Below are 56,426 nucleotides of genomic sequence, written 5' to 3'. Positions count from 1 at the left end.
AACAACTGGACCGACACGCAATTGCTTGACGCGGTCACCGAGGCGCGCCGTTCCGGCGATCTCGGGCTTGCAATGCGGCTGCAGGGTGCCACGCTGAACCTGACCGACGCCCCCGACCACTGGCTGGAATATGGCCGCCTGTTGCTGGCGATGGGGGGCAACAGCGGCGAGATGAACGCGCAGGCCAACCGGGCGCTGCTGGCGGCGATCAACGGCTATCTGCGCACCGGCTCTGCCGGGGTCCGCGCCGAGGCCCTGCTGGTGCTGAGCCAGGCGCTGGAACGGGTCGATCGCGGCCGCGACATGGTGCCCGCGCTCAGGCTCGCCAAGTCGATCTCGCGGCGCGAAGACATTGCCGCGGCGCTTGAGGACGCCGCCGCAAAATACGGCTTCCGGATTGCCGAGCATCAGGTCGAGGCCGATAGCGCCAGCCCGAGGATCTGCGTCAGCTTCACCGATGATCTGGTGCGCGCCGGCGTCGATTACGCAAGCTTCGTGAAGCTGCCCGAGGCCGGGCTTTCGGTCGAGGCCGAGGCCAGCCAGATCTGCGTTGCGGGCCTTGTGCATGGCGCGCGTTATGCGTTTACCTTCCGCTCCGGTCTGCCTGCCGCCACCGGCGAGGTGCTGGCCTCGGATGTGACCGTTACCGCCTATGTCCGCGACCGCACCCCGGCTGTGCGCTTTGATGGCCGCGCCTATGTGCTGCCGCGCGCCGCCGATGCCGGCCTGCCGGTGGTAAGCGTCAATACCGATACGCTGGAACTCACGCTGCTGCGGGTCTCCGACCGCAATCTGGTCGCGGCAATGCGTGACGACTATTTTGCCCGCGCGCTTGATTACTGGTCGTTCGACTACTTCAACGAAACCATGGCCGAAACCGTCTGGAAAGGCAGCGCCGAGGTTGAACTTGTGACCAACCGCGATGTCACCACCCGGCTGCCGGTGCAGGAAGTCACCGGGCCGCTCGGCCCCGGCGTCTATGCGCTGCAAGCCGCGGTTCCCGGCACCGACCCCTATGATATTCCCCCCGCCACACAATGGTTCGTGATCTCGGACCTCGGGCTTTCCACGCTTTCGGGCAGCGACGGGCTGCATGTGGTGGTGCGCGGTCTTTCCGATGCCGGGGCGCGCGAAGGTGTTGCGGTTGAACTGGTGTCCAAGGCCAATGCGGTGCTCGGCACCGCCACCACCGACGCGCAGGGCTATGCGCATTTCGCCCCCGGCCTTACCGGCGGCAAAGGCTCCTCGGCACCCGCGCTGGTTACCGTGGCGGCGGGCGATGACATGGCCTTCCTGTCGCTCACCGATGCCGAATTCGACCTTTCCGACCGGGGCGTTGAAGGCATGCCCCCGGCCCCGCCGATCGATGTGTTCCTGACCACCGACCGCGGCGCCTACCGCGCCGGCGAAACCGTCAATGTCACCATGCTGGCCCGCGATGCGGCCACAAGGGCGCTGCCCGGCCTGCCGCTGGTGGCGGTGCTGATGCGCCCCGACGGGGTGGAATACGCGCGCACCCTTGCCCCCGACCTTGGCGCGGGCGGGCATGTGGTGGCCTTCCCGATTGCCGCCAGCGCGCCGCGCGGCACCTGGCGGCTTGATGTGTTCGCCGATGTGAACGCGCCGCCGCTCGCCTCGCGGCGCGTGCTCGTTGAAGACTTCCTGCCCGAACGCATCGACTTCGATCTGACCCTGCCCGAAGGCCCGCTGTCACTTGGCCAGACGGTCGAGCTTGGCATCGAGGCGCGCTATCTCTTTGGCGCGCCCGGAGCCAACCTCAACCTTGACGGCGACCTGCGGCTGAGCCGCGCCGAGGCGCTTGACGGCTACCCCGGCTTCCGTTTCGGACTTCAGCACGAGGGCTTTCGTACCACCTACGATTTTCTCGGGGCCGCAACCACCGATGCGCTGGGCCGGGCGCTCTACTACCCGGTGCTGACAGATCCCGGCGACGAGGTGATGGGGCCGCTTACGGCATCCTTCACCATGCGCGCCTATGAAGGCTCGGGGCGCCCGGTCGAACGCGAGATTTCCCGCACCGTGCTTCCGGCGCGGCCCTTCCTCGGCATCAAGCCGATGTTCGCCGAAGATGTGGTTGCCGAAGGCACCGAAGCGCGGTTCCAGATCGTCGCACTCGGGGCAAATGCTGCCCCCGCCGCGATGCCGGTGCACTGGGTGGTGAACCGGGTTGAGACCCGCTACCAGTGGTACGCCGTTTCCGGCTCCTGGAACTGGGAGCCGGTAACCCACCGCACCCGCGTGGCAGAGGGCAATCTGGCGCTCACCACTGCAGGCGCGGTCGAGATTGGCGCGCGGGTTGACTGGGGCCATTACGAGTTGAAAATCGAATCGGTCAGCGGCAACTATGCCGCGGCCTCGATGGATTTCTACGCGGGCTGGTATGCCCCCGCCGGTGCCATCGACAGCCCTGACCGCCTGACGCTTTCGCTCGATGCCGCAAGCTACCGGTCCGGCGATGTGGCGCGGTTGCGCCTGGTGCCGCAGGCCGATGGCGTGGCGGTGGTATCGGTGCTTTCCAACCACCTGATTTCGCTGCAAACCGTGGCAGTAACGGCGGGCGAGAACGTGATCGAACTGCCGGTGACCGATGAATGGGGCGCGGGGGCCTATGTCACCGCCTCGGTGCTGCGCCCCTTGGCCAACGCCGCCGCCGACCGGGTGCCGAACCGCGCGCTCGGCCTTGCCCACGCCACCGTTGACCCCGGTGCCCGGCACCTGAATGCCACGCTGGAAGTGGCCGCAGCCTCTGATCCGCGCGCGCCGCTGCCGGTGGCGCTGAAGGTTGACGGCGTGGCAGCGGGTGAAACCGCCTGGGCCACCATTGCCGCGGTCGATCTTGGCATTCTCAACCTGACCGGGTTCAAATCCCCCGACCCCGCCGCGCATTATTTTGGCCAGCGCCGCCTTGGCATCGGCCTGCGCGACCTTTACGGGCGGCTGATCGACGGGCGCTCGGGCACTTTGGGCGTGTTGCGCTCTGGCGGCGATTCCGACGCCGGGCTGAAAATGCAGGCCCCGCCCCCCACCGAAGAGCTCGTCGCCTATTTCTCCGGCCCGCTGACTGTCGGTTCCGATGGCTACGCCCGCACCGAATTTGCCATGCCCGCCTTCAACGGCACGGTGCGGCTGATGGCGGTGGTGTGGTCGGCTTCGGGCATCGGTCAGGCCAGCACCGATGTGCTGGTGCGCGATCCGGTGGTGGTCACCGCCACCGTTCCGCGCTTCATGGCCCCGGGCGATCAGTCGCGGCTGCTGCTGGAGCTGACCCATACCTCGGGCGCGCCCGGCCGCATGGCGCTGGAGGTTTCGGCCACCGGGCTGAACCTCGGCGCGACCCCGACCGAGGTCAACCTCGCGCCGCGCCGCACCTTCTCGCTCAGCATTCCGGTCACGGCGGGGGAAGTGGAAGGCACCCAAACGCTGCGCATTGCGCTGACCACGCCCGATGGCAAGCGGCTGGAAAAGCTGCTCAGCATCCCGGTGCAGCGCCTCGACCCGGCGGTTTCGCATCAGTCGCGCTTTGAACTGGCGGCGGGCAAAAGCTTCACGCTTGATGCCAATGTCTTCGCTGGCTTCGTGCCGGGCACAGGACACGCCACGCTTGCGGTCGGGCCGCTGGCGCGGTTCGATACGGCGGGGCTTCTGGCTTCGCTCAATGCCTATCCCTACGGCTGCACCGAACAGATCACCTCAAAGGCGCTGCCGCTGCTTTATTTCAACGACGTCGCCGCGGCGATGGGTCTTGCCGGGCAAGAGGATATCAGCGCCCGCATCACCGCCGCGATTTCCGAAGTGCTGACCAATCAGGATGCCAGCGGTGCCTTTGGCCTCTGGTATCCCGACTCGGGTGACCTCTGGCTTGATGCCTATGTGACCGACTTCCTCAGCCGGGCGCAGACGCAGGGCTATGCGGTGCCCGCAAACGCCTTCCGCAACGCGCTCGACAATCTGCGCAATCAGGTGAACTACGCGCCCGAATTCGATGCGGGCAGCAACGGCGGCGGTGTCGATATCGCCTATGCGCTGATGGTGCTGGCGCGTGAAGGCGCGGTGCCGGTGGGCGATCTTCGCTACTATTCCGATGTGAAGGGCGATGATTTCGCCACCCCGCTTGCCGCCGCACAACTGGGGGCCGCCCTCGCCTCTTACGGCGAACAGACCCGGGCCGACGCAATGTTTGCCCGTGCCGCGCGGCTGATGGCCGACCGCTCGCCCGAAACCCCGCTCTGGCGGGTGGATTACGGCACCCGCCTGCGCGATCAGGCCGCGGTTCTGGCGCTGGCAGTCGAGGCGGGGTCGAATGTGATTGCCGCAGATCAGGCGGGCCAGGCGCTGGCGCTCCGGCTTCAGGGCCAGCGGCTTTCCACCCAGGAGGCGACCTGGGCGCTGATGGCCACGCATGCGCTCATCGACCGCCCCGGGGCCGAAGGCTTCACCCTCAACGGCATGCCGTTCACCGGGCCGCTGGTGCGGGTGCTCGATGACGGGCCGGGGTTCAGCCCGGCCAGCATCGGCAACGGCTCGCTTACCCAGGCCACGCTGACGCTGACCACCTTCGGCGTTCCCGAGGTGCCCGAACCCGCTGGCGGCAAGGGCTACACGATCAACCGCATCTACTACACCTTCGAAGGCGAGGCGGTTTCGCCCGAAAGCGTGGTGCAGGGCACAAGGCTGGTGGTGGTGCTCGAAATCATCCCGCACGAGGCCGATGGCGCGGCGCGGCTGATGGTCAACGACCCGCTGCCCGCTGGCTTCGAGATTGACAACCCGAACCTGCTGCGGGCGGGCGATATCGCGGCGCTCGACTGGCTCGACATTGCCCAGGGCACCTCGATGACCGAGTTCCGCCAGGACCGCTTCCTTGCGGCAATCGACTGGTATGGCCGCGATATCTTCCGCCTTGCCTATATCGTGCGCGCTATCAGCCCCGGCAGTTTCCACCACCCGGCGGCAAGCGTTGAAGACATGTATCGACCCGACATGCGCGCGCAGACCGCTGCCGGGCGGGTCACGGTGTACTGATCCGTTGCGCTTGCACCGTGGTCTGATCTTGCTGGTGGCGGCCCTCTGGGCCGCCGCCTTTTTGCTCGATGCCGGGCGCGGCTGGGTGGCCCGCACCGAGCTGCCACCGCTTTCGGTGGAAATCGGCACCGAGGTGCTGGCGCGCGATGGCAGCCTGTTGCGCGCCTTTCAGGTTTCCGATGGCCGCTGGCGTCTGGCACCCGGCCCGGTCGATGACCGCTTCGTGACGCTGCTTCTGGCCTATGAGGATCAGCGCTTCTACAGCCATTCCGGCGTCGATCCGCTGGCGCTCGGCCGCGCCGTTGCGCAGGCGCTCTGGAACCGCCGGGTGATCTCGGGCGGCTCGACGCTGACCATGCAGGTTGCCCGGCTGCTCGAGGAAGGGCCAACCGGCAGCGTGGCGGGCAAGATCCGCCAGATCCGGGTGGCGCTGGCGCTGGAACAGCGGCTGAGCAAGGTCGAAATCCTCGACCTCTACCTGCGGCTTGCCCCCTATGGCGGCAATCTGGAGGGCATCCGCGCCGCGACACTGGCCTGGTTCGGCAAGGAGCCGCGCCGTCTGACCACCGCCGAGGCGGCGCTGCTGGTGGCGCTGCCGCAATCCCCCGAGGCGCGCCGCCCCGACCGCGCGCCGCAAGCCGCCGAGGCCGCAAGGGCCCGCGTGCTGGCCCGACTTGCGGCGGCGGGCATGCTTGACGCTAGCGAAGTGGCGGCGGCACTGCGCGAACCCGTCCCCGCCACGCGCCGCGGCTTTCCCGCGCTCGCGCCGCACCTGACCGAAAGGCTGCACCGGGCGCAGCCGGGGGCGGCGCGCATTGCCACCACCATCGACCCCGCATTGCAACGCGCCGCCGAGGCGCTGGCGCGCCGTGCCGTCGCGGGGCAGGAAGGCCGGCTGACCGCCGCGATGATCCTTGCCGACCACCAGAGCGGCGCGATCCTGGCGCATGTCGGCGCGGCGGAATGGAGCAGCGATGCCCGCGCGGGCTTCGTTGACATGACCACGGCGCTGCGCTCACCGGGCTCGACCCTCAAACCCTTCATCTATGCGCTGGCCTTCGATGACGGCCTCGCCCACCCCGAAACCCTGATCGAAGATCGCCCCACCGCCTTCGGCAACTGGCGGCCGCAAAACTTCGACCGGCAGTTTCGCGGCACCGTCACCGTGCGCGCCGCGTTGCAGGCCTCGCTCAACATCCCGGCGGTAAGCCTGACCGAAGCGGTCGGCCCGGCGCGGCTGCTGGCCACGCTGACCCGCGCCGGTGTGCGCGCCGAGGTCGAGGGCACGCCCGGCCTCGCGGTAGCACTGGGCGGGGTCGGGGTCAGCCTCGAAGGGCTGGTGCAGGCCTATGCAGCCCTTGCCCGGCTCGGCGCGCCGATCACGCTGAGCGCCGAGCCGGGGCCGGGCGCGCCGCTGACGCAGCGCCTCTTCGGCCCGGTGGCGGGCTGGCAGGTTGCCGATATCCTCGCCGGACTGCCGCCGCCCGCAGGGGCCGCGCCGGGTCGTCTCGCCTACAAGACCGGCACCAGCTACGGCCACCGCGATGCACTGGCGCTCGGCTTTGACGGCCGTCACGTCGCGGGGGTCTGGCTTGGCCGCGCCGACGGTACCCCGGTGCCGGGTGCCTTTGGCGGCGATCTCGCCGCACCGATCCTGTTCGAGCTGATCGGGCGCGCAAAAGCCACCCCCGACCCGCTGCCGCCGCCGCCCCCCGCAACCCTGCTGCTGCCAACCGAGCGCCTGCCGCAGCCGCTGCAACGCTTTCGCCCCCGCGGTGCGGCCTTCGCCACCAGCAACCCGGATGCGCCAGATCTGATGTTCCCGCCGGACGGCGCGTTGATCGAGGCACCCGGCGGCGCGCTGGCGGTGAAAATCATCGGCGGCACCCCGCCCTTCACCTGGCTCGCCAACGGCGTGCCGGTGGCGCTGGCGATCCGGGCGCGTGAAACCACCCTGCCGATGCCCGGCCCCGGCTTTGTCGTGCTGAGCGTGATCGACGCCAAGGGCAATGCCGCCCGCGCCGAAATCACCCTGCGCTAGGGTCTGCCTGGCGACAAAACCGGTGCCCAGTTTTGTCGGGCAGGCTCCAAGCCGCTTCGTCTTCGCGCGAAATACCCCCGCCGGAGGCCAGCACCAGCGCCGCAGTCGCCTCCGGCGGGGATATTTGGACCAAAGCAGGCGGCAGGATCAGGCCCGTTCGATCGCCAGCGCTATGCCCTGACCGCCGCCAATGCACATGGTGATGAGCGCCCGGCGGCCACCACTGCGTTCCAGCGCATGGAGCGCCTTCACCGTCAGCAGCGCGCCGGTGGCCCCTACCGGGTGGCCAAGCGCAATCGCGCCGCCGTCGGGGTTGACCCTGGCCGGATCAAGCCCCAGCTCGCGGCTGACCGCAATCGCCTGCGCGGCAAAAGCCTCGTTCGATTCGATCCAGTCGAAATCGGCCAGCCTGAGCCCGGTCCGCGCCAGCAGCGCGCGCACGGCGGGCACCGGGCCGAGCCCCATCACCTCGGGCCGCACCCCGGCATGGGCATAGCCGAGAATGCGCGCGCGCGGGGCGAGCCCGGCTTTCGCCGCCGCATCGGCCCGCGCCAGCACCAGCGCCGCCGCGGCGTCATTGATGCCGCTGGCGTTGCCTGCCGTTACCGTGCCGTCCTTGAGGAACACCGGCCGCAGCGCCGCAAGCGCCTCAAGGCTCGTCGCCTTCGGGTGCTCATCGGTGTCGAACACCACTGTTCCCTTGCGCCCGACAATCTCGACCGGCACGATTTCCGCCTTGAAATGCCCCGCCGCAATTGCCGCCGCCGCGCGGCGCTGGCTTTCCAGCGCGAAGGCATCCTGATCGGCGCGGCTGATGCCGATCTCGCGCGCCACGTTTTCCGCCGTCACCCCCATGTGGCCGCTGCCGAACGGGCAGTTGAGCGTGCCGGTCATCATGTCGACGGCCTTCACGTCACCCATCTTCTGGCCCCAGCGCGCGGCGGGCAGGCTGTAGGGGGCGCGGCTCATGCATTCCGCGCCGCCTGCCAGGGCGAAATCGGCATCTGCCAGGATCAGCGCCTGCATCGCCGAAACGATCGCCTGCGCGCCCGAGCCGCACAGCCGGTTCACGTTCATTGCAGGCGTGGTTTCAGGCACCCCCGCCTGCAACGCCGCAACGCGGCTCACATACATGTCGCGCGGCTCGGTGTTGATGACATGGCCAAGCATCACATGCCCGATCTGCCCGCCCTCAACCCCGGCCCGCTCCAGCGCCGCCTTCATGGCGATGGTCGCCAGATCGATCGGCCCCAGCCCCGCAAGGCTGCCGCCGAAGGTGCCGATAGCGGTGCGCGCGCCCGACAGGATGACGATGTCTGTCATGGTAATCTCCCCCAGAGTTCCGCCAAAGCCTAGCTGCGCGCGCCTCCCCGCGCCAGCCTTTACGCGGCGTCGTGGGCTAGCCGCCGGGCACCGCCGCGGGCAGGATCCGGCGCAGCACGATCAGCACCAGCCCATCGCCGATTGCCCAGAAGGCCAGCAGTTCCAGCGCCACCGCAAGTGCCGCCGAAGCCCAGACCGGCAACAGCCGCGCCAGCCAGAACCCCGCCACCATTGCCAGAATGTCGCCCTCGGCATTCAGCACGGTATCGCCCACCGCGCCCAGTTCCGCCGCCTCGGCGCGGAACCGCCCGATGATCGGGTCGGCGTTTTCGATCACCTCCCAAAGCGCCTCGACCGCCACGGCGGCAACCATCCGCCATGCCAAGGCCAGATGCGGCAGCGCCAGCCACGCCGCACCATAAAGCAGCAACCCGTGCACCAGATGCGAAAGCGTGTACCAATCGGTGAATTGCTGCGAGACCTCGGCGGTTTCGGCGGCAGCGCTGAAAAGCCGGACGCTGCCGCAGCCGCAGACCAGCGCGCGGCCGGAAAGCAGCATCGCCACGGCGGCAGCGGCCATCAGCACGACCACCCAGGCCCAGGGCACGAGGCGCATACGCATGTGCCCATGCAAGCACGCGGGCAGGGCTTTGGCAAGGCGGGGCGGCGGCAGGAATGCGGGCGGAATGCAGCGGCTCAGGGCAGCAGCGGCACCCGCCCCGCCGGGGTCAAGAGCCAGGCATCACGGCCCTCGATCACCACCGCCGAAACCGGGCCGCCATAGCCAGCCGAGCTGTCGATGTTCAGCCGGTTGCCATGATGCCGCGCCGCATCGATCGCGGTGTGGCCATGCACGACCAGCGCGCCGTGATCACGGGTATCTTCCAGAAAATCGGCGCGGATCCACAAGAGGTCATGCTCGCGCTGCGCCGCCAGATCGACACCAGGGCGGATGCCCGCATGCACGAACAGCGCCTGCCCGCGCAGATGGTAAAGCGGCAGCCCGGCAAGCCAGTCGCGGTGCGCCTGCGGCACCGCAGCCAAGGCCTCGGCATGGACCTGATCGACCGGCCGATCCGCCGGTTTTCGCAGCCCGTAGGATTCAAGCGTTTGCGGCCCACCCAGCCGTGGGTGCAGCCAGCTCAGCTCGGCTCGCAGGCCGGGGTCGCGCTGCCAGGGGTCGGCGAGAAAGCCCTCAAACATCCGGTCATGGTTGCCTTTCAGCACCAGCCACGGCGCGCCCGCCGCCTGCCCCTGCATCAGGAACGCGATGGATCCCCGGCTGTCGGGGCCACGGTCCACCACATCGCCCACATGCACCACCGGCGCATCCGCCTCGCCATTGGCCGCGCGATCCGCCGCAATCAGTTCGTGCGCCTGCTCCAGCAGCGCGCGTTGGCCGTGAATGTCGCCGACGGCATAGGTCTGCATGATGCCCCGCAATGAAAAGGCCTTCCGCCTGGGCGGAAGGCCGGCACTCGTTACCACAGGCTTCAGGCGACCTCAAACTGCAAGGGCTTCACCTGCTGGAAAAGACCGGTCGCCTGCAATTCGGCAATCACCGCCGGTTTCAGCGGCTCGTCGAGATAGAGAATGGCAATCGCGTCACCCCCGGCCTTGGCGCGGCCAAGGGTGAAGTTGGCGATGTTCACCCCATGCTTGCCCATCGTGCCGCCAAGCGTGCCGATGATGCCGGGCACGTCGCGGTTGGTGGTGTAAAGCATGTGCGCGCCCACCTCGGCGTCGATGTTGATGCCCTTGATCTGGATGAAGCGCGGCTTGCCATCGGCAAAACAGGTGCCCGCCACCGACCTCTCGCGGGTTTCGGTCACCACCGTCAGCTTGATGTAGGCATCGAACGCGCCCGATTTTTCCTGCCTTGTGGTGGCAATCTGAATGCCGCGCTCGCGCGCGATCACCGGGGCCGAGACCATGTTCACATCTGGGTTGGTGGCCCGCATGATGCCCGCGATGGCAGCGGCATTGAGCGCCGCAAGGTTCATCTCGGCAACCGCACCGTCATAGAGAATATTGATCGCCTTGATCGGCTCATCGGTCATCTGGCCGACGAAGGCACCCAGATGCGCCGCCAGTTTCAGCCACGGCCCCATCACCGCCGCTTCCTCCGCCGTCACCGAAGGCATGTTGAGCGCGTTCTGCACCGCCCCGGTCAGCAGGTAGTCCGACATCTGTTCGGCCACCTGCAGCGCGACGTTCTCCTGCGCCTCGGTGGTCGAGGCACCAAGGTGCGGCGTGCAGACCACATTCGGCATTCCGAACAGCGGTGATTCGGTCGCCGGTTCGGTGGCGAACACATCAAGCGCCACCCCGGCCACCTGCCCTGCGCTCAGCGCCTCCTGCAGCGCCGCCTCGTCAATCAGCCCGCCGCGCGCGCAGTTGATGATGCGCACGCCCTTCTTCATCTTCGCAATCGCCTCGCGGCTCAGGATGTTGCGGGTCTTTTCGGTCATCGGCACATGCAGGGTGATGAAATCGGCGCGCGCCAGCAGCTCATCCAGCTCGACCTTGGTCACCCCCATCTTCTGCGCCCGCTCGTCGCTGAGGAACGGATCATAGGCGATGACCTTCATCCGCAGCCCCAGCGCGCGGTCGCAGACGATGCCGCCAATATTGCCCGCGCCGATCACGCCGAGCGTCTTGTTGAACAGTTCCACCCCCATGAAACGGTTCTTCTCCCATTTCCCGGCATGGGTGCTGGCCGAGGCCTCGGGCAGTTGCCGCGCCACCGCGAACATCATCGCAATCGCGTGCTCGGCGGTGGTAACCGAATTGCCGAACGGCGTGTTCATCACGATCACGCCCTTTTTCGAGGCGGCGGGAATATCGACGTTGTCCACGCCAATCCCGGCGCGGCCGATCACCTTGAGCCTGGTCGCGGCGGCAAGGATCTTTTCGGTCACCTTGGTGGCGGAGCGGATTGCAAGGCCGTCATACTGGCCGATCACCGCCAGCAGCTTTTCCTTGTCCTTGCCGAGATCGGGCAGATAGTCCACCTCCACGCCACGATCGCGGAAGATCTGCACGGCGGTTTCAGAGAGTTTGTCGGATACGAGAACACGGGGTGCCATTTCTGGGCTCCTTGAAATGTCGGAAATGTGGAAAGGCGGGCGGGCGCTTGCCCACCCCGCCATTCAGGCCTGCGCGGCGATTTCGGCGTTGAACGCCCATTCGACCCAGGGCATCAGCGCCGCCACATCGGCGGTTTCCACCGTCGAGCCGCACCAGATACGCAAGCCGGGCGGCGCATCGCGGTACGCCCCCGCATCCAGCGCCACGCCTGCCTTTTCCAGCCGCTTCGCAACCGCCTTGGCAAAGCCCGCCCCATCCGCAATGCGCGGATCGGTGAACTTCAGGCACACCGAGGTGGTCGAGGCCGTAGCCGGGTCCACCGCGAGGTTGGAAATCCAGTCCTTGCCGCGAATATAGTCAGCAATCGCCCGCGCATTGGCGTTGGACCGCGCGATCAGCGCCGGAAGCCCGCCAATGGCTTTCGCCCATTTCAGCGCCACAAGGTAATCCTCGACCGCCAGCATCGAGGGCGTGTTGATGGTCTCACCCACGAAGATGCCTTCGTTGATCTTGCCCTTGGCGGTCAGCCGAAAGACCTTCGGCAGCGGCCAGGCCGGGGTGTAGCTTTCCAGCCGTTCGACCGCGCGGGGGCTGAGGATCAGCACCCCGTGCCCGCCCTCGCCACCCAGCACCTTCTGCCACGAGAAGGTCACCACATCGAGCTTGTCCCAAGGCAGGTCCATCGCGAAGGCCGCCGAGGTCGCATCGCAAATCGTCAGCCCCGCACGGTCAGCGGGGATGGCATCGCCATTCGGCACCCGCACGCCCGAGGTGGTGCCGTTCCAGGTGAAAACCACGTCGGCGCTGAAATCGACCTCGGCAAAATCGACGATCTCGCCATAGGCGGACTTGCGCACCCTGGCATCAAGCTTCAACTGCTTGACCACATCGGTGACCCAGCCTTCGCCAAAGCTTTCCCAGGCGAGCATTTCCACTGGCCGCGCCCCAAGGAGCGACCAAAGCGCCATTTCCACCGCCCCGGTATCCGATCCGGGCACGATGCCGATCCGGTAATCGGCAGGCACCCGCAGCACCTCGCGGGTCAACTCGATCGCCTCTTTCAGCTTGGCTTTGCCCACTGCGGCGCGGTGCGACCGGCCAAGCGGCGCATCGGCCAGCATCTCCAGCGTGAAGCCGGGGATTTTAGCGCAGGGGCCAGAGGAAAAGCGCGGGTTAGCCGGGCGCGCAGCCGGGGTCTCGTATTCAGACATGGTATCCTTCCAGATAAATGCCCCCCGTTGGGGAGGGGTGTCCCGCCGCCGGGAATAGCGCCAGCGCGGCACTGGCACAAGCGGCGAAATTGCGATAAGCGCCGCTTTGCGCGCATTTTGCGACGTGCCCCGTTCACTTTCGGAAACCGGCCCCCATGTTCATCGCCAGCCTGATCGCCAACCCCGCAGGCCGCCCGCTGGATCGGGTGGCGGTGGAAAGCCTGCGCGATGCCTGGGGTGGCGGTGCGGCGGTCTGGCTCAACCCCGGCGTGGCGGCCGAGTTCGACCTGCCGCAGGTGCCCGCCAACCAATGGGAAATCTGGCAGGGGTTGCAGGCGCTCGGCATCGACCTCTGCGTGCAGCCCGCCGAGGGTCGCCAGAAACGCATGCTGCTGGCCGACATGGACAGCACCATGATCGGCCAGGAATGTATCGACGAGTTGGCCGATATGGCAGGCGTCGGCGCGCGGGTGAAAGACATCACCGCCCGCGCGATGAATGGCGAGCTTGACTTTGAGGCCGCGCTGACCGAGCGGGTCGGGCTGCTCGGGGGCCTGCCCGAAACCGTCATCGCCCGGGTGCTGGCCGAGCGCATCAGCTACACGCCCGGCGGGCGCGCGCTGGTTGCCACAATGCACGCCTTCGGCGGCCATGCGGTGCTGGTGTCGGGTGGCTTCACCGCCTTTACCGCCGCTGTCGCCGCGCATCTGGGGTTTGACGAGCACCACGCGAACACGCTTCTGGTCGCCGATGGCAAGCTTACCGGCAAGGTTGCCCGCCCGATCCTTGGCCGCGCCGCCAAGGTTTCCGCGCTCGAACGCGCCACCGCTCGCCTCGGCCTTACCGCCGCCGATGTCATCGCGGTGGGCGATGGTGCCAACGACCTCGGCATGCTGCATCTTGCGGGCGCGGGGGTCGCGCTGCACGCCAAGCCCGCGGTCGCCGCCCAATGCGATTTGCGCATCAACCACGGCGATCTGACAGCACTTCTCTATCTGCAAGGCTACGCGGTCACCGATTTCGCCTGAGATTGCCAGCCTGCGCACCGCAAGCTAGCTTGGGCGCACTGGTTGGCGGGGGCGCGCATCTTGGAAATGTTTCTGATCCTGCTGGCGCTGGCCGTCGTCGGCCTGCTGATCTGGCTGCCGATCCATACTCTGGTGCTGGCCGCCCGGCTGCGGCGGCTTGGCGAAAGGCTCGCCCGGATCGAGGCAGGCGGCAGCCCCGCAATCGTGCAGCCCGACGCGGCCAGCGAACCCGTGCCTCTCGCCACCCCTGCCACGCCAGCCGAAACCCCGTCGCACTGGCAGCCCCCGCCCCGGCCCGCAGCCGCTCCCTTGGGCCCCACGCCCGCGCCCGCCGATCAGAACCGCCCGCTGGTGATCAGCGCGGAACGGTTCGGTGCCGCGCTTGGCTGGCTCGCGCGCAACTGGGTCTATGTGGTTTCGGCGGTGTCGCTGGCGCTCGCCGCGATCTTCCTGCTGCAGTACGGCGTCGAGCACGGCTTGCTGCCCCCCGCCGCGCGGGTGGCGGCGGCAATGGTGCTTGGCCTCGCGCTGGTGGCGGCGGGCGAATGGCTGCGCCGCCAACACGGCGACGGCGCGCGGCAGGTCACCGCCCACCTGCCCTCGACCTTTGCCGGTGCCGGTATCGTGGCGCTCTTTGCCTCGGTCATCGCGGCACGGCAGCTTTACGGGCTGATCGGCCCCGAACTGGCCTTTGCGGGCCTCGTTGCCACTGCCGCGCTGGCGCTGGTGCTTGGCTGGCTTTACGGGCCGTGGCTGGCGGCGGTCGGGCTGGTGGGTGCCACCGCCGCCCCCTTCCTTGTCGGCGGCGCAAGCGATGTGATCTGGTGGCTCTTTCCCTATTTCGCGCTCATCGCCGCAACCGGGCTTGGCATCGACGCGGCGCGCCGCTGGGCCTGGGTTTCGGTGCTGGCACTGGCGCTTGGCTATGCGGGCGGCGCAATGGCGCTGGCGGGTGGCGGCGCGCCGGGCTGGTTCGCGGCGATGCTCGCGGGCCTCGCCCTCCTTGCCGTCGCGGTGCCGCCGCTGCGGCTCTGGCCAGTCCATGCGGGTGCCATGGTATCCGACCGGCTCTTGCGCAAATCGGCGGAATGGCCCGCCTTCCCGGTGCGCCTCGCCGCGGGCATGCTTCTGGCCACCTGCCTGACGCTGATGCTGCTCGGCACCGATACCGCCGCCGAAAGCCTGCTGATCTTCGCGCTGCTCGCCGCCCTCGTCCTGGCCTTCGCGCTCTGGGCCAAATCCGCCCCGGCACTGGCCGACCTGACCGCCCTGCCCGCGCTCGGCTTTCTCGCGCGGCTGGCGGTTGAGGCCTTTGGCGGGCCGCTGCACGGTGAATTCATGGCGCAGATGATCGTCTGGCGCGAGCCCGAAACCTCGGCCCCGGTCACTGTCACCATGCTTCTGGCGTCGGCGCTGGCGGGCAGCCTTGCCGCCGCCTGGCGCAGCCTGCGCGCGGCGGATGCACCGCTGGCGCTGATCTGGGCGGCCGGGGCGGTGCTTTTTGCCCCCCTCGCGGCGCTGGCGCTTGAACTTTTCTGGGCCCCGGCGCTGGTGATCGGGGACAATCCCTGGGCGCTGCACATCATGGCGCTGGCGGCGCTGATGGTCTGGCTTGCGGTGCTCTACGCCCGCGACGATGCGCAAAACCTGCGCCGCGCCGCGCTGGCCACGCTTTCCGCGCTCTCGCTCATCGCCTTCGCGCTGTTCATCCTGCTCACCGAAACCGCGCTGACCGTGGCGCTCGCCGCATTGGTGGTGGTGGCCGCCGCACTCGACCGCCGCTTCCGGCTGCCGGAAATGGGCCGGTACATTCAGGCGGCGCTGCTGGTGCTGAGCTGGCGGCTGCTGCTCGATCCCGGCATTGACTGGGCGCTCACCGCGCCGCTTTGGGAGGTTGCGCTCGGCTTCCTCGCCACTTGCGGGGCGATGGCGGCGGCATGGGTGCTGCTCGGTGGTCTCGGGCGCGATCGGGTCACCCCGCTTCTGGAAAGCGCCGGCGTCGGATTTGCCGCCATTCTCATCGATGTCGTCATCTTCCGCTGGCTGCGCGACAATTTCGCGGGCGATGCCGCAGCCACGCATTGGGGTGTCACGCTGCTTGCGCTGCCCTGGCTTGTCACCGCGCTCGTGGCACTCTGGCGGCTTCAGGCGGGCGGGCCGCTTTTGCCGTTTCGCAAGGCGCTGGCCGCGCTCACCGGCGCGATGGGCCTTGCCGGGCTGCTGATCGCGGCGCTGGTGGCCAACCCGCTGGTTTCCGCAGGCTTCGCGGGTGACAACGCAGTGGCTGGCCCCACGCCTTTCGACACCCTGACCCTCGCCTACCTCGTGCCCGCAGCGCTGGCCTTTGCAGCGGCGCGCGCTTTTCGCAACCGGCTGCCGTGGCTGCGCCTGCCGCTGCTCTGGGGCTCCGGCCTCTTTGCCGCGCTCTGGCTGGGGCTGGAGATTCGCCGCTTCTGGGTCGGCGATGCGCTCTGGGTTGACCGGCTGCCGCAGGGCGAGTTGATCAGCTACACCGTGGCAATGGTGCTTGCCGCCGCCTTGCTGCTTTACCAGTCAATCGCGCGCGGCTCGGCGGGCCTGCGGCGGCTGGCAATGGCGGTGGTGGTGCTGACCGTGCTCAAGGTGTTCCTGATCGATGCGGCGGGCCTGACCGGCCTCACCCGCGTCGCCGCCTTCCTCGGCCTTGGACTGGCGCTTGCAGGCACCGCATGGCTCAATCGCTGGGCCGCCGCGCAACAGCGCGGTGCCGCAGCGCCCGACCCCGAAGCCTGACCGCCGCCGCGACACTTTGCCCACGCGGTGAGCCCGCAGTTCTCCGCTAAAAGGGGGCATTGCGAAATCGCGGCGCTGCCCCGAAGGGCATCAGGGGAGAGAACCAGATGAACATCGTGTTTGCGCGCCTTGCGGCGATCGTGCTGGCAGTTGCACTTGCCACCCCCGCGCAGGCGGTTGAGCGCTTGATGGTGACACTCGCCGACAATTCCGACATCTACTATGCGCTGGCGTTGCCACCCGGCTACGATGCCGCCAAAACCTACCCGACCCTGCTTGCCATACCCGGCGGCGAGCAGACCATCGAAGGTGCGATGAGCATGGTCGAGCGGTTCGAACCCGAAGCGGGCGCGCGCGGCATGATCGTGATCGGCGTCTCCACCGAATACAACGGCGTGCGCCCGATGTATGGCCCCTATGCCGATGATACGCTGATCCCGCAGTTCCTCGCCGAGATGCTGAAGCTCTACCCGGTCGAGGGCGGCCAGTTCTACCTCACCGGCCATAGCGCGGGTGGCGAATCGTCGCTCCGCGTGGCCATCCGCCACCCTGAACTGTTCCGCTCGATCGTCTCCACCTCAAGCTATCTGGCCGACGCGGACCTGCCCAATGTGGCACCGCTGAAAGACCTGCCGATCAGCCTGATGGTCGGCGGCGAAGATACCGCCTACCACCCCGGGGCCGAGCAATCGCGCCAGGCGCTGCTGGCCGCCGGGGTCGATCTCTATTTCGAGATCCGCCCGGGCGACACCCATTCGATGAATTCGCTGCGCAGCCCCGAAGGTCTGGCCTTCTTCTTCGACCTCTTCACCCGCAAGGCCAACTGACAGGCCTCAGCCCTGCGGTGGTCGCGCCAACCGGCTGGCCAGCAGATCGCCGGTTTCCGACAGGATCGGATAGGCGACCATGGTGAAGGCGGTGTTCACCTGCTTGAGCGCGCGCAGCGTTTCCTGATGCACGTTCGATGTCTCGATGCTTTCCACCAGCCCCTGCCGAAGCCGCTCCAGATGCGAGCGCTGCAAATCGTGCTCGACCACGCGCACCCGCTCCTTCTCCTCCACCAGCGCCCGCGCGGCATCGGGGTTGAGCGTCATCAGCACGTTCAGCGCGGCCTGCGCATTGGCCAGAACCCGGTCGTGAAAATCGGTCAGCTCCTGCCAGCCGGTCTCGGAAAACCGCAGGTTTTCCGGGCCCATCCGCGCCGCAAGCCCCAACATCACCCGTGAAACGGCATCGCCCGCCGCCTCGATGTTCGCGGCCAGATCGGCAAGCTCCACCGACCGCCGCGCCACCTCGACCCCCTCGCTTTCGCGCGTCAGCCGTGCGAGGTAAAGCTTGGTCTCGAAATGCATCCGGTCCACCGCGCTTTCCTTGCGCCGGATCGCCTCGGCGGTCGGCGCGTCCCAACTCGCATAAAGCCGGAGCACCGGGCGCAGCATCGCCTCGACCTCTTCGCCCATATGCAGCACCTCACGCGCCGCACAGGCCAGCGCCCGGTCGGGAAAGGGCAGCGCCGAAGGCTCCAGCGCCGAAAGCCGCGCCAGATCTGCGGGCACCTCGGGGGCGCGCAAGATCCGCGCCGTGGCGCGCAGAACCGGGCCGCAAAACGGCAGCGCCACCAGCGCCACGATCAGGTTGAAGCCAAGGTGCAGCGTCAGGATCTGCCGCACCCCGCCTGCGCCGACAAGCGGCAGATACCGCACCACAGTGCCCAGCGCCAAAAGCGCCAGCACCGCGCCACCGCCGCGCAGCATCAGATTGGCCAGCACCACGCGCCGCGCCTCGATCTCGGCCGAAAGCGTCAGGAACCAGGCGATGAAACTGCCGCCAAGGTTCACCCCCAACACCATCGCCGCCGCCACCGGAACCGGCATCAGCCCCTCGGCCACGAATGTGACCGCCAAAAGCACCGCCGCCACGCTCGATTGCACCGCCCAGGCGAACACCGCGCCAATCAGAAACGCCGAAACCGCATCGCCACCCAGATAGCCCATCGCCGCCGCCAGTGCCGCGCTCTCGCGCAAGGGCTCGGTGGCATCGCGGATCATTCCCAGCGAGACGAAGATCAGCGCCAGCCCGATGATGATCCGGCCGCTTTGGCGCAGCACCTTGGCCTCGCTGCGCAGAAACAGCGTGACCCCGGCCAGCAGCAACAGCGGCACCAGCCAATCGGCGCGCAAAAGCAGCAGCTGCACCACCAGCGCCGATCCGACATCGGCCCCAAGCACGATCGCCAGCGCCACCGAAGCGGTCATCGTGCCCGCCGCAATGAACGACGTGGCCAGCATCGCCACCGCGGTTGCGCTCTGCATCAGCACCGCAACGCCCGCGCCCGCAATCGCCGCCAGCGCCGGGCGGCCAGCCCCAAGCCGCAGCCAGCGCCGCAGCGGCACCGAGAATGCGCGCTCGACCCCGGTGCGCACCAGCCGCACCGACCAGATGAGCAACGCCGCCGCGCCCGCGACATGCAGCAAGAACAGAACCACGCCGGGGTTTTCCAAAACGCCTCCAGATCCGGCACCGCATGGCGCAAAGCGCCGAACCGCCGGAATCCCGCCATTTGTGACGATCCGAAGCGGAAAGTCCATGCCCGCCGAATTCCGCTGCCCGCCGCGCAGCCCCCCTTTACTTCGCCCCGGCCAGCCCCGATCAAGGCCGCCTCGCCCCGGAGCGCCCGATGTTTGAAGTTTCCCTCGACCTCGCCTTCATGCTCATCGCCGCCGCCTTCGCGGCGGGGTTTGTCGATAGTATCGCGGGCGGCGGCGGCCTCATCACCCTGCCGGTGCTGCTGCTTGCCGGGGCCTCGCCCTTGCAGGCGCTTTCGACCAACAAGGTGCAAGGCGTGTTCGGTGCCGCGACCGCAGCCCTCAGCTATGCCGCGCAGGGCCATGTGGACCTGCGCCATCAGCTCGGCACCGCCGGGGTCGCCTTTGCCGCCGGCATCGCCGGTGCGCTCCTCGTCTCGGTGATCCCGACCGAACCCTTGCGCCTCGTCCTGCCATTGGTGCTGATCGGCATCGCCGGGTTTTTCTGGCTGCGCAAGGGGCTGGATGATACCGACCGCGCCCGGCGCATTGCCCCCGCCACCTTCACCGCCTTCGTGGTGCCGCTGATCGGCTTTTACGACGGGCTGATCGGCCCCGGTGCCGGTGCCTTCTACATGATCGGCTTTGTCACCCTTGCGGGCTTTGGCGTGCTGCGCGCCACCGCGCATACGAAGCTCTTGAACTTCGCCTCCAACCTCGGCGGCCTGCTGGCCTTCGCGCTGATCGGCGCGCCTTGGTGGGCCGTGGGCATCGCCATGGGGCTGGCGCAGGTCGCGGGCGCGCGGCTCGGGTCGCGGCTTGCCATGCGAATCGGCGCGCGGCTGATCAAGCCGCTGCTCGTCACCACCTCGACGCTTCTGGCGCTGCGGCTGATCTGGCAGATGCTCTGAGCCGCCTGCTTCAGGTCAAATATCCCCCGCGGAGCGCAGCACCGCCCGGGCTGGCCTCCGGCGGGGATATTTTTCCTGAAGCAATTCGCGCTGTCAGGCAAACCCTGCCGCCAGCCGCAATTCGCCGGTAACGAGGCCGCGCCAGTTTCTTTGCGGTCCGGTCAGATACTTCGCCACCACCGGTTCGGCAGGCGCAAGCGCGCGGTATCTGACCAGAAGCGCCACGATCGCCGCTTCCGAGGCGCGGGTGGCGCCATCGACGATCTTAAGCGCAATGCCACGTTTCTGCTCCGGCAGGATTGCCACGAACACCGCCTCGGCTCCGGTTTTCACCGCCACCTTTCCGGCCATGGCGCGCATCAGATGCGTGCAGGCGCGGCCCTCGCCCGCCACCATTTCCGGGTAAGCCATCATCGCCCGCGCCAAACGCGACGCTGCCGCCTCGCGGCGGTTGCCTTCTGGGTTGGCAACGGCGAAAAACTGCATTGCTCGGGCAAGCCCGGCCACCGAAGTGGCGAAGTTCGGGGCCGAGCAGCCGTCGATGCCAAAACCTGGGCTTGCCTCCCCGGTCACGTCCTCGAATGCCTCGCGCACCGCGCGCTGCACCGGATGCGCCGGATCGACATATTCCGGCCCGGCCTTCAGGTGCCTGGTCAGCGTCAGAAACCCGGCATGCTTGCCCGAGCAGTTGTTGTGGATCTGGCAAGGCGCGATTTCGGAACAGACCAGCGCCTTTTGCGCCTCGGGGTCATTCGGCAAATGCGCCCCGCAGCGCAGATCGGCCTCGCCAAGGCCAAGCGCCGCCAGCCACGCCGTCACCGCCTCGGTATGGATCGCCGCGCCCTGATGGCTGGCGCAAGCCAGCGCCAGTTGCCGCGCACTCAGCCCGGCCGCCGCCGCCGCGCCGCTTTCGATCAGCGGCAGCGCCTGGATCATCTTGCATGACGAGCGCGGAAAGATCACCGCGGCGGGGTCGCCCCATGCCGCCTCGATGCCGCCCGGCCCCCAGACCACCGCATGCCCGAGATGCGCGCTTTCCAGCCGCCCGCCCCGCCACAGCTCGACCATCGGCACCGCCGCCATGCAATCCTCCCGGGGTTTTGGCGGTTTCCCGCCAAGATGGGTTTTACCCGCCGCCAATTTTGCGCTATCTGTTCGATATCGAGTTGAAAAGGGCTGCGCCATCCGAAAAAAGGGCATCAGGCCCTCATGGCGCGAAGCCGGGGCAGCAATACCGCTGGAGGCAGTTGAGAGATGACCCATTTCGGAATGCGTGGCGCCCTTGTTGCAGTGCTGGCGCTGAACCTGTCCGCCGCCCCGCTCCTGGCGCAAGACAGCACCAACCGCGTCGCCGCCGCCACCGACTGGAGCGTGTTCGTCGAGGAAACGCCCGAGAAATCCTGCTGGATCGTCTCACAGCCAAAGGAAACCGTGAACACCCGCGACGGCAAACCGGCGCAGGCGACACGCGGCAAGATCCTGCTCTATGTCTCCTTCTTTCCGCAGAGCAAGGGCGAGGTTTCCTTCGCCGGTGGGTATCCCTTCGCGCCGGGTTCCAAGGTCGTGCTGGATGTAGGCGGCACCAAGTTCGAGCTGTTCACCCAGAACGAAACCGCCTGGGCGGGCTCGCCCGAGGATGACGCCAAGATCATTGCGGCGCTGAAGGCCGGGGCTTCGGCTATTGTCACCGGTGTCTCCGCACGCCCCACCAACACCAAGGACACCTTCTCGCTGCTGGGTTTTACCGCCGCACTTGAAGAGGCAACCGCGCGCTGCAAATAGGGCGCGCATCGGCTGTTTCGTTTTTGTGGCGCATCCCCTATATCAGGGCTTCCCGAGCCGCTGGAACCGCCGATGACCGATGCCGCCTCCGCCCTCGCCCCCGATGTCCGCGTGCTGCCGCGCCAGCGGCCCGAGGCCGCGCGCATCAATATCGTCGGGCTCACCCGAAGCCAGCTTCAGGCAGCGCTGATTGCCGCGGGCACGCCCGAGAAGCAGGCAAGGATGCGCGTCGGGCAGGTCTGGCAATGGGTCTATCACTGGGGCCTGCGCGATTTCGCCGCCATGTCGAACCTTGCCAAGGACTACCGCGCGCTTCTCGCGCAGCATTTCGAGATCGTGCTGCCCGAGGTCGTCACCCGCCAGCTTTCCGACGATGGCACCCGCAAATACCTTGTGCGCGTCGCGGGCGGGCACGAGGTCGAGGTGGTCTACATCCCCGAAGAAGACCGCGGCACGCTTTGCATTTCCAGCCAAGTCGGCTGCACCTTGTCCTGCACCTTCTGCCACACCGGCACCCAGATGCTGGTGCGCAACCTCACGGCGGGCGAGATCGTCGGTCAGGTGATGCTGGCGCGCGACGATCTTGGCGAATGGCCCGAACGCGGTGCCCCCAAGGATGAAACCCGGCTCATCTCCAACGTCGTGCTGATGGGCATGGGCGAGCCGCTCTACAATTTCGAAAACGTCCGCGACGCGATGAAGGTGGTGATGGATAACGAGGGCATCGCCCTTGGCCGCCGCCGAATCACGCTCTCCACCTCGGGCGTGGTGCCCGAAATTGCCCGCACCGCCACCGAAATCGGCTGCCTGCTGGCGGTGTCATTCCACGCCACCACCGACGAGGTGCGCGACACCTTGGTGCCGATCAACCGCAAATGGAACATCGCCACCCTGCTTGATGCCCTGCGCGCCTACCCCGGCCTCAGCAACTCGGAACGCATTACCTTTGAATATGTGATGCTTGAAGGCGTCAACGACAGCAAGGAAGATGCCTACCGGCTGGTGGCGCTGCTGCAAGGCATTCCGGCCAAGGTGAACCTGATCCCGTTCAACGAATGGCCCGGCGCGCCCTTCAAGCGATCTTCCGGCAACCGCATTCACGCCTTTGCCGACATCATCCACAACGCAGGCTATGCCAGCCCGATTCGCACCCCGCGCGGCGAAGACATCATGGCCGCCTGCGGGCAGTTGAAATCGGCCACCGAACGCGGTCGCCGCAGCCGGGCCGAAATTGCCGCCGAAGCCGGGCAGGAACCGCCGCCGCGCGTCGCCCGCCGCCCTGACGCGCCCGACCTGCACTAGGCGATGCCGCTGCCCACGCTGCCCAACCCCGCCGCCCGCCGCCTGTTTCTTGCCAGTGCGGGGCTGGGCAGCGCTCCGACCGGCCCCGCTAAAGGTGCCGCTCTGGCCAGCCTCATCGACGATCTGGGTTTCGTGCAGGTGGACAGCATCACCACGGTCGCGCGCGCGCACCACATGATCCTGCGTGCCCGCCGCCCCGGCTACCGCCCCGAAAACCTCGCGCCGCTCATCGCCCGCCGCGCGCTCTGGGAACACTGGACGCACGACGCCTCGGTGCTGCCGATGTCGCTTTACCCGCACTGGCACCACCGCTTTGCGCGCGATGCCGACCGCCTGCACCGGAACTGGCGCAACTGGTTCCGCGAAGGCTACGAGGCGCAGCTCGACACGATCCTGCGCCGGATCGAGGCAGATGGCCCGGTGAAAGCCGCCGAGGTCGGCGCGGGCGAGGCGCGGGGCAAGGGTGGCTGGTGGGATTGGCACCCGTCGAAAACCGCGCTCGAATGGCTCTGGCGCACCGGCGCGCTGGCGATCACCCGGCGCGAGGGCTTCCAGAAGGTCTATGACCTGACCGAGCGGGTCATCCCCGCCGCTTTCCGCCACGCCACCCCCTCGGTGGCGGAAACCATCGACTGGGCCTGCACCTCGGCGCTCGACCGCCTCGGCTTTGCCACCCCCGGCGAAATTGCCGCCTTCTGGCGCGCCATCGCGCCCGAGGATGCGCGCAACTGGTGCCGCGACGGGTTGGCGCGGGACGAGTTGATCGAGATCGAGGTGGAAGGGGTCGATGGCGCGCGGCGTCGCGCCTTTGCCCGCCCCGATGTGCTGGCGCGCGCCGCCGATCTGCCCGACCCCCCCGCCCGCATCCGCATCCTGTCGCCCTTCGACCCCGCCCTGCGCGACCGGGCGAGAACCGAGCGGCTCTTCGGCTTTCACTACCGCATCGAGGTATTCGTGCCCGAAGCCCAGCGCCGCTATGGCTATTACGTCTTTCCGGTGCTCGAAGGCGCGCGCCTGATCGGCCGCATCGACACCCGCTCCGACCGCACTACCGCCACCATCGCCACCCGCGCCTTCTGGAGCGAACCCGGGGTGGCGATGGGAAAGGCGCGGCGGGCGGCGCTCAACACCGAACTCGCCCGCCTCGCCGCCTTTGCAGGCTGCACCAACCTCGATTTCGCCCCCGGCTGGCAGCGCGCGCGCGTTTAGACCCCGTTCTTCCAGCCCTCGATTACTGCCACCGCTTCCTCGGCGGTTTCGACGAAAGAGATCAGCCGCAGGTCGTCGGGCGAAATCGTGCCTGCCTCGCAGAGCGCCTGCCAGTTGATGACCTCTTCCCAGAACGCCCGGCCAAAAAGGACGATGGGAATGCGCTTCATCCGGCCGGTCTGGATCAGGGTCAGCGCCTCGAACATCTCGTCCATGGTGCCGAAGCCGCCCGGAAACACGCAGACCGCCCGCGCCCGCATCAGGAAGTGCATCTTGCGAATGGCGAAATAGTGGAAATTGAAGCTGAGGTCCGGGGTCACATAGGGATTCGGGGCCTGCTCGTGCGGCAGCACGATGTTGAAGCCGATCGACTGCCCGCCCGCCTCATGCGCGCCCCGGTTTCCCGCCTCCATCACACCGGGGCCGCCGCCGGTGCAGATGACGTTTTCGCGCCCGTAGCTGGCCATGCTGCGTTCGGTCATCGCAAAGGCAAAGCGCCGCGCCTCTTCGTAGTAGTGGCTCAGCTCGCCCAGCGCCGCCACCTTGGCCTCGTGCTTCAGCTCGGGGGCCGGTATCCGCGCACCGCCGAACATCACGATGGTGGTGTTGATGCCGCGCTCATCCAGAATCATCTGCGGCTTCAGAAGCTCAAGCTGCAACCGCACCGGGCGCAACTCCTCGCGCATGAGGAACTCGGTATCGGTAAAGGCCAGCCGGTAGGCAGGCGCGCGGGTCTGCGGCGTATCGGGAATACGGTGCGAGGCGGCGACATCCTGCACCGAATCGCGGAACGGGTGGCTGCGGGGTTCGTCGCTCATCGCATTCTCCTCGGCTGGCGGGCCTTCACGCGCATTGCGTGCGGGTAAAGGCCCGATTATAGGCTTGGGCCGATCAACGCCACATGAAAGACATGCGAGCCATGCCAAACCGCGCCCTCGAAGCCACGATCAACGCCGCCTGGGAAGCCCGCGACAGCCTCGGCCCCACCACCAGAGGCGAGGTGCGCGCCGCGGTGGAAGCGACCCTTGAGCAACTCGACAAAGGCCGCCTGCGGGTCGCCGAGCGGCAGCAAGATGGCCGCTGGCAGGTGAACCAGTGGGCAAAGAAGGCGGCGCTGCTCAGCTTCCGGCTGAACGACATGGCGCTGCAACCGGGCGGCCCGCAGGGCGGCGGCTGGTGGGACAAGGTGGACAGCAAGTTCAAGGGCTGGACCGAGGCCGACTGGCGCAAGGCGGGCATTCGCGCGGTTCCCGGCGCGATCGTGCGGCGTTCGGCCTTTGTCGCGAAGGGCGCGGTGCTGATGCCGTCTTTCGTCAACATCGGTGCCTATGTCGGCGAGGGCACGATGGTCGATACCTGGGCCTCGGTCGGCTCCTGCGCGCAGATCGGCCGCAACGTCCACCTTTCCGGCGGTGTCGGCATTGGCGGCGTGCTGGAACCGATGCAGGCCGGCCCGACGATCATCGAGGACAATTGCTTCATCGGGGCCCGCTCGGAAGTGGTCGAAGGCTGCATCGTGCGCGAAGGCTCGGTGCTTGGCATGGGCGTGTTCATCGGCCAGTCGACAAGAATCTACGACCGCGAAACCGGCTCCGTGAGCTACGGCGAGGTTCCCGCAGGCTCGGTGGTGGTCGCAGGCTCGCTACCCTCGGGCGGGGTCAACCTTTACTGCGCGGTGATCGTGAAGAAGGTCGATGCGCAGACCCGCTCGAAAACCTCGATCAACGAGCTTTTGCGTGACTGAGACCCCCAGCCCCGGCCGCGATAAACGCCCGCAGCAGGTCTTCACCCTCGCCGTCGAGGTTGGCCGCAAGGCGGGCGACGGGTTGCCGAAGGGGGCCACCGGGGCGGGGCTGCTGCTCTACGCCACCGGCGTTGACGAGGCCGAGGCGGTGCGCGAGGCGGTGGCGGTGCTGAAATTGGCCGATCTCGCGCCGCTTGATGTCACCGGCTACGGCAGCCTCGCCGAACGCGAGGCGGCGGGCGAGGAAATCGACGCCGAAGAACGCGCGCTGATGGCCCGGGCGCTCGCCGAAAACGCGGTGATCGTGGCGCAGATGGAACCGTTTTTCGGCGAAGATCGGCCTGCGAAGGGCTAGGGCAGCCAGGGCCAGCGGGCAAGATGCCGCTGAATGCCCGGCCAGGTGCTGCCCCGCCATTGGCCGCAACTCCGCGCCGCGCTAGACTGCCACGAAACAACAGGCAGCCCATGCACCCCTTCTCCGCCACCCTCGCCGCCGCCACGCTCGGCCTCGCCGCCTGCGGTGCCACCGCGCAAACCCCTATCGGAGGCCCCATGCCCAATGCCCCGACCGCCGCAGGCATCACGCTCGACGCCGGGCTGCAAAGCTGGATCGCAGCCTTTTCGCGCCGCGCCGAGGCCGCCGGGATCCGCCGCGAAACCCTGGTTTCCGCCTTCCGCGGCGTGCATTACGACGCCACGGTGATCGGCCGCGACCGCCGCCAGAACGAATTCGACCAGCCGATCTGGGACTATCTCGACACCGCCGTTTCCGCCACGCGGATCAAGACCGGCCAGACCGAACTCGCCGAACGCAAGCGGCTGTTCGACGCGCTCGAGGCGCGCTACGGGGTGGAGCGCGAAATCCTCGCCGCGGTCTGGGGCATGGAAACCAATTTCGGCCGCCAGCGCGGCGGAGCGCCGATCATCCCGGCGCTGGCGACACTCGCCTTCGACGGGCGGCGTGGCGACTTTTTCGAGGCTGAATTGCTTGCCGCCCTGAAAATCATCGACGCGGGCGAGGTCGATGCCGCGCATCTCGTCGGCTCCTGGGCGGGGGCAATGGGGCACACCCAGTTCATCCCCACCTCCTACCTCGCCTATGCGCAGGATTTCACCGGCGATGGCAAACGCGATATCTGGGGCGATAACCCCGCCGATGCGCTTGCCTCGACCGCCGCCTACCTTGCCCGCGCCGGTTGGGTAAAGGGCCAGCCCTGGGGCGTCGAGGTGGTGCTGCCCGAGGGCTTCCCCTACGCCGCGACCGGCAAGAACGCCCGCCGCGCCCATGCCGACTGGCTGGCAATGGGCGTGCGGCTGCCGGGAGGCGGGCTGCCGCCCGACCACGGGATTGCCTCGGTGCTGCTGCCCGCAGGGGCGCGCGGCCCGGCCTACCTGATCTACGCGAACTTCTTCGCCATCGCCGCCTACAACACCGCCGATGCCTATGTGATCGGCACCGGCCACCTCGCCGACCGCATGACCGGAGGCGGTGCCTTCACCACCGGCTGGCCGCGTGGCACCCGGCTTTTGAACCTTGCCGAGCGGGTCGAATTGCAGACCCGCCTCACCGCGGCCGGGTTCGATACCAAGGGTGCCGATGGCAAGGTCGGCCCCAACACCACCGCCGCCATATCCGCCTTTCAACGCGCGCGCGGCATGCTGGCCGATGGCTACCCGACCGAAGATCTGCTGAAACTGCTGCGCTAAAGGCCGCGCCGTTACGCCAGATGCGGGCGAAAGGCGGCAATCACCGCCTCATAGACCTGCCGCTTGAACGGCACGATGCAGCCCAAAAGCTCGTCGGCACCGATCCAGCGCCAGCGCTCGAATTCGGGGTGCGGGGTGTCGATGTGCACCTGATCGTCGCGGCCGAGAAAACGCATTAGGTACCAAAGCTGCCGTTGGCCGCAAAACCTGCCGCCCCAGATCCGGCCAAGCAGCTCTGGCGGCAGATCATAGCTCAGCCATTCGGGCATGTTGGCCACGATCTCCACCAGATCAGCGGTAACCCCGGTTTCTTCCGAAAGCTCGCGCAGCGCCGCCGCCGCCGGTTCCTCGCCCTTGTCGATGCCGCCCTGCGGCATTTGCCAGGCGGGGCCGGGGCTGTCGATCCGCTGCCCGGCAAAGACCTGGCCCTGACGGTTGACCAGCATCACCCCCACACAGGGCCGATACGGCAGGTTTAGCGGCGGCGCGTCGGTCATGGCTCGGCTTTCAGAAGGCGGCGGGGGGGGTGCTTCCCCCCCGCAAGGCTCATTTCGCCGGGGCGAGTTTCGCAAGCCCGGTCAGAATATCGATCGCATAGGCCAGTTGGTAATCTTCCAGCCGCAGCTTTGCCGCTTCTTCGGCACGCGCCTGTTCGGCCAGAAACTGCGCCTTTTCATCCTCGGTCATCGAATCGTTGTTCAGCGAGCCGCGCAAACCCGCCTCGTTGCGGTTCGCCGTCGCCGCCGAAGCGGGTCCGTCCTCGGTTGCGGCGGCGCGCGGCGGCTGTTGCACCACGATGTCGGGGGCAATACCCAGTGACTGGATCGAACGCCCCGAGGGGGTGTAATAGCGCGCCGTGGTCAGCCGCATCGCGCCATCGCCCCGGATCGGCATCACCGTTTGCACCGACCCCTTGCCGAACGACTTGGTGCCCACCACGATCGCGCGGTGGTGGTCTTGCAGCGCCCCGGTGACAATCTCCGAAGCCGAGGCAGAGCCGCCATTGATCAGCACCACCACCGGCTTGCCCTGCGCCAGATCGCCCGCCACCGCGTTGAACCGCTCGCTTTGGGCGGGGTCTCGGCCACGGGTGGAAACGATCTCGCCCGCATCAAGGAATGCGTCCGAAACCATGATCGCCTGGGTCAATAGCCCGCCAGGGTTGTTGCGCAGATCGACCACGAAGCCCGAAACATTGTCGATGCCGCCCAGATCGGCAATCGCCTTGGCAATGCTCTCCTCAAGGTTCGCATAGGTCTGGTCGTTGAAGGTGGAAATGCGCAGCACCACGGCCTTGCCCTCGGTGCGCCCCTTGACAGCGGTCAGCTTGATCGTGGCCCGGATGATCGAAACGTCGAACGGCTCGGGCCGCCCCTCGCGCACCACGGTAATGATGATCTCGCTGCCCACCGGCCCGCGCATCCTGTCCACCGCCTGATCAAGCGTCAGCCCCAGCACCGATTCGCCGTTCACATGGGTGATGAAATCGCCCGCCTCGATGCCCGCCGCCGCAGCCGGGGTGTCATCCATCGGCGAGACGACCTTGACGAAGCCTTCCTCCTGCGTGACCTCGATGCCGAGCCCGCCAAAACTGCCGCGCGTCTGCACCCGCATATCAGCGTAATCATCTGGCGGCAGATAGCTTGAATGCGGGTCGAGCGAGGTCAGCATGCCGTTGATCGCCGCCTCGATCAGCTTCTTGCTGTCGACCTCTTCCACATAATCCGCCCGGATCCGCTCGAAGATCGAGCCGAAAAGATCAAGCTGCTCATAGACCGACGAAGGCCGCGCCGCCTCTTGCGCCACCAGCGGTCCGGCAAACTGCGTGGTCAGAAGCGCCCCGGCAACCGTGCCGCTCAGCGCGGCGATCACGAATTTCCTCATCCTCTACCCCTGGCTATCCCTTGTCATGGTGAACCACACGGCCGGGTCCACGGGCACCTTGCCCTGTCTCAGTTCCATATAAAGCGTTTCGCTGCGTTTGGCACCACCGCCTTGTTGCGCCCATTGCCCGAAATCCGCCGCATCGGGCAAATCGCCGCCCATCAACCCCAGCGGTGCCCCTGCCGCCAGCACCTCGCCGGTTTCGCCATAAACCGTGCCCAACCCGGCGAGAACCAGTAAATACCCCGTTGCAGGCTCGACGATCATCACATTTCCGTAGTCGAGCAGCGGCCCCCGGTAGCGGATCGTGGCGGCCCAGGGCGTGGTCACCAGCGCGCCGGGCTCGGTGGCCAGAACCAGGCCGGGGCGGCGAATGCCCGCTGCGTCCGCCTCGTTCATCCGGCGCAGCACCGTGCCCAGCACCGGCAGCGGCAAACCGCCCCTGGCACCGGCGAAATCGGCCATCGGCGCGCCGATGTCCTGCTCCATGTCGGCCAGCCCCAGCGCGAAGCCGTCCAGCGTTTCGGCCGCCGCAAGCAGCGCCTGCAACTCGGCGGGTTCCTCCAGATACCGCTTTGGCAGATCGGTGCGCTCGGCCACTGCCTGGCTCAGCGCGGTGCGCGCCGCCTGCGCCGAGGCCAACCCCGCCGCCAGCGTCTCGGCGGCACCAAGCTGCAAGGCGCGCAGGCCTGCCAGTTCCGCCAGTTCGGCACCCAGCGCATCGGCCCTTGCCTGCACCGCCGGGGTCACCTCGGAAAGCACCATGCCGGTGCGCGCCGCGCCAAGCGCGCCCTCGGGGTGCAACAGCATCAGCGGCGCGTCGGTGCGCTCGATCGCCGCCATCACCGCCAGAAGCCGCCCGATCTCCTCCTGCCGGGCCGCGAAACCGGTGGCAATCTCCGCCTCGCGCACCGCCACCCGCCGCAGCCCCTCGCGCAAAGCCGCCAGCCCGCGCTCGTAGGCACCAATGGTGGCGGTCAGCGCCGCCACCCGGTCCGAGGCACGCCGTGCTGCATCAAGTGCTGCAATCGTGCCGCGCAAATCCTCGGCGGCGGCCCGCGCCGCCTCGGCTGCGGGCACTTCCGCCCGTGCCGCGCCAAAGGCCAGCAAAAGGGCCAGAACCAGCGCCCGCCGCATCACTGCACGATCAGGCTTTGCCCGGTCATCTCGGGCGGCAACGGCAGGCCCATCAGCTCCAGCAGCGTCGGCGCAAGGTCGGCAAGCCGACCGCTGCGAAGCCTCGCCCCCGGCGGCCCGCCGATCAGCACCACCGGCACCGGGTTGGTGGTATGCGCGGTATGCGGCCCGCCGGTCACCGGGTCGATCATGGTTTCGCAGTTGCCATGGTCGGCGGTCAGCACCATCGCCCCGCCCGCCGCCTCCAGTGCGCCGAGCACCCGGCCCAGATCGCGGTCGATCTCTTCGCAGGCGGCAATCGCGGCGGGCAGGCTGCCGGTATGGCCCACCATATCCGGGTTGGCATAGTTGACGACGATCAGATCATAGCCCGCGCCAATCGCCGCCACGAAATGGTCGGTCACTTCGGGGGCCGACATTTCGGGTTGCAAATCATAGGTGGCCACCTTGGGCGAAGCGGCCATGTAGCGCGCCTCGCCCGCCTCCGGCACCTCGCGCCCGCCGTTAAGGAAGAACGTCACATGCGGGTATTTCTCGGTTTCCGCCAGCCGGAACTGCCGCAACCCGTGCTTTGCCACCCATTCGCCCAGCGTGTTCACGATCACCTGCTTGGGGTAGGCGGCGCGCATATAGGCATCATGCGCCGACGAATAATCGACCATCCCCAAAAGCGCCGCCCATTTTGGCCGCGCCCCCACGGCATAGGCCGAAAACCCCGGCTCGGCCAGCGCCGCCAGAATCTCGCGGGCCCGGTCGGCGCGGAAGTTGAGGCAGAAAAAGCCGTCGCCATCGCGCGCCCCGCGATAATCTGCCAGCACCGAAGGCGCGATGAACTCATCGGTTTCGCCGCGCGCATAGGCCGCCGCCACCGCCGCCCCGGCATCCGCCGCCGCCGCGCCCTCGCCGCGCAGCATCGCCGCGCTGGCCCGCGCCACCCGGTCCCAGCGCTTGTCACGGTCCATCGCCCAGTAGCGGCCAATCACCGTTGCCACCTTTGCGCCCTCGGGCAGACCTGCCAGCAGATCGGCGATGAACCCGCCGGCCGAACTGGGGGCAACGTCGCGCCCGTCGGTGATCGCGTGCAGCGCCACCGGCACCCCGGCCCCGGCAATGGCGCGGACGGCAGCCAGAACATGGCTGATATGCCCATGCACGCCGCCATCCGAGATGACCCCCATCAGATGCGCGGTGCCGCCCGACGCCTTCAGCGCGGCAACGAAGGCCAGAAGCGCCGCATTGCGGTAAAAGCTGCCATCCTCGATCGCCAGATCGATCGCGCCAAGGTCCATCGCCACCACCCGGCCCGCGCCGATGTTGGTGTGCCCGACCTCCGAATTGCCCATCTGCCCCGCAGGCAGCCCCACATCGTGGCCATGGGTTATCAGCGTTGCACTGGGGCAGGTGGCGATAATGCGGTCAAAATTCGGCGTCTCGGCCAGCAAGGGCGCGTTGCCGCGCCGCTCGGCCCGCACGCCCCAGCCATCAAGAATGCACAAGACAACGGGTTTCGGCGTGGCCATGGGGCGCTCCTTCAGAACTCGCGCCCTTTTACCCGCCCCACCCCGGCGCGGCAACCGCCCGCGCTTTCTCCTCGCAGAAATACCCGAGACAGCCCGGCGGCGATCAGAACTGCAGGTTGTATTTCTGGCCGCGGTTGTCGGTGGCCTCGCCGAACCCGTGCGGCGGATTGCCCGGCTGAATTTTCATCGTCACGTTCATCACATGGCCCTTGTTGCCCACCAGCACCGCCGACCCGGTCGCCAGACCGCTGGTCTGCACCGTCTGCCCGGTCACCTGCGGCCCGAGGAAGGTCTGCTGCGAATGTTGCAGCACCTGGGTTTCCATCATCGCGGTATAGGTGCCCGCAAAAACCTCGCCGTTACGCGGATCGGTGGCGGTGATCTTGCCGCTGCCATAGGTCACCTCGATCTGCATCGGCAGCACCGTGCCATCGCGAAGCGAGGTCAGGGTGCCGGGAATCATCGTGCCAAAGGTATTGGGCACGGTCGCACAGGCAGACAGAGCCAACACCAGAATCAACAGAAGCTTTTTCATCGCCACGGACTCCTTCGCGCGCAACTTCCCGCCGGGGCAAAGCGCGGCTCGCGGCGGGCCTGCTGGTACCATCGCCAGCAGCCGGATTGTGCGCCCCGGCAGGGTCGATGGCCAGCGCGGCGAAGGTGTCATAAGGACGCAGCCGCAGCAGGGCCAAGCCTTGCCAAATCCTTAATGAAATCTGATTTATTGTGTAATATCAGTGACTTGATCAAGATAACACGCGTGTTATTCAGGCCCGGTGGTAAGGACCGCCCGCCAGTATCGTCGCCGCCCGGTAAAGCTGTTCGGCCAGCATCACCCGCGCCAGCAGATGCGGCCAGACCATGCTTCCGAAACTCAACGAAAAATCGGCCCGCTCCCGCAACCCCGGCGCAAGCCCGTCCGCGCCGCCAATCACAAACGCCAGGTCCTGCTGCCCCGCGTCGCGCCAGCCCGCCAGTTTCGCGGCGAATTCGGGCGAGCTCAGCACCGCGCCGCGCTCATCCAGCGCCACCAGCAAGGCCCCGCCCGGCACCGCCCGTTCCAGAAGCGCCGCCTCGGCCTCGATGCCGCCTCCCTTCTTGTCCTCAACCTCGATCACCTGCGCCGGGCCAAGACCCAGCCCGCGCCCGGTCTTGCCGAACCTGTCAAGATAATCCGTGATCAGCACCGCCTCCGGCCCGGCGCGAAGCCGCCCGACAGCGCAGACCTGAACCCGCATCAGCCTAGGCCCGGCCCCGGTGCGGGCTGGCCCAGCCACATCTTCTCAAGCTGGTAGAACTCGCGCACCTCGGGCCGGAAAACGTGCACGATCACCTCGCCCGCGTCGATCAGAACCCAGTCGCCCTGCTCCTTGCCCTCGACCCGGCAGATCAGCCCAAGCTCGGCCTTCAGCCGGTCCATCAGCTTGTCCGCAATCGCCGCCACCTGCCGCGACGAGCGGCCCGAACAGACGACCATGTAATCGGCGATCGACGATCGCCCGCGCAGGTCGATCTCGACCACCTCCTCGGCCTTGTCGTCCTCGATCGAGGCGATCACGAGGGCCAAGAGATCGGCGGAAGTATAGTCGGCAGCGGCATGCGCCGGGCGCGGCCCGACCGGCAAGCCGGTCGCAGGGTCAGAATGGGTCAGAACCGGGTCCTCCTGGAAGCGCGCCGACATTTCCCGGCGCAAGGCTCGCCCCACAGCTAGCATCGAGGGGGCGGAATCTCAACCACCGGGGACCGGCCCCGATACAGGGCCGGTGCCGCCACCGCAAGCCCCGCCGCATATTGCCTGCAAGTCCGATCCCGCGTATGACGCCCCTATGATCCGCTTTTTCGACATGGATGACCGCGCCCGCCTGCCGTGGCGGTTTTTCGGCGAAAGCCGAGCGATACCCGCGCGCGCCTGATCGGCGGCCGCGGCCCAGCCCATGCCGCCCGTTTCCCCATTCCGCCAGCTAGCGAGTTTGCCATGACCGGCCCGAAAACCCTCTATGACAAGATCTGGGATGCCCATGTCGTTTCCACCTCGGACGACGGCACCTGCCTGCTTTATATCGACCGCCACCTCGTCCACGAAGTCACAAGCCCGCAAGCCTTCGAAGGGCTGCGCCTTGCCGGTCGCAAGGTGCGCGCGCCCGAAAAGACCATCGCCGTGCCAGATCACAACGTGCCGACCACGCTTGACCGCGTTTCGGGGGTGATCGCCAACGAGGAAAGCCGCATTCAGGTTGACGCGCTTGATCGGAACGCCCGCGATTTCGGCGTGGTCTATTACCCGGTTTCCGATGTGCGCCAGGGTATCGTCCATATCGTCGGCCCCGAACAGGGCTGGACCCTGCCGGGCATGACCGTGGTCTGCGGCGACAGCCACACCGCCACCCACGGTGCCTTCGGCGCGCTCGCCCATGGCATCGGCACCTCGGAGGTTGAGCATGTTCTGGCCACGCAGACGCTGATCCAGAAGAAATCGCGCAACATGAAGGTGGAAATCACCGGCCACCTCAGCCCCGGCGTCACCGCGAAAGACATCACGCTCAGCGTGATCGGCGCGACCGGCACCGCGGGCGGCACCGGCCATGTGATCGAATACTGCGGCACTGCCATTGAAGACCTTTCGATGGAAGGCCGCATGACGGTCTGCAACATGGCGATCGAGGGCGGCGCGCGCGCCGGGCTGATTGCCCCCGATGAGAAGACCTTTGCCTATGTCATGGGCCGCCCGCATGCGCCGAAAGGTGCCCAGTGGGAAGCCGCGCTCAACTGGTGGAAAACCCTGAAAACCGACCCCGGCGCACATTTCGACAAGGTGGTGACGCTGAAAGGCGAAGACATCGCCCCGGTCGTGACCTGGGGCACCAGCCCCGAAGACGTGCTGCCGATCACCGGCGTGGTGCCCGCGCCTTCCGACTTTTCCGGCGGCAAGGTCGAGGCGGCGCAGCGCAGCCTTGATTACATGGGCCTGACGCCGGGGATGAAGCTGACCGACATCAAGATCGATACCGTATTCATCGGCTCCTGCACCAACGGCCGCATCGAAGACCTGCGCGCCGCCGCCGCGATTCTCAAGGGCAGGAAGATCAAGGAGGGGATGCGCGCCATGGTGGTGCCGGGCTCCGGCCTGGTGCGCGCGCAGGCCGAGGAAGAGGGGCTGGCGCAGATTTTCATCGACGCGGGCATGGAATGGCGGCTGGCAGGCTGCTCGATGTGCCTGGCGATGAACCCCGACCAGCTTGCCCCCGGCGAACGCTGCGCGGCAACCAGCAACCGCAACTTCGAAGGCCGCCAAGGCCGGGGCGGGCGCACCCACCTGCTTTCCCCCGCAATGGCGGCCGCGGCGGCGATCACCGGGCGGCTGACGGATGTAAGGGAGATGATGTGATGCAGAAATTCACCACCCTCACCGGCATCGCGGCCCCCATGCCGCTCGTCAACATCGACACCGACATGATCATTCCCAAGCAGTTTCTCAAAACCATCGCCCGCACCGGGCTGGGCAAGAACCTGTTCGACGAAATGCGCTATACCCAGGACGGGGCCGAGATACCCGGCTTCGTGCTCAACCAGCCTGCCTATCGCAAGACCGAGATCCTCGTTGCGGGCGACAACTTCGGCTGCGGTTCCTCGCGCGAACATGCGCCATGGGCGCTTCTGGATTTCGGCATCCGGGCAGTGATCTCCACCAGCTTTGCCGACATCTTCTTCAACAACTGCTTCAAGAACGGCATCCTGCCGATCGTGCTGCCCCGCGAGGCGGTTGCCGTGCTGATGGAAGACGCCCGCAAGGGTGCCAACGCCCGCATGACCGTTGACCTTGCCGCGCAGACGGTGGCCAGTTCCGACGGGCAGGTGTTTCCCTTCGAGGTCGATGCCTTCAAGAAGCACTGCCTGCTCAACGGGCTCGACGATATCGGCCTGACGCTGGAAAAAGTGCGCGCCATCGACAGCTTTGAGGCCACTGCGGCGCAATCGCGACCCTGGGTCTGAAAACCCGTTTATCCACAACATCTTGGGCCGCCTGACCGGAAACGATCAAGGCGGCCTTTTTCTTGAGCCAAATTTGATGCAAAGCCGCACCAGTTCCTTCGTGAAAAAGCCCCATTGGAAACGCCATAGTTAACAAGATGTTGCCACAGCAAAGCAAAACGGGCATTTTCATGGCGAGAATGAGGCAGACCGCCACAATTGGCGGAAAAGAAACGGCACAAGGGGTCCGGCATCGTATCGGCTCCGTGCAAGGCAAAGGGTTGGGGCAGTGGTCTCTCGGCTGACAGGCGCACTGGTGCGTGCCATTCTGGTGGCGTTGGTCATTGCGACCCCGGCGCTGATGCTGCCCGGAATGGGGCCAGACACCAGGCAGATCGCCGCGCTGATCGCGCTGTTCGGTGCCTTGCTGACGTTTTTCGAATATGCCTCGGTCTATCCCGGCCTTGTCGAGTTCCGCGATGCGCCACCCTTCAACCGCATCCGCTATGTGGCACTTCTGGCCAGCGTGTTCCTGCTTTCAACACTGGTTCGCAGCAGCACCGACCCCACCGCTCTCAGCCGGTTGGTCGAGGTGACCGGCGCGGCGGTGACGCGCTCGATCGATTTTCCGTTCTCGCCGGTCCGCTTGCTGGTGCTGATGCTGCCCGAAGGCAGCAGCCCGGAACACCTGCAACAGGTGCGTTCGGCAGCCGGCCTTTCCTATGTCATCTCGCTGACCTCGCTTGGGTATTTCGTTCTGATCCTGCGCACGATGGGTTGGCCGCACAGCGCGGGCGGCTTCAATGTCTGGGTCAACCTGCCGACTTTCGACCCCACCGCGGGGGGGGATGTTGTTGCGCGGCTGCGCCGTGATGCGCGGCTTAATGTGGCGCTCGGCTTTCTGCTGCCGTTCCTTGTGCCCGCTGCGGTCAAGGCCGCCGCCAGTGTATTTTCGCCGGTGACGCTGGATTCACCACAGACTTTGATCTGGACCGTCATTGCCTGGGCTTTCCTTCCCGCCAGCCTGTTCATGCGCGGTATCGCGATGGGCCGCGTAGCCGAAATGATCGAGGCGCGACGGCAGCTCAACACCCGCGCCGAAGACGTGCTGGCACCGGCATGAACCGGCTTTGGGCTGCCGGTCTTGCGGCAGCCCTGCTGGCGCTGCCCGCAGAGGCCGAAACGCTGCGGTTTGCCACCTTCAACGCCGATCTCAGCCGTGCTGGCCCTGGGCTGCTGCTGCAGGATCTTCGGCGCGGATCATCGGCGCAGGCGGCGGCTGTGGTCGCGATCATCGCCGCCACTTCGCCCGACGTTCTGCTTTTGACCGGCATCGACTGGGACCATGACCTCTTGGCGCTGCGTGCACTTGAGGCGGCGCTTGCGGCGAAGGGGGCGGGCTACGGCTACCTCTATGCGCCGCGCCCGAATGCGGGCATGGCGACAGGGTTTGACCTCGATGGCGACGGTCGGCTTGGTGGCGCACGCGATGCGCAGGGCTACGGCAGATTCACCGGCGAGGGCGGCATGGCGCTGCTGAGCCGCCTGCCGATCCTGGCGGGCGAGGCGCGCGATTTCAGCGGCTTTCTGTGGCGCGATCTGCCCGACTCGCTGCTGTCCGGCGCGGGGCTCTCGCCCGAAATCGAGGCGGCGCTGCGGCTTTCCAGCATGGGGCATTGGGACGTGCCGCTGCGGCTGCCGGGCGGCGGCACCCTGCATGTTCTGGCGTTCATGGCCACGCCGCCGGTGTTTGACGGGCCGGAAGACCTGAACGGGCGGCGCAACCACGACGAAGCGGCGTTCTGGCTGCGCTACCTTGAAGGCGCGTTGCCGCAGCAGCCGCCCTCCGCGCCGCTGGTACTGATGGGGGACGCGAACCTTGACCCGGTCGATGGCGAGGGGAGGCCAGGGGCGCTGCGGGCGCTGTTGGCCCATCCGTCGCTGCAAGATCCCGCCCCGGCCAGCGCGGGCGGGGTGGCCGCTGCCGTAGCGCAGGGCGGGCCGAATGCGACACAGGCCGGCGATCCGGCGCGCGATACCGTGGATTGGCCGGAAACCGGCGATCTGGGCAACCGCCGGGTCGATTATGTGCTGCCCTGGGCGGCGGCGAAGGTGAGCGGCTCGGGCGTGGTCTGGCCTGCGCAGGGCGAGCCGCTGGCCGAAACCGCCGAGGCCGCCTCGCGCCACCGGCTGGTTTGGGTCGATATTGATTTCCCCTGATGCCGGGGCGAAAGCGCGGAACCTTCGCCGCAGGTGGGGCTTATCGCCCCTGGAGCCCCCGCGCCGCCAAATGCTCCGCCACCACCTGCGGCAGTGTCTTGGACGAAAAACCGGGCAACAGGTGGGCGAAATCGCCACCATCAATGCTGTGCGGCGTCTCGTAAAGGTAGCGCATTTCCAAAAGTTCGCGTCCAAGTTCCCAGACCGGTGCCGCGAGCCGCAGCGCCCACCACGGAAATCGTTTGAGCGCGACCGGGCGGCTTAGCTGGCGGGCCGCCTCGGCGGCGAGATCAGCGGGCGAAAATGTCAGCCCGGCAAAACCGATGTCATTGAAGGCGGGTAGCGCGGGCAATTGCTCGGCCAGCGCCACCGTGGCCCGCCCGAGGTCGGAAAGGTCGGCCCAGGCATGCGGCACCTCGGGCGCGCCAAGCGCGGTAACCCGGCCCCTGGCGATGGCTTTGAGCATCACCATATTCAATATCGTTCCAGCGTTGCCTGCCGCCACGAAATCGCCCGCGCGAAGGATCACCACCTTCTGGCCGCGCCCCGCCGCCTCGTGGTAGCGCGCCTCCATCTCGGCACGCACTTGCCCCTTGCGCGCCACCGGGCGGTGCGGCGTGGCGGCTCCCCAGGGGCCAGGCTCAGTGCCGAACACATAGACATTGCCCGGCACAAGAATCGAGGCCCCGCTTGCCCTTCCCGCCGCCAGCACCGAAGCGGTGATTTCGGGTATAAGCCGCGCCCAAGCGTGATAATTCGGCGGGTTTAGGCCGTTGACGATAAGGCTTGCGCCCCGCGCCGCAAGGCCCATGTCGGTGCCGCGCGCGTAGCGCGAAACCTGCCAGCCCGCCGCCGCAAGCGCCGCCGCCGCCGCGCCGCCGAAATTTCCGCCCGCGCCCAGCACCAATACCGTTTTGCCGACCATCGCCACCTCCGCCACTTGCCAGCCAAGATCGGAGCTGCTGCGCCGCATTTCCATTGCCCGAAACTGCGCATCTGCTACTCATTTCTGCATGAATAGCTCAACCCCGGATTGGGCCCTGTTGCGCAGCCTGCTGGCGGTGGCCGATGCAGGCTCGCTTTCTGCTGCGGCCCGCGCGCTCGGAACCAGTCAACCGACGCTTGGCCGCCACATCCGGGCGCTGGAGGCAGGTCTTGGCCAGCCGCTTTTCACCCGCGCCGCCGACGGGTTGCGCCCGACCGAGGCCGCGCGCGCCCTTGTTCCCCATGCCCGCGCCATGCGCGAGGCGGCGGAGCGGCTGGCGCTGACTGCTGCGGCGCAGGGCGCAGGGCTTGGCGGGGTGGTGCGCATTACCGCCAGCCGGATCGTTTCGCACCACCTCATCCCGCCGATCCTCGCCCGGCTGCGGCATGCGCACCCGGAAATCGAGATCGAGCTGACTGCGACGGACACCACCGAAAACCTGATGTTCGGCGAGGCCGACATTGCGGTGCGGATGTATCGCCCGACCGAACCAGAGGTCGCCGCGCGGCATGTGGCAGATCTGCCAATGGGGTTGTTCGCCGCAAGAAGCTACCTCGACCGCGCCGGGCGGCCGGAAAACATGGACGCGCTGCTGCGACTTGACTGGGTGGGGTTCGACCGCTCCGACATGATCTTGCGCTTGATGGCGGGGCTGGGGGTGAATGTCGGTCGCAACTTCTTTGCCACCCGCTGTGACGACCAGCTGGTGTACTGGAATCTGGTGCGCGCGGGTTGCGGGGTCGGCGGCATGCAGACAGGCATTGGCGATGCCGACCCGGCACTGGAACGCATCGCGGATTTTATCGCGTTGCCGCCAATGCCGGTCTGGCTGACGGTGGCGGAAAGGTTGCGTGCCAACCCAAGGGTGCGGCTGGTACTGGAGGCGCTGGCCGAGGGTTTTCGCGCCCCGCTTGACCCCGCCCGCGCCAGCCGCTAGGCCGCTCGCAACCCCGCTATAAAGGAGCGTTTCATGGCGAACCCTTCACTTCTCATTCTCGCCGGCGACGGCATCGGCCCCGAGGTCATGGCCGAAGTGAAAAAGATCATCGGCTGGTACGGCACACGCGGCGGGGTAAAGTTCGATGTGTCGGAAGACCTCGTCGGCGGCTGCGCCTATGACAAATACGGCACGCCGCTGCATGACGACACGATGGCCAAGGCGCAGGCGGTCGATGCGGTGCTTCTGGGTGCCGTGGGCGGGCCAAAATACGACAATCTCGACTTCAGCGTGAAGCCCGAGCGCGGGCTGTTGCGGCTGCGCAAGGAGATGGACCTGTTTTCCAACCTGCGCCCGGCGCAGTGCTTTGACGCACTCGCCGATTTTTCCTCGCTGAAACGCGAGATCGTCGCGGGGCTCGACATCATGATTGTGCGCGAGTTGACCAGCGGCGTCTATTTTGGCGAACCGCGCGGGATATTCCCCGATAACGAGGGCGGGCGCGTGGGCATCAACACCCAGCGCTACACCACCAATGAAATCCGCCGGGTGGCGCGCTCGGCGTTCGAGCTGGCGCGCAAACGGTCGGGCAAGGTCTGCTCGATGGAAAAGGCAAACGTCATGGAATCGGGCATTCTGTGGCGTGAGGAAGTGCAGTGGGTGCACGATCACGAATACCCCGATGTGGCGCTTTCCCACATGTATGCCGACGCCGGCGCGATGCAGCTTGTGCGCTGGCCGAAGCAGTTCGACGTGATCGTGACCGACAACCTCTTTGGTGACCTCTTGTCCGATTGCGCAGCAATGCTGACCGGCTCGCTTGGCATGCTGCCCTCGGCCAGCCTTGGAGCGCCAATGGCGAACGGGCGGCCGAAAGCGCTTTACGAGCCGGTGCATGGCTCGGCACCAGACATTGCCGGGCAGGGCAAGGCCAACCCGATCGCGACCATCCTCAGCTTTGCGATGGCGCTGCGCTATTCCTTCGATCTTGGCACCGAGGCCGAGCGGCTGGAAAAGGCGGTGGAGAAGGTGCTGGCCGATGGTCTGCGCACCGCCGACCTGATGGGCCCCGAGGGCGGCAAACCGGTTTCCACCGCCGAAATGGGCGATGCGGTGGTGGCAGCGCTGGACGCGAGCCTTTAGGTCAAATACAGGACCACGGCAAAGGCCCGCCCGACCGGCGGGCCTTCAGCTTTTCTGCTTTGCGGCGGCGCGGTAATGCGCGATCCGCTCGATATGGTCATAGACCCGCTCCAGCCAGCGCATCGCATCGGTGCGCCGCAGCAACTCGCCTGGCGCTACCCGCCAATCCGGCTCGCGCAAAAGCGCGGCGCGGCGATGCCGCCGCGCCCGCGCATCGACGAGGGTGGTCAGCCGGGCCAGCCGCGCAACCGGCAGATCGCACTGCAACACCAGGGACAAAAGCCGCGCCGGGCGGGTAAGCCGGGCATCGTCCGCAAGCTCGCTGATCCGCTCGCCCTCATGGCAGCGGGCAAGCAGCCGGGTCAGGTGGTCGATCTGGTGCAGCAGCGCCGCAAAGCGTTCGCGTGCCTGCGTCCGCTCCGCTGGCAGGTTGATCTGCACCAGATAGGCTTCAAGCTCTGCCAGCGCGGGCCGCACCCGGCTGTCAAGCACCACAAGCCGCCGCAGGTCGCGCCTTGGCCCAAGCGCATCGGCAAGCGCGGTGCTTATCGTGCGCGCCACCGCATCGGCTACCGCCTGAACTGCATCCATCGCCGCGCCCTCATCGGCCAGAAGCCGCAGGTCGAGCGGCTCGGCAAGCGCCGCCCGCCGCATCGGCACCAACCGCTCGACCAGCGCGGCGAAAGGCCCGGTCAGCGGCAGAAACACCAGCGTGCCAAACAGGTTGAAGCCGGTGTGAAAGAGCACAAGCGCGGTCGGGTCATCGCTGCCAAGCGGGCTGGCATGCAGCAGCGGGGTGACCAGACCAATGAGCGGAAAGGCAAGTGCCGCAGTGGCGAGATTGAACAGAAAGTTGGCCAGCGCCGTCATCCGCATCGCCCGTCCGCCGCCGAGCGCTGCCAGCAGCCCGGTGAAAGTGGTGCCGACATTCATCCCCACCACCAGCGCCGCCGCCTCGGCAAAGCCGAGCGCACCCGAGCCCAGAAGCACCAGCGCCAGCGCCACCCCAGCCGAGGAAGACTGCATCAACAGCGTCAGCACTATCCCCAGCGCCGCCAGCTGCAGCCGCGCAAGCCAGCCGCCGCCCGCAAGCAAACCGGGCAGGATCCGACCATCCAGCCCGGCCATCGCGGCCTGCATCATTTCCAGCCCGATGAACAGCAGCGCAAAGCCAGCCAAAAGCCGCCCCGCGCGCTCCACCCGGCCCCGCCCGAGGAGGCCCATCAGGCTTGCCACGAAGACCAGCGGCAGCGCTGCCAGCCCGAGTTGCAGCTTGAAGCCAACCAGCACCACCACCCAGCCGGTGATTGTGGTGCCGATATTGGCACCATAAAGCACGCCGAGCGACTGGCTGAAGCCGACCAGCCCGGCACCGACAAAGCCGATGGTCATGACCGTGACCGCCGAGGAGGATTGCACAACCGCCGTTGCCACGGCACCCGTTGCCACCCCGGCCAGCGGCGTTTCGGTGAAGCGCGCTAGAAGGTGGCGCAGCCGACCTGCCGCGAGTTCGCGCAACGCGGTAGTCATCAACCCCATGCCAAAAAGGAAGAGCCCGACCCCGCCCAGAAACTGCGCCACCCCCTGCATTGCTTTGCCCCCCGCCGGGGCCGATCATCGGGCATGCGAGAAACACCCGCAAGGGTGGTGCCGGGGGGCATTGAGGCGGCGCGGCAAATCTGCGATTGTTGGTTAGCGCGAACAGGGCAGCAGGGCGATGGTCAACAACAATTTCAAGGGCGCGCTGCTCGCACTTCTGGCGCTTGGCATATTCGCCACGCATGACGTGGTGGTAAAGATGCTGGGGCGCGGGTTTTCGCCGTTCCAGATCATCTTTTTCGCCTCGCTCATCAGTTTTCCGATGGTGACGCTGATCTTGCTGCGCGACCGTGCCGGCGGCAGCCTTCGGCCCAACAACCCGCGTTGGGTGGCGATGCGCACGGTGATGACGCTGATCACCGGCATCGCGGCTTTTTACGCCTTTTCGCATCTGCCTTTGGCACAGACCTATTCGATTCTGTTCGCATCGCCATTGCTGATTACCGTGATGGCGATACCGATTCTGGGCGAGCGGGTGCGGCTCAGGCGCTGGGCGGCGGTGGTGGTGGGGCTGGTCGGGGTGCTGGTGGTGCTGCGCCCCGGCGCGGTGCCGCTGAGCATGGGCCACCTTGCGGCACTGACGGCGGCGGTTTGCGGCGCATTCGCCACGGTGATCGTGCGCAAGATCGGCAATCAGGAGCGGCCGCTGGTGCTGATGATCTACCCGATGACCGCGAACTTTCTGTTTACCGGTGCCGCGCTGCCCTTTGTCTATCAGCCGATGACCATCACCGAACTTGGGCTGATGGCGGTGATCGCGCTTTTTGGCCTTACCGCCTCGTACCTCTCGATTCTTGCCTACCGGCTTGGCGAGGCGGTGATCGTGGCACCGATGCAGTATTCGCAGATGCTTTGGGCAATCGGCTATGGCTGGTTCCTGTTCGGCGAAAGCGTCGATACCTATACGCTGATCGGTGCCGCGATCATCATTGCCTCGGGGCTTTACATCGTGCTGCGCGAAAGCCGCGCGGGGAACTCGGAAAACACCCCGGTGCTGCAAAGCCAGGGCCGGGCGGAAACGGTGACAACACCGCGCGGCTCGATTCTGCAACGCCTGCTGAACCCCGGCGCGCGCGGCGAGCGCTAGCGGCTTTCCCCCCTTGCAAAGCACCGCGCGAGCCTCTAAACCCCGCGCCACAGTGTCGGAGCGTAGCGCAGCCTGGTAGCGCACCTGCTTCGGGAGCAGGGGGTCGGAGGTTCAAATCCTCTCGCTCCGACCAAATTCCCGCCCATTGTCGATGCGACCCTGATGGCGGCTTGCGCTCGCCGCTGCAATGCGCAGAGTCCGGCCCGATCAGGGGAGTTTCCGGCATGAAGGTTGGTATCGCGTTTCTGGTGGCGGGCTATGTGCTCAGCCAGTTCTACCGCGCCTGCCTTGCGGTGCTGGCACCGACGCTTGGCACCGAGATCGGCGCGGTGCCCGGCGATCTCGCGGTGTCGCTGGGGCTTTGGTACGCGGGGTTCGCGCTGATGCAACTGCCGGTCGGCGCGGCGCTTGACCGGATCGGGCCGCGGCGCACGGTTTCGGTGCTGCTGTTGCTTGGCGGCGGCGGCGGCGCGGCGGTTTTCGCGCTGGCAACCGGACCATGGGGCGTACATCTGGCGATGCTCCTGATCGGCATCGGCTGCGCGCCGGTGCTGATGGGCGGCTATTACATCTTCGCGCGGATGTATGCGCCTGCCGTGTTCGGCACGCTGGCGGGGGCAATGATCGGGGTGGGCAGCCTTGGCAATCTTGCGGGTTCCACCCCGCTCGCATGGGTGATCGGGGCAGCCGGATGGCGGCAGACGCTCTGGGGGCTGGCGGCAATCACCGCGCTGGTCGCTGCCGCGATCTGGCGCTTTACCCGCGACCCCGCCCGCGCCGAGCGTGCGCCCGGAGCAAGCGGATCGGTGCTGGGTCTGCTGCGCATTCCCGGTCTTTGGGCGATCTTGCCGCTGATGGCGGTCAATTACGTCGCCGCAGCGGGGCTGCGCGGCGTCTGGGCGGGGCCATACCTGACGCAAATCTACGGTGCCGACACTGCGGCAATCGGCAAGGCAACGCTGGTAATGGGGCTGGCGATGGTCGCGGGCAATTTTCTCTATGGCCCCGCCGACAGGCTATTCGGCAGCCACAAGCGGGTGGTGTTTGGCGGCAACGCTGTTCTGGCGGCGATTCTTGCCACGCTCTGGCTTGCCCCCGATGCGGGGCTTTGGCAGGCGACGGCGTTGATGGCGGGGGCGGGGTTCTTTGGTGCCACCTTCCCGGCGATCATGGCGCATGGTCGCAGCTTTTTTCCCGCGCATTTGGTCGGGCGGGGGGTGACGCTGCTCAACCTCTTTTCCATCGGCGGGGTCGGCATTCTGCAATTCGCCTCGCGCCCGGTCTACGAGGCGGCCGCGGCGCGCGGCACCGAAACGCAGGCGTTTTCGGCGCTGTTCCTGTTCTTTCTCGTGCCGCTGGTCGGCGGGTTGCTGATTTACCTCTTCGCCCGCGACAGGGGCGAGGCGACGCATTAGAACAGCGTCATGAACCCCGCCGAAATCGACGTTATCGCCCCGAACCTCAAGCGCCGCCTTTCCGGCGTGACGGCTACCATCGTGCGGCTGGTGCCGGTGCAGGCGCGGATGATCGGCATTGCCGCCACCGGGCCGGGGCTGCCTGCGGATCTGCCGCATATCGCGCTCTGGCGGTTGCCGTGGCTGCCGCGCGACCGCTGGCGGGTCTGGCATGCGCGGCGCAACACCGAAATGGTGCTGGGTCTGGTGCTTCGCCGGGTGTTTCGGCGCAAGCTCAGGCTGATGTTCACCTCGGCGGCGCAGCGTCACCACCGCAGCTTCACCCGCTGGCTGATCCGCCAGCAGGAGGCACTTGTGACGACCTCGCCAGCCGCCGCCGGGTATCTGGAGCGCCCGGCAAGGGTGGTGATGCACGGCGTCGATACCGCAGTGTTTACCCCCGAGCCCGATCGCGCGGGGCTTCGCCGCGCGATCGGCTGGCCGGAAGATGCAGTCCTGCTCGGCTGCTTTGGCCGCATCCGCGCGCAAAAGGGTGTCGATCTGCTCATCGAAGCGGCGCTGCGGCTGTTGCCTGCGCGGCCAAATGTGCAGATCATCCTTACTGGCCGCATCACCCCCGACAACCACGCCTTTCACGCCGATCTGGCGGCGCGGCTTGCGGCCGCCGGGCTTGCCGAAAGGGTGCGGTTTCTGGGCGAATTGCCGTGGTCGGATCTGGTGCGGCACTATCAGACACTCGATCTCTTCATTGCCCCAGCCCGCTGGGAAGGCTTTGGCCTGACCCCGCTTGAAGCCATGGCTTGCGGCGTTCCGGTGGTTGCCACGCGCGTCGGTGCCTTTGAATCGCTGATCGTCGAGGGGGTCACCGGCTCGCTTGTGGCCCCCGGCGATGCCGATGCGCTGACCGAGGCGATCCGCGGCTGGATCGATGCACCCGACCGAATAATGCGGGCGCGCGAGGCGGCGCGGGCGCATGTGCTGAACGCCCACGCGATTGCGACCGAGGCCGAGGCGCTGGTTGCGATCTACCGCAGCCTGCTGGAGCGCGCGCAGTGACCCCGCTCGCCTTCCTTCTCGCCCGCACGCTGCGCCGCGAGGCACCGCTGATGGCGCTGTCGGTGCCGCAAGCGGCGTTGCTCGAGGATTTGCGCGGCAGGACCGTGGCGTTGGTGGGCAACGCCCGCGCCCTTGCCACAACCACCCATGGCGCTGCAATCGACGCCGCCGATATCGTCATTCGCATCAACCGTGCACCGATGCCCGCCCCCGCCTCGCACGGCAGCCGCACCGATTGGCTGGCGCTGGCAACCGGTTTGCCCGCCGCTGACCGGGACCGGCTGGCAGGCGCGCACAAGCTCTGGATGAGCCCGAAGCGCAAGCGGCTGAGCCATGCGGTGGCGCTGAGCCCCGGCTTCTACCTGCACCCGCTGCCCGATTATGCCCGCCTTGCCGCCGAAATCGACGCACCGCCGACCACCGGCCTCATGCTGATCGAGCTTCTGGCCCGCTCGCGGATGAAAAGCCTCAGCCTTTTCGGCTTTGACTTCTTCGCCTCGCTGTCGCTTTCAGGGCACCGCAGCGCCGGGCAGGTGCCGCACGACTTTGCCGCCGAAGCTGCCTTTGTTGCAGCGCTGATGGCGCGGGATTCGCGCATCACCCGCGCCGAATAAAACAGAAACCGCTTTTCGCGCGCACACCTTTGGGCTAACGCAGCGACGTTCTTTCTTCAGGAGATGCCTCATGGGCTACAGGATCGTTGTTGCCGGTGCCACGGGGAACGTGGGCCGCGAAATGCTGAACATCCTCGCCGAGCGTGAGTTTCCGGTGGACGAGATCGTGGCGCTCGCGTCGCGCCGCTCGCTCGGCACCGAAGTCAGCTTTGGCAACAAGACCCTGAAGACCAAGGACCTCGACACTTTCGATTTCACCGGTTGGGATATCGCCTTTTTCTCGATCGGCGGCGAGGCGACCAAGATCTATGCGCCGCGCGCTGCCGCCTCGGGCTGTGTGGTCATCGACAACTCTTCGCTCTACCGCTACGACCACGACATTCCGCTTGTGGTGCCGGAGGTGAACCCCGAGGCGGTCGAGCTTTACAAGAAGCGCAACATCATCGCCAACCCCAACTGTTCCACCGCGCAAATGGTGGTTGCGCTGAAGCCGTTGCATGACCGCGCCCGCATCAAGCGCGTGGTGGTCTCCACCTACCAGTCGGTCTCCGGCGCGGGCAAAGCCGGCGTCGACGAGTTGTGGGACCAGACCAAGGGCATCTATGTGCCGGGCCAGGAGGTCGCGCCGAAGAAGTTCACCAAGCAGATCGCCTTCAACGTCATTCCCCATATCGACGTGTTCCTTGATGACGGCTCGACCAAGGAAGAATGGAAGATGGTCGCCGAGACGAAGAAAATTCTCGACAAGTCGATCAAGGTCACCGCGACCTGCGTGCGGGTGCCGGTGTTCGTCGGCCATTCCGAGGCGATCAACATCGAGTTCGAGGAATTCCTCGACTGGCAGGAAGCGCAGGACATTCTGCGCGAAGCGCCGGGAGTGCTGGTGATCGACAAGCGCGAGAACGGCGGCTACATCACCCCGGTCGAATGCGTCGGTGACTATGCCACCTATGTTTCGCGCATTCGCCAGGACAGCACGGTCGAGAACGGCCTGAACATCTGGGTCGTGAGCGACAACCTGCGCAAGGGTGCCGCGCTCAACGCGGTGCAGATTGCTGAAGTGCTGGGCAACCGCTGCCTGAAAAAGGGCTGATCCGGGCCGAAGCGACACCACCACCCGAAGAGGCCTTGCCGGGAAACGGCACGGCCTTTTTGGTTCCGGGCAGCAGTTTCCCGCGGGTTCCAGGCGCGGCAATCTGCCGCAAGCGGGCAAGGGGCTTGTGCTATCGCGCGCGCAAGCGGACAATTCGCCTGTGTTTTTTCACAGGAGAGCCGCATGCGCAGCCTGACCCTTGCCCTTGTTCTTTGCACCACAGCCCCCACCGCACTTTTCGCCGACACGCTCATCACATCATCGCGGGTGGCGCGGGTAACGCTTTACCCCTGGGGGGCGAGCGTGGTGCGCATCGTCGAGCTTTCGGCACCCGCCGGCGTGCATGAGCTGATCGTACCCGATCTGCCGCTCGATACCGATTCGGGCAGCCTGCGGGTGGCCGGGGAGGGCATATCGATTGGCGCGGTGAACCTGCAATATGACCGCCTGCCAGTGACCGAGACCACCCCAGACCCGGCGATTGCCGCCGCTGAAGCCGAGGTCGAACGGCTTGAAGGCGTGGTGCGCGACAACGAGGCGGCGATTGCCGCGATCCGGCTCAGGGTCGATGCCGCCAACCGGCAGGTCGCCTTCCTGTCGAAGCTTGGTCAGGGCGAAGGCAGCACCGCCGAAGACCTGCGCGCGCTGTCACGGATGGTTGCCGAAGAGGTGCTTGCCGCCTCGCAGGCCGCCTTTGCCGCCGATCAGGAGGCGATGGAAGCCGAGCGCGCCGCCATTGCCGACCTCGATGCATTGGACGACGCCCGCCAGGCGCTTGCCGCACTGACCGACAGCGGCGAGGACTTTGCGGCACTGGTGGCGGCGGTCGAGATCGGCACCAGCGGCACCGGCACGGTCGAGATCACCACCTTTACCGATGCCGCCAACTGGCAACCGGTTTACGATTTGCGGCTGACCCGGGTTGGCGCTGCCAAGCCCTCGCTGTCGCTGGAGCGTGGGGTGCTGGTGTCGCAATACTCGGGCGAGGACTGGCGCGGGGTTGACCTTGTGCTTTCCACCGCGCGGCCCTCGGACCAGTCCGAACCCTCGCGGGTCAACGCCTGGCTGCGCCGCATTGGCCCGCCAGAGCCGCCGATGGTTGCACTGTCGGCCCCGCGTTTTGAAGCGAAAGGGCTTTTCGATAGCTACGCCGAGGAACCTTCGCCGGTGGTCGAAACCGCCGCGCTGGAGATGATGGGGGCCACGGTGACCTACCGCTATGGCGCGCCGGTCGATATCCGCGACGGGGTCGATGCGCTGCGGCTCAGGCTTGATACGCTGACGCTTGCCCCCGAGGTGGTCGCCGAGGCGGTGCCGCTGCTTGACGAAACCGCCTTTCTTGTCGCCAAGGCGCTGAACGACAGCGGCCAGGTGCTGCTGCCGGGCGAGGCGACGCTATACCTCGATGGCGCGATGGTCGGGCTTGCCAACCTGCCGCTGACCGCCGCCGGGGCCGACCTGCGGCTGGGATTTGGCCCGATCGACGGGCTCGTGCTGACCCGCACCGTTCCCACCAAGACCGAAGGCGACCGGGGTCTGATCTCCAAGACCAATCAGCAGAACGAAACCGCGGTGCTGACGATCGAGAACCTGACCGAAGAGGCCTGGGCGCTGCGCGTGCTCGACCGGGTGCCCTATTCGGAACAGGAAGATCTGGTGATAACCTACAAGGCCACCCCCGCCGCGACCTTCACCGATCTTGACGGCAAGCGCGGTGTGCTGGCGTGGCAATCGACCCTGGCACCGGGGAAAACCCAGACGATCCGGCTCGAATCCACAATCAGTTGGCCAATCGATCAGGTGCTGCGCTAGGGTAGCGGCCAGCGCAAGGCCCGCTGCGGGATGAACTTGAAGCGGCGGGCGCACTGCCCCGCCGCTTAGCCTTGCCGCAGCACTCAGGCGACCTTGCCTGTGGGCCGCGTGGAGGTGGCGCGCGCGGGCACCGCACCCGGGAAGGGCGCGCGAAAACGGATGCAAAGCGCGGGCAGGCTGGTCCCCAGCGCCTCGATCGGCATCAGGGCGCGGTTGGCGGGCCAGGAATTGAGCGTCAGCACACCCGCCTCTGAAAGGCGCAACACGAAGCCCGCCATGCGCAGCCGGGTTTGCAGATCGAGCCAGCCGCGCGCCGCGCCAAGTGCCGCCAGCACCAGCGCAAGACTGCCGCCTCTCATACGCTCGGGCAGTGGCGCGGCCGACAGCGCAGCTTCCAGCAACGCACGCACGACATCGGCAGGGCTGCGCCCCTGCATCCGCGCCGCACGATCAAGCGCGTCAATCACGTTGTCGGGCAGGCGGAGCGAGACGAGCCGGTGCTGGGTCATGCCGCAAGCTTGGCAGCCAGCCCTTAAACCGTGGTTAAAACTTCCGGCTCAGAGCGGCACGAAACCTCGGGCGGCGGCATCATATTGCAAAAGCCTGCCTTCGCCGATATCGGTCCAGAGCCCGTGCAGGGTCATCTGCCCGCCCGCAAGCGCGGTTTTCACGAATGGGAATGTCATCAGGTTTTCCAGGCTGATGATCACCGACTCGCGTTCCAGCGCGGTGATCCGCTCGGCCTCCGGCACCCCGGCCACGCGCTCGAATCCCGGGCGCAGGATGCCAAGCCATTTGCCGACAAACGAGGTTTCCCGCTCCAGTTCCGGGGCCTTCCCGGTGCACATCGCGTGGCAGCCCAGCACGCCGCCGCATTGCGAATGGCCTAGCACGATCAGATGCGCGACCTTGAGCGTGGTCACCGCATATTCGACCGCCGCCGAGGTGCCGTGGTGGTCGCCATCGGGCGCATAGGGCGGCACGAGGTTTGCAATGTTGCGGTGAATGAAGAACTCACCCTGATCAGCACCGAAGATCGAGGTCACATGCACGCGGCTGTCGCAGCACGAAATCACCATGGCGCGCGGGCGTTGGCCATCTTCGGCCAGGCGGCGATACCAGGCACCATTTTCCGCATAGGTGGTGGCCCGCCAGCCGTGAAAGCGCTGCACAAGATACGAGGGCAGCGGCCGCACATGGTCCATCATCGGGGCATCTCCTCAGCTGCGTTACCGCCAATAGCTCGCAAGCGCCGAAAATTCGAGCGGTTTTTCCGCCAGCCCGCAACCTTTTCTTGACGCCCCCGGCGCAGGTTCGGCCTGGGCTTGGGGGCCTTATCGGAGGGTGGCGGGGTGGCGGTGATATCCGTTTTGCACCATCAGGAAGGCGTTCGGCTCGACCCTGACCGGGTGGTGGCGCTTTACGCCGAACTGGGCGAGACCGGGGCCGAGGCGGTGATGTGCCGCGCGATCGAAGAGCTGGCCCTGCTGCTTGCGGCGCTGCAACAGGCAGCATGCGGCGGCGCGCTCGGCGCGGTGGTGGAAGCAGCCAGTCGGCTTGGCGGCCTGGCAACACAGATCGGCATGGCGTCGCTGGCGCGGGTTGCGGGCGATGTCGCGGATGCGGCGCGGCGCAGTGATGGCGCAGCACTTGCCGCCACGCTGGCGCGTCTGGTGCGCATCGGCGACCGCTCGCTGACTGCGGTCTGGGATATGCAGGACCTCAGCCTTTAGCCCTCGATGCCCCTTGCGGGGGGCGCAGAGGGCGGTAGGTTGGCGGCGACCGATCAAGGATACCCGATATGCCGCTTCACTTTGCCGATCCCGCAGGCCCCTCGCTGCCGCTGACCCTGGTGCCCGAAGCAGGGTTGGCCGAAGCCCTCGCGCGGTTGCCCGATGCCGCCCGCCGTTGGGCCGAGGCGCAGGGCTTTGCCGCCAAACTCGGCCAGTGCTGCGTGCTGCCCGATGCGGCTGGCGCGGTGCAGGGCGCGCTTTTTGGCCTTGGCACCCCGGCGGCGCGGGCGCGCGGGCGCTTTCACCTCGCCACCGCCGCCGAGGCGCTGCCCGCCGGTGCCTGGCACCTTGACGGCGCGCTTGCGCTGCAGGAAGCCGAGGAGGCAGCGCTTGGCTGGCTGCTTTCGGGCTACCGCTTTGGCCGCTACAAGGCCGCAACGCCGCCCAAAGCCACGCTGAAATGCCCAGCCGGTGTGAATGCCGCGCGGCTGGAAGCGATTGCTGCGGGCGAGGCACTGACCCGGGATCTGATCAACACCCCGGCGTCGGACATGGGCCCGGACGAACTGGAGGCGGCCTTCACCGCGCTTGCGGCGCGCCACGGTGCCAGCACAAGCGTGGTGGCGGGCGAGGCGCTGCTGACCGGAGGTCTGCCGATGATTCACGCGGTGGGCCGTGCCAGCCCACGCGCGCCGCGCCTTCTGGACTTGCGCTGGGGCAGTGCCGGGCCGCGCCTGACGCTGGTCGGCAAAGGCGTGTGCTTTGATACCGGCGGGCTTGACCTGAAGCCGGCCGCCGGTATGGGGCTGATGAAAAAGGACATGGGCGGGGCCGCAACGGTGATGGGGCTGGCCGAAATGATCATGGCGCTCGGCCTGCCGATCCGGCTGCGGGTGCTGGTGCCTGCAGTTGAAAACGCGGTTTCCGGCAATGCCTTTCGGCCGCAGGATATTCTGACCAGTCGCAAGGGCCTGACCGTCGAGGTCAACAACACCGATGCCGAGGGGCGGCTGGTGCTGGCCGATGCGCTCGCACTGGCCGATGAAGAGGCCCCGGACCTGCTGCTGTGCATGGCAACGCTGACCGGTGCCGCCCGGGTTGCGCTGGGGCCGGATGTGCCGCCCTTCTACACCGACGACGAACCGCTTGCCGCAGCGCTTTCCAGAGCGTCGTCGAGAGTGGCCGATCCGCTCTGGCGGATGCCGTTCTGGACCCCCTATGAGGGCCAGATCGAACCCGGCATTGCCGACCTCGACAATGCACCTTCGGGCGGCATGGCAGGCTCGGTCACGGCGGCGCTGTTTTTGCGCCGGTTCGTCACCGCCACACCGCGATTCGTGCATTTCGATATTTACGGCTGGCAGCCGGTTGCCGCCCCCGCCCGCCCGAAAGGAGCGGTGGGACAGGGGGCGCGCGCCATTCTGGATGCCCTGCCCGAGGTTTTCGGGCTATGACCGGCGACCGCCGCACCCTGCCGTTTTCGGGCCGCGTCGCGCATGTGTCGCTGCGCGGGAAAGTCGAAGCGGAAAGCTTCACCGAGGGTTCCGGGGCGCGGCTTGGGGTGCCGCTGGCCGATCTTTGCGCCAGCCCCTTTGGCAAACGCGAGCGGCAGTTGCTGCTGGGTGCGGCGCTGAACGTGTTCGAGCGGCGCGATGGGGCCGCTTTCATGCAGGCAGCGGCCGATGGCTATTGCGGCTGGGTGGCCGAGGCGGCGCTGGCGCAACCACAGGAGCCGACGCATTGGGTGGCTGCGCCCGCAAGCCACCTTTACCCGGAACCGCAGGTGAAACAGCGCGAAACCGCGGCACTTTCGCTTGGGGCGCGGGTTCGGGTGGTGGGAGAGACCGGCAAGTTTGCCGAAACCGCCGATGGCGGTTTCATTCCGCGCATGCATCTGCGGGAAATCGGCGACTGGGCGCAAGACCCGGTCGCAGTGGCCGAGAGCCTTCTGGGCACCCCCTACCTCTGGGGCGGCAACAGCCGCGCCGGAATCGACTGTTCGGGCCTCGTGCAGGCGGCGTTGTCCGCCTGTGGCTTGCCCTGCCCCGCCGACAGCGACCAGCAATGCGACGCGGTTGGCACCCTGCTGGCCAAGGGAACGCCGCCGCGCCGGGGCGATTTGCTGTTCTGGCCGGGGCATGTGGCAATGGCGGTTTCCGATGCCGTGCTGATTCACGCCAACGGTGCAAGCATGAGCGTTGCCTATGAGGGCATCACCCCATGCCTTGCGCGCATTGCCGCCAGCGATGGGCCGTTGCAGGCACTGAAGCGGCTTTAACCTACCGCCCGGATCAGCTTGCGTTCCAGCACGCGCAGCACCGCCGCCAGATCTTCTCCCCGCCTCATCACCTGCCCCGCGGCACCGAACACCGCGTACTGCCCCTGCCTCGCCCGCTGGCGCGGGCGCTTTTCAATACGGTAGAGCGGGCTTTCGCTGGCCCTGCGGAACACCGAAAACACCGCGACCTCGGGCATGAATACCAGCGCGTAATCGCGCCATTCGCCCGCCGCAACCATCCGCCCATAAAGCTGCAGGATCGGCCCCAGTTCGGCGCGGCCAAAGGCCACAAGTTCGGGCAGCGCGGCCTGCAAGGGGATCGGCGGTTGCAGCGTCATGCCGACATGCTGGCACAACCCGGCGGCATCAGGCAAGCGCCGCAATTATGCCACAAAAAGACCCTGCGGTTTTCACGCCATCAGCGCGCGTTTGCCGCGATCAGGGGGCAAAACAAGGGCAGCGGAAAACGCTAAACCCCGGCGGTGTGCAAACAGCCCCCACCCAGTTCGCACCGCCGGGGCGACCTTCCGCCCGCAAGACCCCGCCCGAAACGGCGGGGCCTTCGCGTTTCGCGGGCCTCAGCCGCAGCTTAGACGCTCGATCCGCCCTTCGACGTCAAGCTGCACGTTGAGCCGGGATTCGCTGTAATCCTGCGTCACAAACTCGCCAAAGCGGATCAGCCGCCACGGGTCCGGGATGGTTTCCGCCTTCAGCGCCGATTCGGGCTGCCCGATCAGATGCAAGAACGCGGCGCTGTTGCAGGGGTCGGGGTCGCTGCCGGGAAGCGGCGGCGTCAGCGCAAGCCCCGGCTGGGCGGCAAGCGCCAGAGCCATCAGCAGTGCAAGCGTGGTCCTTCGCATGTCCATGTTTTCACCCACAATCAATGTTGAAGATATTGCCCGCCGCATCAAGCCGGAACACGATCCGGCCAGCGACATATTCCTGCGGTTCAATGCCTCGCCACGTCACCACCCGATAGGGCCGGGTGATACCTAGCGTTTCGATCACCGCGCCGGGTTTGCTCAGGTAGGGCACATAGTCGATGGCGTGGCAAAGATCGGGCTCCTTCGCCTCAAGCCCCGGTGCCGCAATGGTGGGTGCCGCGATCGCCCCGGCCAGCGGCGTAACCGTCACCGGCTCGCTGGAGAGCGCCATCGGCGGCACCTCGGGTGCCGCAACGCAACCCGCAAGAACCAGCAGCGCAGCAAAAAGCATTTTTCGCGTCATCCGAACCAACCCCGATATTGCACGCCCATCAGCTTTCGCCCAAGCTTGCCCAATATAGGGGGAGGTTGTGCCGATGAGAACCCGTGCTGCTGTAGCGCTTGCGCCCGGAAAACCGCTGCAAGTGATGGAGGTGAACCTGGAAGGCCCGCGCGCGGGTGAGGTTCTGGTGGAAATCAAGGCCACCGGCATCTGCCACACCGACGAATTCACCCTTTCGGGTGCCGACCCCGAGGGGGCCTTTCCGGTGATTCTGGGGCATGAGGGCGCGGGGGTGGTGCTGGAATGCGGGCCGGGTGTCACCAGCCTGAAGCCGGGCGACCACGTGATACCGCTTTACACGCCCGAGTGCCGCGAATGCCCCTCGTGCCTTTCGCGCAAGACCAACCTTTGCACCGCGATCCGCGCGACGCAGGGCAAGGGGTTGATGCCCGACGGCACTACCCGGTTTTCGATGCTGAACGGCACGCCGATCTTGCATTACATGGGCTGCTCGACCTTCGCCAACCACACGGTGATGCCCGAGATCGCGCTGGCGAAAATCCGGGATGACGCGCCCTTTGACAAGGCCTGCTACATCGGCTGCGGGGTCACGACCGGGGTGGGGGCGGTGATCAACACCGCCAAGGTGGAAATCGGCGCCAAGGCGGTGGTGTTCGGGCTCGGCGGGATCGGGCTCAACGTCATTCAGGGGCTGCGGCTGGCGGGTGCCGACATGATCATCGGGGTTGACCTGAACCCCGCCAAGCGGGCCTGGGGCGAGCGCTTCGGGATGACCCATTTCATCAACCCGCGCGCGGTGGGCGATGTGGTGGCGGAAATCGTGAACCTCACCAAGACCCCGCTCGACCAGATCGGCGGCGCGGATTATTCGTTCGACTGCACCGGCAATGTGACCGTGATGCGGCAAGCGCTGGAATGCACGCATCGGGGCTGGGGGGTTTCGGTGGTGATCGGGGTGGCCCCGGCGGGGGCGGAGATTCAGACGCGGCCATTCCAGCTTGTGACCGGGCGGGTCTGGAAAGGCACCGC

At 67.1% G+C, this 56,426-nt stretch carries 50 protein-coding genes and 1 tRNA gene (1 of these 51 running past the window's edge); 29 read left to right on the top strand and 22 right to left on the bottom strand.

The genetic code is table 11. The annotated features are described in order from the left end of the window. On the top strand, positions 1-5,043 hold the 3' portion of the coding sequence (locus Q8J98_RS00345) for an alpha-2-macroglobulin family protein (protein WP_305292482.1). It extends 414 nt beyond the left edge of the window; 5,043 of the gene's 5,457 nt are visible here — the last part of the coding sequence; the start codon falls outside the window, past its left edge; its stop codon occupies positions 5,041-5,043. A 34-nt stretch (positions 5,044-5,077) separates the two neighbouring features. Continuing rightward, the gene (pbpC, locus tag Q8J98_RS00340; RefSeq protein ID WP_305292481.1) at positions 5,078-7,084 is read left to right on the top strand and encodes a penicillin-binding protein 1C; all 2,007 of its coding nucleotides are present in this window, start codon (positions 5,078-5,080) and stop codon (positions 7,082-7,084) included. A 147-nt stretch (positions 7,085-7,231) separates the two neighbouring features. On the opposite strand, the gene bktB is transcribed toward pbpC, so the two are convergent. From bktB to Q8J98_RS00315, 5 genes are all read right to left on the bottom strand, one after another. Continuing rightward, positions 7,232-8,407, bottom strand: coding sequence for a beta-ketothiolase BktB (gene bktB, locus Q8J98_RS00335; RefSeq protein ID WP_305292480.1), 1,176 nt, complete (start codon positions 8,405-8,407; stop codon positions 7,232-7,234). A 76-nt stretch (positions 8,408-8,483) separates the two neighbouring features. Next, positions 8,484-9,029 carry a DUF2585 family protein gene (locus Q8J98_RS00330; protein WP_305292478.1) on the bottom strand — a complete coding sequence of 182 codons (546 nt, stop codon included), beginning with the start codon at positions 9,027-9,029 and terminating at the stop codon, positions 8,484-8,486. Between the two features lie 74 nt (positions 9,030-9,103). Further along, the gene (locus tag Q8J98_RS00325) at positions 9,104-9,838 is read right to left on the bottom strand and encodes a metallophosphoesterase (protein WP_305292476.1); all 735 of its coding nucleotides are present in this window, start codon (positions 9,836-9,838) and stop codon (positions 9,104-9,106) included. 62 nt (positions 9,839-9,900) lie between these two features. Then, positions 9,901-11,496, bottom strand: coding sequence for a phosphoglycerate dehydrogenase (serA, locus tag Q8J98_RS00320; RefSeq protein ID WP_305292474.1), 1,596 nt, complete (start codon positions 11,494-11,496; stop codon positions 9,901-9,903). Positions 11,497-11,559: 63 nt separating this feature from the next. Continuing rightward, complete coding sequence (locus tag Q8J98_RS00315) at positions 11,560-12,708, bottom strand: phosphoserine transaminase (RefSeq protein ID WP_305292473.1); 1,149 nt, start codon at positions 12,706-12,708, stop codon at positions 11,560-11,562. A gap of 155 nt (positions 12,709-12,863) precedes the next feature. Here Q8J98_RS00315 and serB point away from each other — a divergent pair, with 155 nt between their 5' ends. From serB to Q8J98_RS00300, 3 genes are all read left to right on the top strand, one after another. Then, positions 12,864-13,736, top strand: coding sequence for a phosphoserine phosphatase SerB (gene serB, locus Q8J98_RS00310; RefSeq protein WP_305292472.1), 873 nt, complete (start codon positions 12,864-12,866; stop codon positions 13,734-13,736). A gap of 66 nt (positions 13,737-13,802) precedes the next feature. After that, positions 13,803-16,508: a DUF2339 domain-containing protein gene (locus Q8J98_RS00305; protein ID WP_305292632.1), complete on the top strand. Its 2,706-nt coding sequence runs from the start codon at positions 13,803-13,805 to the stop codon at positions 16,506-16,508. A 107-nt stretch (positions 16,509-16,615) separates the two neighbouring features. After that, entirely contained in the window at positions 16,616-17,335 is a 720-nt protein-coding gene (locus Q8J98_RS00300; RefSeq protein ID WP_305292470.1) for an alpha/beta hydrolase-fold protein, read from the top strand. Between the two features lie 6 nt (positions 17,336-17,341). Here the strand turns inward: Q8J98_RS00300 and Q8J98_RS00295 are convergent, their stop codons facing one another. Beyond that, on the bottom strand, positions 17,342-18,994 hold the full coding sequence (locus Q8J98_RS00295; protein WP_305292468.1) for a Na/Pi cotransporter family protein: 1,653 nt from the start codon (positions 18,992-18,994) through the stop codon (positions 17,342-17,344). Positions 18,995-19,185: 191 nt separating this feature from the next. Here Q8J98_RS00295 and Q8J98_RS00290 point away from each other — a divergent pair, with 191 nt between their 5' ends. Then, a complete protein-coding gene (locus Q8J98_RS00290) occupies positions 19,186-19,944 on the top strand; it encodes a TSUP family transporter (RefSeq protein WP_305292466.1) in 759 nt (252 codons plus the stop codon). Between the two features lie 93 nt (positions 19,945-20,037). On the opposite strand, the gene Q8J98_RS00285 is transcribed toward Q8J98_RS00290, so the two are convergent. Beyond that, on the bottom strand, positions 20,038-21,027 hold the full coding sequence (locus tag Q8J98_RS00285) for an asparaginase (RefSeq protein WP_305292465.1): 990 nt from the start codon (positions 21,025-21,027) through the stop codon (positions 20,038-20,040). A 171-nt stretch (positions 21,028-21,198) separates the two neighbouring features. On the opposite strand from Q8J98_RS00285, the gene Q8J98_RS00280 reads away from it, so the two are divergent. The 3 genes from Q8J98_RS00280 (at position 21,199) to Q8J98_RS00270 (ending at position 24,237) form a co-directional block, all read left to right on the top strand. Next, positions 21,199-21,726 carry an invasion associated locus B family protein gene (locus Q8J98_RS00280; RefSeq protein WP_370867989.1) on the top strand — a complete coding sequence of 176 codons (528 nt, stop codon included), beginning with the start codon at positions 21,199-21,201 and terminating at the stop codon, positions 21,724-21,726. A 72-nt stretch (positions 21,727-21,798) separates the two neighbouring features. Further along, entirely contained in the window at positions 21,799-23,028 is a 1,230-nt protein-coding gene (gene rlmN, locus Q8J98_RS00275; RefSeq protein ID WP_305292463.1) for a 23S rRNA (adenine(2503)-C(2))-methyltransferase RlmN, read from the top strand. Positions 23,029-23,031: 3 nt separating this feature from the next. Continuing rightward, positions 23,032-24,237, top strand: a complete 1,206-nt coding sequence (locus tag Q8J98_RS00270; protein WP_305292461.1) for a winged helix-turn-helix domain-containing protein — start codon at positions 23,032-23,034, stop codon at positions 24,235-24,237. On the opposite strand, the gene Q8J98_RS00265 is transcribed toward Q8J98_RS00270, so the two are convergent. Continuing rightward, the gene (locus tag Q8J98_RS00265) at positions 24,234-25,055 is read right to left on the bottom strand and encodes a TIGR00730 family Rossman fold protein (RefSeq protein WP_305292459.1); all 822 of its coding nucleotides are present in this window, start codon (positions 25,053-25,055) and stop codon (positions 24,234-24,236) included. The genes Q8J98_RS00270 and Q8J98_RS00265 overlap by 4 nt on opposite strands. A gap of 101 nt (positions 25,056-25,156) precedes the next feature. On the opposite strand from Q8J98_RS00265, the gene dapD reads away from it, so the two are divergent. The 3 genes from dapD (at position 25,157) to Q8J98_RS00250 (ending at position 27,688) form a co-directional block, all read left to right on the top strand. Further along, positions 25,157-25,981 (top strand): 2,3,4,5-tetrahydropyridine-2,6-dicarboxylate N-succinyltransferase, encoded by an 825-nt coding sequence (gene dapD / locus Q8J98_RS00260; RefSeq protein WP_305292458.1) that lies wholly within the window; start codon positions 25,157-25,159, stop codon positions 25,979-25,981. Next, positions 25,974-26,336 (top strand): hypothetical protein, encoded by a 363-nt coding sequence (locus Q8J98_RS00255; RefSeq protein ID WP_305292456.1) that lies wholly within the window; start codon positions 25,974-25,976, stop codon positions 26,334-26,336. The genes dapD and Q8J98_RS00255 overlap by 8 nt, the downstream gene beginning before the upstream one ends. Positions 26,337-26,446: 110 nt before the next feature. Then, the gene (locus tag Q8J98_RS00250; protein ID WP_305292454.1) at positions 26,447-27,688 is read left to right on the top strand and encodes a lytic murein transglycosylase; all 1,242 of its coding nucleotides are present in this window, start codon (positions 26,447-26,449) and stop codon (positions 27,686-27,688) included. Between the two features lie 11 nt (positions 27,689-27,699). On the opposite strand, the gene Q8J98_RS00245 is transcribed toward Q8J98_RS00250, so the two are convergent. The 7 genes from Q8J98_RS00245 to rsfS form a co-directional block, all read right to left on the bottom strand. Next, on the bottom strand, positions 27,700-28,185 hold the full coding sequence (locus tag Q8J98_RS00245; RefSeq protein ID WP_305292453.1) for an RNA pyrophosphohydrolase: 486 nt from the start codon (positions 28,183-28,185) through the stop codon (positions 27,700-27,702). A 49-nt stretch (positions 28,186-28,234) separates the two neighbouring features. Then, positions 28,235-29,572 (bottom strand): S41 family peptidase, encoded by a 1,338-nt coding sequence (locus tag Q8J98_RS00240; RefSeq protein WP_305184391.1) that lies wholly within the window; start codon positions 29,570-29,572, stop codon positions 28,235-28,237. A gap of 3 nt (positions 29,573-29,575) precedes the next feature. Further along, positions 29,576-30,709, bottom strand: coding sequence for a murein hydrolase activator EnvC (locus tag Q8J98_RS00235; RefSeq protein WP_305292451.1), 1,134 nt, complete (start codon positions 30,707-30,709; stop codon positions 29,576-29,578). Beyond that, the gene (gene gpmI, locus Q8J98_RS00230; RefSeq protein WP_305292450.1) at positions 30,709-32,229 is read right to left on the bottom strand and encodes a 2,3-bisphosphoglycerate-independent phosphoglycerate mutase; all 1,521 of its coding nucleotides are present in this window, start codon (positions 32,227-32,229) and stop codon (positions 30,709-30,711) included. The genes Q8J98_RS00235 and gpmI overlap by 1 nt, the downstream gene beginning before the upstream one ends. Before the next feature lie 103 nt (positions 32,230-32,332). Next, on the bottom strand, positions 32,333-32,764 hold the full coding sequence (locus Q8J98_RS00225) for a hypothetical protein (protein WP_305292448.1): 432 nt from the start codon (positions 32,762-32,764) through the stop codon (positions 32,333-32,335). A 232-nt stretch (positions 32,765-32,996) separates the two neighbouring features. Next, positions 32,997-33,467 carry a 23S rRNA (pseudouridine(1915)-N(3))-methyltransferase RlmH gene (gene rlmH, locus Q8J98_RS00220; protein WP_305292446.1) on the bottom strand — a complete coding sequence of 157 codons (471 nt, stop codon included), beginning with the start codon at positions 33,465-33,467 and terminating at the stop codon, positions 32,997-32,999. Next, a complete protein-coding gene (rsfS, locus tag Q8J98_RS00215; RefSeq protein ID WP_305184387.1) occupies positions 33,467-33,910 on the bottom strand; it encodes a ribosome silencing factor in 444 nt (147 codons plus the stop codon). The genes rlmH and rsfS overlap by 1 nt, the downstream gene beginning before the upstream one ends. A gap of 294 nt (positions 33,911-34,204) precedes the next feature. On the opposite strand from rsfS, the gene leuC reads away from it, so the two are divergent. From leuC to Q8J98_RS00195, 4 genes are all read left to right on the top strand, one after another. Next, a complete protein-coding gene (gene leuC, locus Q8J98_RS00210; RefSeq protein ID WP_305292444.1) occupies positions 34,205-35,614 on the top strand; it encodes a 3-isopropylmalate dehydratase large subunit in 1,410 nt (469 codons plus the stop codon). After that, a complete protein-coding gene (gene leuD / locus Q8J98_RS00205) occupies positions 35,614-36,219 on the top strand; it encodes a 3-isopropylmalate dehydratase small subunit (protein ID WP_305292442.1) in 606 nt (201 codons plus the stop codon). Before leuC ends, leuD begins: the two co-directional genes overlap by 1 nt. Before the next feature lie 268 nt (positions 36,220-36,487). Further along, a complete protein-coding gene (locus Q8J98_RS00200; protein WP_305184384.1) occupies positions 36,488-37,321 on the top strand; it encodes a hypothetical protein in 834 nt (277 codons plus the stop codon). Next, entirely contained in the window at positions 37,318-38,418 is a 1,101-nt protein-coding gene (locus tag Q8J98_RS00195; protein WP_305292440.1) for an endonuclease/exonuclease/phosphatase family protein, read from the top strand. Before Q8J98_RS00200 ends, Q8J98_RS00195 begins: the two co-directional genes overlap by 4 nt. Before the next feature lie 40 nt (positions 38,419-38,458). On the opposite strand, the gene Q8J98_RS00190 is transcribed toward Q8J98_RS00195, so the two are convergent. Further along, on the bottom strand, positions 38,459-39,391 hold the full coding sequence (locus Q8J98_RS00190; RefSeq protein ID WP_305292438.1) for an epimerase: 933 nt from the start codon (positions 39,389-39,391) through the stop codon (positions 38,459-38,461). Between the two features lie 40 nt (positions 39,392-39,431). Here Q8J98_RS00190 and Q8J98_RS00185 point away from each other — a divergent pair, with 40 nt between their 5' ends. Both Q8J98_RS00185 and leuB read left to right on the top strand, forming a co-directional pair. Then, positions 39,432-40,340, top strand: coding sequence for a LysR family transcriptional regulator (locus tag Q8J98_RS00185; RefSeq protein WP_305292436.1), 909 nt, complete (start codon positions 39,432-39,434; stop codon positions 40,338-40,340). Between the two features lie 33 nt (positions 40,341-40,373). Further along, positions 40,374-41,483 (top strand): 3-isopropylmalate dehydrogenase, encoded by a 1,110-nt coding sequence (gene leuB / locus Q8J98_RS00180; protein ID WP_305292434.1) that lies wholly within the window; start codon positions 40,374-40,376, stop codon positions 41,481-41,483. A gap of 45 nt (positions 41,484-41,528) precedes the next feature. Here leuB and Q8J98_RS00175 read toward each other — a convergent pair whose 3' ends face one another. Continuing rightward, positions 41,529-43,073: a Na/Pi cotransporter family protein gene (locus Q8J98_RS00175; protein ID WP_305292432.1), complete on the bottom strand. Its 1,545-nt coding sequence runs from the start codon at positions 43,071-43,073 to the stop codon at positions 41,529-41,531. A 127-nt stretch (positions 43,074-43,200) separates the two neighbouring features. On the opposite strand from Q8J98_RS00175, the gene Q8J98_RS00170 reads away from it, so the two are divergent. From Q8J98_RS00170 to Q8J98_RS00140, 7 genes are all read left to right on the top strand, one after another. Beyond that, positions 43,201-44,169: a DMT family transporter gene (locus Q8J98_RS00170; protein WP_305292429.1), complete on the top strand. Its 969-nt coding sequence runs from the start codon at positions 43,201-43,203 to the stop codon at positions 44,167-44,169. A gap of 56 nt (positions 44,170-44,225) precedes the next feature. Continuing rightward, positions 44,226-44,302 (top strand) — tRNA-Pro (locus Q8J98_RS00165). Between the two features lie 91 nt (positions 44,303-44,393). Then, positions 44,394-45,584: an MFS transporter gene (locus Q8J98_RS00160; protein WP_305292427.1), complete on the top strand. Its 1,191-nt coding sequence runs from the start codon at positions 44,394-44,396 to the stop codon at positions 45,582-45,584. A gap of 9 nt (positions 45,585-45,593) precedes the next feature. After that, the gene (locus tag Q8J98_RS00155; RefSeq protein ID WP_305292425.1) at positions 45,594-46,640 is read left to right on the top strand and encodes a glycosyltransferase family 4 protein; all 1,047 of its coding nucleotides are present in this window, start codon (positions 45,594-45,596) and stop codon (positions 46,638-46,640) included. After that, positions 46,637-47,254 carry a glycosyltransferase family 29 protein gene (locus tag Q8J98_RS00150; RefSeq protein ID WP_305292423.1) on the top strand — a complete coding sequence of 206 codons (618 nt, stop codon included), beginning with the start codon at positions 46,637-46,639 and terminating at the stop codon, positions 47,252-47,254. The genes Q8J98_RS00155 and Q8J98_RS00150 overlap by 4 nt, the downstream gene beginning before the upstream one ends. A 70-nt stretch (positions 47,255-47,324) precedes the next feature. Beyond that, the gene (locus tag Q8J98_RS00145; protein WP_305292421.1) at positions 47,325-48,347 is read left to right on the top strand and encodes an aspartate-semialdehyde dehydrogenase; all 1,023 of its coding nucleotides are present in this window, start codon (positions 47,325-47,327) and stop codon (positions 48,345-48,347) included. A 183-nt stretch (positions 48,348-48,530) separates the two neighbouring features. Then, positions 48,531-50,159: a DUF4139 domain-containing protein gene (locus Q8J98_RS00140; protein WP_305184371.1), complete on the top strand. Its 1,629-nt coding sequence runs from the start codon at positions 48,531-48,533 to the stop codon at positions 50,157-50,159. A gap of 83 nt (positions 50,160-50,242) precedes the next feature. On the opposite strand, the gene Q8J98_RS00135 is transcribed toward Q8J98_RS00140, so the two are convergent. Continuing rightward, complete coding sequence (locus Q8J98_RS00135; RefSeq protein WP_305292418.1) at positions 50,243-50,668, bottom strand: CopG family transcriptional regulator; 426 nt, start codon at positions 50,666-50,668, stop codon at positions 50,243-50,245. Between the two features lie 48 nt (positions 50,669-50,716). Beyond that, positions 50,717-51,364, bottom strand: coding sequence for a carbonic anhydrase (locus tag Q8J98_RS00130; RefSeq protein ID WP_305184506.1), 648 nt, complete (start codon positions 51,362-51,364; stop codon positions 50,717-50,719). 147 nt (positions 51,365-51,511) lie between these two features. On the opposite strand from Q8J98_RS00130, the gene Q8J98_RS00125 reads away from it, so the two are divergent. The 3 genes from Q8J98_RS00125 (at position 51,512) to Q8J98_RS00115 (ending at position 54,170) form a co-directional block, all read left to right on the top strand. Beyond that, complete coding sequence (locus tag Q8J98_RS00125) at positions 51,512-51,892, top strand: hypothetical protein (RefSeq protein WP_305292416.1); 381 nt, start codon at positions 51,512-51,514, stop codon at positions 51,890-51,892. Between the two features lie 68 nt (positions 51,893-51,960). Next, positions 51,961-53,346 (top strand): M17 family metallopeptidase, encoded by a 1,386-nt coding sequence (locus Q8J98_RS00120; RefSeq protein WP_305292414.1) that lies wholly within the window; start codon positions 51,961-51,963, stop codon positions 53,344-53,346. Continuing rightward, positions 53,343-54,170 carry a C40 family peptidase gene (locus Q8J98_RS00115; RefSeq protein ID WP_305292412.1) on the top strand — a complete coding sequence of 276 codons (828 nt, stop codon included), beginning with the start codon at positions 53,343-53,345 and terminating at the stop codon, positions 54,168-54,170. The genes Q8J98_RS00120 and Q8J98_RS00115 overlap by 4 nt, the downstream gene beginning before the upstream one ends. On the opposite strand, the gene Q8J98_RS00110 is transcribed toward Q8J98_RS00115, so the two are convergent. From Q8J98_RS00110 to Q8J98_RS00100, 3 genes are all read right to left on the bottom strand, one after another. Next, positions 54,167-54,508, bottom strand: a complete 342-nt coding sequence (locus tag Q8J98_RS00110; protein WP_305292411.1) for a DUF2794 domain-containing protein — start codon at positions 54,506-54,508, stop codon at positions 54,167-54,169. The two genes, Q8J98_RS00115 and Q8J98_RS00110, sit on opposite strands and share 4 nt — an antisense overlap. Before the next feature lie 240 nt (positions 54,509-54,748). Next, complete coding sequence (locus Q8J98_RS00105; RefSeq protein ID WP_305292410.1) at positions 54,749-55,036, bottom strand: I78 family peptidase inhibitor; 288 nt, start codon at positions 55,034-55,036, stop codon at positions 54,749-54,751. A gap of 4 nt (positions 55,037-55,040) precedes the next feature. After that, complete coding sequence (locus Q8J98_RS00100) at positions 55,041-55,397, bottom strand: hypothetical protein (RefSeq protein ID WP_305292408.1); 357 nt, start codon at positions 55,395-55,397, stop codon at positions 55,041-55,043. Between the two features lie 73 nt (positions 55,398-55,470). Between Q8J98_RS00100 and Q8J98_RS00095 the strand changes: the two genes are divergently transcribed. After that, positions 55,471-56,426 (top strand): alcohol dehydrogenase catalytic domain-containing protein (locus Q8J98_RS00095; protein WP_305292407.1); only part of this gene is annotated, 956 nt, incomplete at its 3' end.

This window comes from Phaeovulum sp. (genome assembly GCF_030684035.1).
GTDB lineage: Bacteria > Pseudomonadota > Alphaproteobacteria > Rhodobacterales > Rhodobacteraceae > UBA6213.
This window is presented reverse-complemented; position numbering and strand designations above follow the sequence as displayed.

Bases quoted from the DNA above. Each gene is read 5' to 3' on its own strand.
- Q8J98_RS00315 (WP_305292473.1), bottom strand. From the start codon at position 12,708: ATGTCTGAATACGAGACCCCGGCTGCGCGCCCGGCTAACCCGCGCTTT.
- Q8J98_RS00325 (WP_305292476.1), bottom strand. From the start codon at position 9,838: ATGCAGACCTATGCCGTCGGCGACATTCACGGCCAACGCGCGCTGCTG.
- Q8J98_RS00280 (WP_370867989.1), top strand. From the start codon at position 21,199: ATGACCCATTTCGGAATGCGTGGCGCCCTTGTTGCAGTGCTGGCGCTG.
- Q8J98_RS00155 (WP_305292425.1), top strand. From the start codon at position 45,594: ATGAACCCCGCCGAAATCGACGTTATCGCCCCGAACCTCAAGCGCCGC.
- Q8J98_RS00265 (WP_305292459.1), bottom strand. From the start codon at position 25,055: ATGAGCGACGAACCCCGCAGCCACCCGTTCCGCGATTCGGTGCAGGAT.
- rlmN (WP_305292463.1), top strand. From the start codon at position 21,799: ATGACCGATGCCGCCTCCGCCCTCGCCCCCGATGTCCGCGTGCTGCCG.
- Q8J98_RS00110 (WP_305292411.1), bottom strand. From the start codon at position 54,508: ATGACGCTGCAACCGCCGATCCCCTTGCAGGCCGCGCTGCCCGAACTT.
- serA (WP_305292474.1), bottom strand. From the start codon at position 11,496: ATGGCACCCCGTGTTCTCGTATCCGACAAACTCTCTGAAACCGCCGTG.
- Q8J98_RS00330 (WP_305292478.1), bottom strand. From the start codon at position 9,029: ATGCGTATGCGCCTCGTGCCCTGGGCCTGGGTGGTCGTGCTGATGGCC.
- Q8J98_RS00240 (WP_305184391.1), bottom strand. From the start codon at position 29,572: ATGAGGAAATTCGTGATCGCCGCGCTGAGCGGCACGGTTGCCGGGGCG.
- Q8J98_RS00225 (WP_305292448.1), bottom strand. From the start codon at position 32,764: ATGAAAAAGCTTCTGTTGATTCTGGTGTTGGCTCTGTCTGCCTGTGCG.
- Q8J98_RS00300 (WP_305292470.1), top strand. From the start codon at position 16,616: ATGAACATCGTGTTTGCGCGCCTTGCGGCGATCGTGCTGGCAGTTGCA.
- bktB (WP_305292480.1), bottom strand. From the start codon at position 8,407: ATGACAGACATCGTCATCCTGTCGGGCGCGCGCACCGCTATCGGCACC.
- Q8J98_RS00160 (WP_305292427.1), top strand. From the start codon at position 44,394: ATGAAGGTTGGTATCGCGTTTCTGGTGGCGGGCTATGTGCTCAGCCAG.
- gpmI (WP_305292450.1), bottom strand. From the start codon at position 32,229: ATGGCCACGCCGAAACCCGTTGTCTTGTGCATTCTTGATGGCTGGGGC.
- serB (WP_305292472.1), top strand. From the start codon at position 12,864: ATGTTCATCGCCAGCCTGATCGCCAACCCCGCAGGCCGCCCGCTGGAT.
- Q8J98_RS00235 (WP_305292451.1), bottom strand. From the start codon at position 30,709: ATGCGGCGGGCGCTGGTTCTGGCCCTTTTGCTGGCCTTTGGCGCGGCA.
- Q8J98_RS00100 (WP_305292408.1), bottom strand. From the start codon at position 55,397: ATGACGCGAAAAATGCTTTTTGCTGCGCTGCTGGTTCTTGCGGGTTGC.
- Q8J98_RS00270 (WP_305292461.1), top strand. From the start codon at position 23,032: ATGCCGCTGCCCACGCTGCCCAACCCCGCCGCCCGCCGCCTGTTTCTT.
- leuC (WP_305292444.1), top strand. From the start codon at position 34,205: ATGACCGGCCCGAAAACCCTCTATGACAAGATCTGGGATGCCCATGTC.
- Q8J98_RS00175 (WP_305292432.1), bottom strand. From the start codon at position 43,073: ATGCAGGGGGTGGCGCAGTTTCTGGGCGGGGTCGGGCTCTTCCTTTTT.
- Q8J98_RS00190 (WP_305292438.1), bottom strand. From the start codon at position 39,391: ATGCGGCGCAGCAGCTCCGATCTTGGCTGGCAAGTGGCGGAGGTGGCG.
- Q8J98_RS00130 (WP_305184506.1), bottom strand. From the start codon at position 51,364: ATGGACCATGTGCGGCCGCTGCCCTCGTATCTTGTGCAGCGCTTTCAC.
- dapD (WP_305292458.1), top strand. From the start codon at position 25,157: ATGCCAAACCGCGCCCTCGAAGCCACGATCAACGCCGCCTGGGAAGCC.
- Q8J98_RS00105 (WP_305292410.1), bottom strand. From the start codon at position 55,036: ATGGACATGCGAAGGACCACGCTTGCACTGCTGATGGCTCTGGCGCTT.
- Q8J98_RS00185 (WP_305292436.1), top strand. From the start codon at position 39,432: ATGAATAGCTCAACCCCGGATTGGGCCCTGTTGCGCAGCCTGCTGGCG.
- Q8J98_RS00290 (WP_305292466.1), top strand. From the start codon at position 19,186: ATGTTTGAAGTTTCCCTCGACCTCGCCTTCATGCTCATCGCCGCCGCC.
- Q8J98_RS00245 (WP_305292453.1), bottom strand. From the start codon at position 28,185: ATGACCGACGCGCCGCCGCTAAACCTGCCGTATCGGCCCTGTGTGGGG.
- Q8J98_RS00305 (WP_305292632.1), top strand. From the start codon at position 13,803: ATGTTTCTGATCCTGCTGGCGCTGGCCGTCGTCGGCCTGCTGATCTGG.
- leuB (WP_305292434.1), top strand. From the start codon at position 40,374: ATGGCGAACCCTTCACTTCTCATTCTCGCCGGCGACGGCATCGGCCCC.
- Q8J98_RS00145 (WP_305292421.1), top strand. From the start codon at position 47,325: ATGGGCTACAGGATCGTTGTTGCCGGTGCCACGGGGAACGTGGGCCGC.
- Q8J98_RS00140 (WP_305184371.1), top strand. From the start codon at position 48,531: ATGCGCAGCCTGACCCTTGCCCTTGTTCTTTGCACCACAGCCCCCACC.
- Q8J98_RS00195 (WP_305292440.1), top strand. From the start codon at position 37,318: ATGAACCGGCTTTGGGCTGCCGGTCTTGCGGCAGCCCTGCTGGCGCTG.
- Q8J98_RS00285 (WP_305292465.1), bottom strand. From the start codon at position 21,027: ATGGCGGCGGTGCCGATGGTCGAGCTGTGGCGGGGCGGGCGGCTGGAA.
- Q8J98_RS00170 (WP_305292429.1), top strand. From the start codon at position 43,201: ATGGTCAACAACAATTTCAAGGGCGCGCTGCTCGCACTTCTGGCGCTT.
- rlmH (WP_305292446.1), bottom strand. From the start codon at position 33,467: ATGCGGGTTCAGGTCTGCGCTGTCGGGCGGCTTCGCGCCGGGCCGGAG.
- rsfS (WP_305184387.1), bottom strand. From the start codon at position 33,910: ATGTCGGCGCGCTTCCAGGAGGACCCGGTTCTGACCCATTCTGACCCT.
- leuD (WP_305292442.1), top strand. From the start codon at position 35,614: ATGCAGAAATTCACCACCCTCACCGGCATCGCGGCCCCCATGCCGCTC.
- Q8J98_RS00115 (WP_305292412.1), top strand. From the start codon at position 53,343: ATGACCGGCGACCGCCGCACCCTGCCGTTTTCGGGCCGCGTCGCGCAT.
- Q8J98_RS00250 (WP_305292454.1), top strand. From the start codon at position 26,447: ATGCACCCCTTCTCCGCCACCCTCGCCGCCGCCACGCTCGGCCTCGCC.
- Q8J98_RS00120 (WP_305292414.1), top strand. From the start codon at position 51,961: ATGCCGCTTCACTTTGCCGATCCCGCAGGCCCCTCGCTGCCGCTGACC.
- Q8J98_RS00135 (WP_305292418.1), bottom strand. From the start codon at position 50,668: ATGACCCAGCACCGGCTCGTCTCGCTCCGCCTGCCCGACAACGTGATT.